61 protein-coding genes and 1 other annotated feature (1 of these 62 running past the window's edge) are annotated in these 57,671 nt (G+C 39.0%); of the genes, 49 read left to right on the forward strand and 12 right to left on the reverse strand.

What is annotated here, in order from left to right; genetic code table 11:
* Positions 1 to 119 precede the first annotated feature (119 nt).
* From RUH74_RS00925 to RUH74_RS00970, 10 genes are all read left to right on the forward strand, one after another.
* Positions 120 to 1,436 carry a dihydrolipoamide acetyltransferase family protein gene (locus tag RUH74_RS00925; protein WP_313798359.1) on the forward strand — a complete coding sequence of 439 codons (1,317 nt, stop codon included), beginning with the start codon at positions 120 to 122 and terminating at the stop codon, positions 1,434 to 1,436.
* Positions 1,437 to 1,824: 388 nt separating this feature from the next.
* Positions 1,825 to 3,654 (forward strand): methylmalonyl-CoA mutase family protein, encoded by a 1,830-nt coding sequence (locus RUH74_RS00930; protein WP_313798360.1) that lies wholly within the window; start codon positions 1,825 to 1,827, stop codon positions 3,652 to 3,654.
* Complete coding sequence (gene scpA / locus RUH74_RS00935) at positions 3,647 to 5,839, forward strand: methylmalonyl-CoA mutase (protein WP_313798361.1); 2,193 nt, start codon at positions 3,647 to 3,649, stop codon at positions 5,837 to 5,839. Before RUH74_RS00930 ends, scpA begins: the two co-directional genes overlap by 8 nt.
* A 1-nt stretch (position 5,840) precedes the next feature.
* Positions 5,841 to 6,962, forward strand: a complete 1,122-nt coding sequence (meaB, locus tag RUH74_RS00940) for a methylmalonyl Co-A mutase-associated GTPase MeaB (RefSeq protein WP_313798362.1) — start codon at positions 5,841 to 5,843, stop codon at positions 6,960 to 6,962.
* 112 nt (positions 6,963 to 7,074) lie between these two features.
* A complete protein-coding gene (locus RUH74_RS00945; protein WP_313798363.1) occupies positions 7,075 to 7,512 on the forward strand; it encodes a BrxA/BrxB family bacilliredoxin in 438 nt (145 codons plus the stop codon).
* A 259-nt stretch (positions 7,513 to 7,771) separates the two neighbouring features.
* Positions 7,772 to 8,560, forward strand: coding sequence for a transporter substrate-binding domain-containing protein (locus RUH74_RS00950; RefSeq protein WP_313798364.1), 789 nt, complete (start codon positions 7,772 to 7,774; stop codon positions 8,558 to 8,560).
* A gap of 235 nt (positions 8,561 to 8,795) precedes the next feature.
* The gene (locus RUH74_RS00955) at positions 8,796 to 9,455 is read left to right on the forward strand and encodes an amino acid ABC transporter permease (protein ID WP_313798365.1); all 660 of its coding nucleotides are present in this window, start codon (positions 8,796 to 8,798) and stop codon (positions 9,453 to 9,455) included.
* Complete coding sequence (locus RUH74_RS00960) at positions 9,448 to 10,170, forward strand: amino acid ABC transporter ATP-binding protein (RefSeq protein WP_313798366.1); 723 nt, start codon at positions 9,448 to 9,450, stop codon at positions 10,168 to 10,170. The genes RUH74_RS00955 and RUH74_RS00960 overlap by 8 nt, the downstream gene beginning before the upstream one ends.
* A gap of 103 nt (positions 10,171 to 10,273) precedes the next feature.
* Positions 10,274 to 11,269, forward strand: coding sequence for an aromatic acid exporter family protein (locus RUH74_RS00965; protein ID WP_313798367.1), 996 nt, complete (start codon positions 10,274 to 10,276; stop codon positions 11,267 to 11,269).
* 23 nt (positions 11,270 to 11,292) lie between these two features.
* Positions 11,293 to 11,805, forward strand: a complete 513-nt coding sequence (locus RUH74_RS00970; RefSeq protein ID WP_313798368.1) for a L,D-transpeptidase — start codon at positions 11,293 to 11,295, stop codon at positions 11,803 to 11,805.
* 46 nt (positions 11,806 to 11,851) lie between these two features.
* Here RUH74_RS00970 and prli42 read toward each other — a convergent pair whose 3' ends face one another.
* Positions 11,852 to 11,947 carry a stressosome-associated protein Prli42 gene (prli42, locus tag RUH74_RS00975; RefSeq protein ID WP_172797656.1) on the reverse strand — a complete coding sequence of 32 codons (96 nt, stop codon included), beginning with the start codon at positions 11,945 to 11,947 and terminating at the stop codon, positions 11,852 to 11,854.
* Positions 11,948 to 12,154: 207 nt separating this feature from the next.
* On the opposite strand from prli42, the gene mce reads away from it, so the two are divergent.
* The 20 genes from mce (at position 12,155) to RUH74_RS01075 (ending at position 33,345) form a co-directional block, all read left to right on the forward strand.
* Positions 12,155 to 12,565, forward strand: a complete 411-nt coding sequence (gene mce / locus RUH74_RS00980) for a methylmalonyl-CoA epimerase (protein WP_313798369.1) — start codon at positions 12,155 to 12,157, stop codon at positions 12,563 to 12,565.
* Between the two features lie 4 nt (positions 12,566 to 12,569).
* Positions 12,570 to 14,120 carry an acyl-CoA carboxylase subunit beta gene (locus tag RUH74_RS00985; RefSeq protein ID WP_313798370.1) on the forward strand — a complete coding sequence of 517 codons (1,551 nt, stop codon included), beginning with the start codon at positions 12,570 to 12,572 and terminating at the stop codon, positions 14,118 to 14,120.
* A gap of 173 nt (positions 14,121 to 14,293) precedes the next feature.
* On the forward strand, positions 14,294 to 15,415 hold the full coding sequence (locus RUH74_RS00990; RefSeq protein ID WP_313798371.1) for a tripeptidase T: 1,122 nt from the start codon (positions 14,294 to 14,296) through the stop codon (positions 15,413 to 15,415).
* 140 nt (positions 15,416 to 15,555) lie between these two features.
* Complete coding sequence (locus RUH74_RS00995) at positions 15,556 to 16,032, forward strand: chemotaxis protein CheW (RefSeq protein ID WP_313798372.1); 477 nt, start codon at positions 15,556 to 15,558, stop codon at positions 16,030 to 16,032.
* A gap of 99 nt (positions 16,033 to 16,131) precedes the next feature.
* Entirely contained in the window at positions 16,132 to 17,418 is a 1,287-nt protein-coding gene (locus tag RUH74_RS01000; protein WP_313798373.1) for a DNA polymerase IV, read from the forward strand.
* An 87-nt stretch (positions 17,419 to 17,505) separates the two neighbouring features.
* Entirely contained in the window at positions 17,506 to 18,915 is a 1,410-nt protein-coding gene (gene gndA, locus RUH74_RS01005) for an NADP-dependent phosphogluconate dehydrogenase (RefSeq protein ID WP_313798374.1), read from the forward strand.
* A gap of 475 nt (positions 18,916 to 19,390) precedes the next feature.
* Positions 19,391 to 20,173 (forward strand): Flp pilus assembly protein CpaB, encoded by a 783-nt coding sequence (gene cpaB / locus RUH74_RS01010; RefSeq protein WP_313798375.1) that lies wholly within the window; start codon positions 19,391 to 19,393, stop codon positions 20,171 to 20,173.
* Between the two features lie 26 nt (positions 20,174 to 20,199).
* Positions 20,200 to 21,360, forward strand: coding sequence for a CpaE/TadZ family protein (locus RUH74_RS01015; protein WP_313798376.1), 1,161 nt, complete (start codon positions 20,200 to 20,202; stop codon positions 21,358 to 21,360).
* Positions 21,361 to 21,382: 22 nt separating this feature from the next.
* Positions 21,383 to 22,705: a TadA family conjugal transfer-associated ATPase gene (locus tag RUH74_RS01020; protein ID WP_313798377.1), complete on the forward strand. Its 1,323-nt coding sequence runs from the start codon at positions 21,383 to 21,385 to the stop codon at positions 22,703 to 22,705.
* Positions 22,706 to 22,722: 17 nt separating this feature from the next.
* Positions 22,723 to 23,649, forward strand: coding sequence for a type II secretion system F family protein (locus RUH74_RS01025; protein WP_313798378.1), 927 nt, complete (start codon positions 22,723 to 22,725; stop codon positions 23,647 to 23,649).
* A gap of 5 nt (positions 23,650 to 23,654) precedes the next feature.
* Positions 23,655 to 24,593 (forward strand): type II secretion system F family protein, encoded by a 939-nt coding sequence (locus tag RUH74_RS01030; protein ID WP_313798379.1) that lies wholly within the window; start codon positions 23,655 to 23,657, stop codon positions 24,591 to 24,593.
* 100 nt (positions 24,594 to 24,693) lie between these two features.
* Positions 24,694 to 24,936: a hypothetical protein gene (locus RUH74_RS01035; protein ID WP_313798380.1), complete on the forward strand. Its 243-nt coding sequence runs from the start codon at positions 24,694 to 24,696 to the stop codon at positions 24,934 to 24,936.
* A gap of 35 nt (positions 24,937 to 24,971) precedes the next feature.
* Positions 24,972 to 26,366: a VWA domain-containing protein gene (locus tag RUH74_RS01040; protein WP_313798381.1), complete on the forward strand. Its 1,395-nt coding sequence runs from the start codon at positions 24,972 to 24,974 to the stop codon at positions 26,364 to 26,366.
* 16 nt (positions 26,367 to 26,382) lie between these two features.
* Positions 26,383 to 26,775 (forward strand): TadE/TadG family type IV pilus assembly protein, encoded by a 393-nt coding sequence (locus tag RUH74_RS01045; RefSeq protein ID WP_313798382.1) that lies wholly within the window; start codon positions 26,383 to 26,385, stop codon positions 26,773 to 26,775.
* Positions 26,776 to 27,468, forward strand: a complete 693-nt coding sequence (locus tag RUH74_RS01050) for a hypothetical protein (protein ID WP_313798383.1) — start codon at positions 26,776 to 26,778, stop codon at positions 27,466 to 27,468.
* Positions 27,469 to 27,516: 48 nt separating this feature from the next.
* A complete protein-coding gene (locus RUH74_RS01055) occupies positions 27,517 to 28,887 on the forward strand; it encodes a hypothetical protein (protein ID WP_313798384.1) in 1,371 nt (456 codons plus the stop codon).
* Positions 28,888 to 28,897: 10 nt separating this feature from the next.
* Positions 28,898 to 29,752 (forward strand): hypothetical protein, encoded by an 855-nt coding sequence (locus RUH74_RS01060; protein WP_313798385.1) that lies wholly within the window; start codon positions 28,898 to 28,900, stop codon positions 29,750 to 29,752.
* A gap of 15 nt (positions 29,753 to 29,767) precedes the next feature.
* Positions 29,768 to 30,490: a hypothetical protein gene (locus RUH74_RS01065; RefSeq protein ID WP_313798386.1), complete on the forward strand. Its 723-nt coding sequence runs from the start codon at positions 29,768 to 29,770 to the stop codon at positions 30,488 to 30,490.
* Between the two features lie 50 nt (positions 30,491 to 30,540).
* Positions 30,541 to 32,010, forward strand: coding sequence for a vWA domain-containing protein (locus RUH74_RS01070; RefSeq protein ID WP_313798387.1), 1,470 nt, complete (start codon positions 30,541 to 30,543; stop codon positions 32,008 to 32,010).
* 480 nt (positions 32,011 to 32,490) lie between these two features.
* Positions 32,491 to 33,345 (forward strand): hypothetical protein, encoded by an 855-nt coding sequence (locus RUH74_RS01075; protein WP_313798388.1) that lies wholly within the window; start codon positions 32,491 to 32,493, stop codon positions 33,343 to 33,345.
* A 72-nt stretch (positions 33,346 to 33,417) separates the two neighbouring features.
* Here RUH74_RS01075 and zwf read toward each other — a convergent pair whose 3' ends face one another.
* Entirely contained in the window at positions 33,418 to 34,887 is a 1,470-nt protein-coding gene (gene zwf, locus RUH74_RS01080; RefSeq protein WP_396229757.1) for a glucose-6-phosphate dehydrogenase, read from the reverse strand.
* 233 nt (positions 34,888 to 35,120) lie between these two features.
* Between zwf and rnz the strand changes: the two genes are divergently transcribed.
* Entirely contained in the window at positions 35,121 to 36,053 is a 933-nt protein-coding gene (gene rnz / locus RUH74_RS01085) for a ribonuclease Z (protein ID WP_313798390.1), read from the forward strand.
* A gap of 72 nt (positions 36,054 to 36,125) precedes the next feature.
* Positions 36,126 to 36,342: a binding site (T-box leader), on the forward strand.
* Between the two features lie 85 nt (positions 36,343 to 36,427).
* On the forward strand, positions 36,428 to 37,768 hold the full coding sequence (locus tag RUH74_RS01090; protein ID WP_313798391.1) for a sodium-dependent transporter: 1,341 nt from the start codon (positions 36,428 to 36,430) through the stop codon (positions 37,766 to 37,768).
* 42 nt (positions 37,769 to 37,810) lie between these two features.
* Here RUH74_RS01090 and namA read toward each other — a convergent pair whose 3' ends face one another.
* From namA to tagU, 3 genes are all read right to left on the reverse strand, one after another.
* Complete coding sequence (gene namA / locus RUH74_RS01095) at positions 37,811 to 38,833, reverse strand: NADPH dehydrogenase NamA (RefSeq protein WP_313798392.1); 1,023 nt, start codon at positions 38,831 to 38,833, stop codon at positions 37,811 to 37,813.
* A 192-nt stretch (positions 38,834 to 39,025) separates the two neighbouring features.
* On the reverse strand, positions 39,026 to 39,856 hold the full coding sequence (proC, locus tag RUH74_RS01100) for a pyrroline-5-carboxylate reductase (protein ID WP_313798393.1): 831 nt from the start codon (positions 39,854 to 39,856) through the stop codon (positions 39,026 to 39,028).
* 370 nt (positions 39,857 to 40,226) lie between these two features.
* On the reverse strand, positions 40,227 to 41,156 hold the full coding sequence (tagU, locus tag RUH74_RS01105) for a polyisoprenyl-teichoic acid--peptidoglycan teichoic acid transferase TagU (RefSeq protein WP_313798394.1): 930 nt from the start codon (positions 41,154 to 41,156) through the stop codon (positions 40,227 to 40,229).
* 296 nt (positions 41,157 to 41,452) lie between these two features.
* On the opposite strand from tagU, the gene RUH74_RS01110 reads away from it, so the two are divergent.
* Both RUH74_RS01110 and RUH74_RS01115 read left to right on the forward strand, forming a co-directional pair.
* Positions 41,453 to 42,412 carry an MBL fold metallo-hydrolase gene (locus tag RUH74_RS01110; protein WP_313798395.1) on the forward strand — a complete coding sequence of 320 codons (960 nt, stop codon included), beginning with the start codon at positions 41,453 to 41,455 and terminating at the stop codon, positions 42,410 to 42,412.
* Positions 42,413 to 42,438: 26 nt separating this feature from the next.
* Complete coding sequence (locus RUH74_RS01115; protein ID WP_313798396.1) at positions 42,439 to 43,233, forward strand: SDR family NAD(P)-dependent oxidoreductase; 795 nt, start codon at positions 42,439 to 42,441, stop codon at positions 43,231 to 43,233.
* A 29-nt stretch (positions 43,234 to 43,262) separates the two neighbouring features.
* Here the strand turns inward: RUH74_RS01115 and RUH74_RS01120 are convergent, their stop codons facing one another.
* The gene (locus RUH74_RS01120; protein ID WP_313798397.1) at positions 43,263 to 43,463 is read right to left on the reverse strand and encodes a YqzH family protein; all 201 of its coding nucleotides are present in this window, start codon (positions 43,461 to 43,463) and stop codon (positions 43,263 to 43,265) included.
* A 163-nt stretch (positions 43,464 to 43,626) separates the two neighbouring features.
* On the opposite strand from RUH74_RS01120, the gene RUH74_RS01125 reads away from it, so the two are divergent.
* The 3 genes from RUH74_RS01125 (at position 43,627) to RUH74_RS01135 (ending at position 45,474) form a co-directional block, all read left to right on the forward strand.
* On the forward strand, positions 43,627 to 44,886 hold the full coding sequence (locus tag RUH74_RS01125) for a Y-family DNA polymerase (protein WP_313798398.1): 1,260 nt from the start codon (positions 43,627 to 43,629) through the stop codon (positions 44,884 to 44,886).
* Between the two features lie 19 nt (positions 44,887 to 44,905).
* Complete coding sequence (locus tag RUH74_RS01130; RefSeq protein ID WP_313798399.1) at positions 44,906 to 45,238, forward strand: YolD-like family protein; 333 nt, start codon at positions 44,906 to 44,908, stop codon at positions 45,236 to 45,238.
* Between the two features lie 74 nt (positions 45,239 to 45,312).
* Positions 45,313 to 45,474, forward strand: coding sequence for a hypothetical protein (locus tag RUH74_RS01135; RefSeq protein ID WP_313798400.1), 162 nt, complete (start codon positions 45,313 to 45,315; stop codon positions 45,472 to 45,474).
* Between the two features lie 31 nt (positions 45,475 to 45,505).
* Here RUH74_RS01135 and RUH74_RS01140 read toward each other — a convergent pair whose 3' ends face one another.
* Entirely contained in the window at positions 45,506 to 45,718 is a 213-nt protein-coding gene (locus RUH74_RS01140; RefSeq protein ID WP_313798401.1) for a CDGSH iron-sulfur domain-containing protein, read from the reverse strand.
* A gap of 127 nt (positions 45,719 to 45,845) precedes the next feature.
* On the opposite strand from RUH74_RS01140, the gene RUH74_RS01145 reads away from it, so the two are divergent.
* From RUH74_RS01145 to RUH74_RS01160, 4 genes are all read left to right on the forward strand, one after another.
* Entirely contained in the window at positions 45,846 to 46,178 is a 333-nt protein-coding gene (locus RUH74_RS01145) for an iron-sulfur cluster biosynthesis family protein (protein WP_313798402.1), read from the forward strand.
* 142 nt (positions 46,179 to 46,320) lie between these two features.
* Entirely contained in the window at positions 46,321 to 46,842 is a 522-nt protein-coding gene (locus tag RUH74_RS01150; RefSeq protein ID WP_313798403.1) for an RNA polymerase sigma factor, read from the forward strand.
* Positions 46,829 to 47,761, forward strand: a complete 933-nt coding sequence (locus tag RUH74_RS01155; protein ID WP_313798404.1) for a hypothetical protein — start codon at positions 46,829 to 46,831, stop codon at positions 47,759 to 47,761. The genes RUH74_RS01150 and RUH74_RS01155 overlap by 14 nt, the downstream gene beginning before the upstream one ends.
* Positions 47,762 to 47,855: 94 nt before the next feature.
* Positions 47,856 to 48,389, forward strand: coding sequence for a hypothetical protein (locus RUH74_RS01160; RefSeq protein ID WP_313798405.1), 534 nt, complete (start codon positions 47,856 to 47,858; stop codon positions 48,387 to 48,389).
* A gap of 23 nt (positions 48,390 to 48,412) precedes the next feature.
* Here RUH74_RS01160 and RUH74_RS01165 read toward each other — a convergent pair whose 3' ends face one another.
* The 3 genes from RUH74_RS01165 to RUH74_RS01175 form a co-directional block, all read right to left on the reverse strand.
* On the reverse strand, positions 48,413 to 49,333 hold the full coding sequence (locus RUH74_RS01165) for an alpha/beta hydrolase (RefSeq protein WP_313798406.1): 921 nt from the start codon (positions 49,331 to 49,333) through the stop codon (positions 48,413 to 48,415).
* 165 nt (positions 49,334 to 49,498) lie between these two features.
* Positions 49,499 to 49,630 (reverse strand): hypothetical protein, encoded by a 132-nt coding sequence (locus tag RUH74_RS01170; protein WP_313798407.1) that lies wholly within the window; start codon positions 49,628 to 49,630, stop codon positions 49,499 to 49,501.
* Positions 49,631 to 49,700: 70 nt separating this feature from the next.
* Entirely contained in the window at positions 49,701 to 50,606 is a 906-nt protein-coding gene (locus tag RUH74_RS01175; protein ID WP_313798408.1) for a hydroxymethylglutaryl-CoA lyase, read from the reverse strand.
* A 162-nt stretch (positions 50,607 to 50,768) separates the two neighbouring features.
* On the opposite strand from RUH74_RS01175, the gene RUH74_RS01180 reads away from it, so the two are divergent.
* The 5 genes from RUH74_RS01180 to RUH74_RS01200 are packed head-to-tail and all read left to right on the forward strand — an operon-like array spanning position 50,769 to position 54,118.
* Positions 50,769 to 51,956 carry an acetyl-CoA C-acetyltransferase gene (locus RUH74_RS01180; protein ID WP_313798409.1) on the forward strand — a complete coding sequence of 396 codons (1,188 nt, stop codon included), beginning with the start codon at positions 50,769 to 50,771 and terminating at the stop codon, positions 51,954 to 51,956.
* Positions 51,957 to 52,011: 55 nt separating this feature from the next.
* Positions 52,012 to 52,701: a CoA transferase subunit A gene (locus RUH74_RS01185; RefSeq protein ID WP_313798410.1), complete on the forward strand. Its 690-nt coding sequence runs from the start codon at positions 52,012 to 52,014 to the stop codon at positions 52,699 to 52,701.
* Between the two features lie 26 nt (positions 52,702 to 52,727).
* A complete protein-coding gene (locus RUH74_RS01190) occupies positions 52,728 to 53,396 on the forward strand; it encodes a CoA transferase subunit B (protein WP_313798411.1) in 669 nt (222 codons plus the stop codon).
* Between the two features lie 60 nt (positions 53,397 to 53,456).
* A complete protein-coding gene (locus tag RUH74_RS01195; protein ID WP_313798412.1) occupies positions 53,457 to 53,828 on the forward strand; it encodes a VOC family protein in 372 nt (123 codons plus the stop codon).
* A 44-nt stretch (positions 53,829 to 53,872) separates the two neighbouring features.
* The gene (locus RUH74_RS01200) at positions 53,873 to 54,118 is read left to right on the forward strand and encodes a YqkE family protein (protein ID WP_313798413.1); all 246 of its coding nucleotides are present in this window, start codon (positions 53,873 to 53,875) and stop codon (positions 54,116 to 54,118) included.
* A gap of 50 nt (positions 54,119 to 54,168) precedes the next feature.
* On the opposite strand, the gene RUH74_RS01205 is transcribed toward RUH74_RS01200, so the two are convergent.
* On the reverse strand, positions 54,169 to 55,083 hold the full coding sequence (locus RUH74_RS01205; protein ID WP_313798414.1) for an aldo/keto reductase: 915 nt from the start codon (positions 55,081 to 55,083) through the stop codon (positions 54,169 to 54,171).
* Between the two features lie 58 nt (positions 55,084 to 55,141).
* A complete protein-coding gene (gene mciZ, locus RUH74_RS01210) occupies positions 55,142 to 55,285 on the reverse strand; it encodes a Z-ring formation inhibitor MciZ (protein ID WP_313798415.1) in 144 nt (47 codons plus the stop codon).
* A 76-nt stretch (positions 55,286 to 55,361) separates the two neighbouring features.
* Here mciZ and RUH74_RS01215 point away from each other — a divergent pair, with 76 nt between their 5' ends.
* The 3 genes from RUH74_RS01215 to spoIIM all read left to right on the forward strand — a co-directional run.
* Positions 55,362 to 55,913: an NUDIX hydrolase gene (locus RUH74_RS01215; RefSeq protein WP_313798416.1), complete on the forward strand. Its 552-nt coding sequence runs from the start codon at positions 55,362 to 55,364 to the stop codon at positions 55,911 to 55,913.
* Positions 55,914 to 57,077, forward strand: a complete 1,164-nt coding sequence (locus RUH74_RS01220; protein ID WP_313798417.1) for an endonuclease Q family protein — start codon at positions 55,914 to 55,916, stop codon at positions 57,075 to 57,077. It abuts the gene before it with no gap.
* A gap of 103 nt (positions 57,078 to 57,180) precedes the next feature.
* A protein-coding gene (gene spoIIM, locus RUH74_RS01225) for a stage II sporulation protein M (protein WP_313798418.1) crosses the window boundary here: on the forward strand, positions 57,181 to 57,671 show its 5' portion. 148 nt of this gene lie beyond the right edge of the window; only the first 491 of its 639 coding nucleotides appear in the window; the start codon lies at positions 57,181 to 57,183; the stop codon falls past the right edge of the window.

A 57,671-nucleotide genomic window follows, 5' to 3' on the forward strand; every position in this document is an offset into this window, starting at 1 on the left:
AGGCGGTTGTACAGGACTTTAGTTCCTGAACAACTGTTGTTTGACTTTTGCTAGAAATTTAAACAGATCTAAGATAAATTGCAACTAGAAATATAAATGCTTGAAGGAGGTCAATTCCATTGGCTATCGAACAAATTAAAATGCCCCAGCTTGGGGAAAGTGTAACAGAAGGTACAATCAATCAATGGTTAGTTTCTGTTGGTGATAAAGTAAGTAAATATGATCCACTTGCAGAAGTAACGACAGACAAAGTAAATTCTGAAGTACCATCTTCTTTTGATGGTGTTATTAAAGAATTGATTGCTCAAGAAGGAGAAACGTATGAAGTTGGTGCAGTAATCCTTACTATCGAAACAGAAGGCGGCGGTTCAGCAGCTCCTGAAGCTCCAGCAGCACCAGCGGCTGAGGCTTCTGCAACATCTGCTGCTAGCACTCCTGCTCCAGCAGCAGCAGCTCCAGTTGCAAAAACTGACAATGGCGGCGCACGTTATTCACCAGCAGTTCTTAAGCTTTCTCAAGAGCACGGAATTGACTTAAGCCAAGTAACTGGCACTGGTGCTGGCGGCCGTATTACTCGTAAAGACTTAAATGCATTAATCGAGTCTGGCAATATTCCTAAAGCAGGCGCTGCACCAGCTGCACCTGTACAAGAAACTGCAGCAGCTCCAGCAGCTCCAGCTCCACAAGCTGCGGCACCTAAAGCGGCAGCGGCTACAAATGTACCAGTTGTACCTGGTGATATTGAAATTCCAGTATCTGGCGTTCGTAAAGCAATCGCAGCAAACATGCTTAAGAGCAAGCACGAAGCTCCACATGCATGGACAATGATTGAAGTGGATGTGACAAATCTAATGAGTTTCCGTAACTCATTAAAAGCTGACTTCAAGAAGAAGGAAGGCTTCAACCTTACACCATTTGCTTTCTTCGTAAAAGCAGTTGCTCAAGCGCTTAAAGAGTTCCCTATGATCAACTCTATGTGGGCTGGCGACAAAATTGTTCAGAAGAAGGATATCAACCTTTCAATCGCAGTTGCCACTGAAGATGCATTATACGTTCCAGTAATCAAAAATGCTGATGAAAAAACAATCAAAGGCATTGCTCGTGAAATCGGTGAGCTTGCTGGTAAAGTACGTTCAGGTAAATTATCTGGAGCAGACATGTCTGGCGGTACGTTCACAGTAAATAACACTGGTTCATTCGGTTCTATTCAATCAAACGGTATCATCAACCATCCACAAGCTGCAATTTTACAAGTTGAATCAATCGTAAAACGCGCAGTTGTTATGGATAACGGAATGATCGCTGTTCGCGACATGGTTAACCTATGTATGTCACTTGACCACCGTGTACTAGACGGACTTGTATGTGGCAACTTCTTAAAACGTGTGAAAGAAATCCTTGAAAACACTTCTAAAGAAAATACATCTGTTTATTAATATCAAGAAAAAGACCCGCTACAATTATTGTAGCGGGTCTTATTTATTTTGAAATAACTTATAGCCCCAAAGGGTTAATAGCGGAAGAGCTATCTTTCTCTAAAAAGATAATGATGGTTTCACCTATTTAGTTCGGACAGTAAGTAAATTTTTAAAAGAATGAACAACATTTAGATGGGCACAAAACAGTATATATACAGAAATCGCTGCAGCGCAGAGGGATAATTTCTAAAGGAATCAGGAAACTTGATGCCTAATCATGAATTGCTTGTTTTTCGTATGTATATTAAAATAATAACGTAATGACAATTTTGAATTTTAATTTAATTTACTGGAGAATCCGAATTGCAGGTAAGGGGGGAAAGCTGTCTATTTTCGGGCAGTCAAGATGACATTAAATAAGATGATTAATGAAACTTTTGAAGCGTATACACTGGAGATTTGGGAGAAAAAATCAGAAGAATCATTAAAGGGTAAACCCATTGCTTCCTTATCCAAAAATACATATGAAAACATCCTTTTGAAACCGCTTTATTCAAAAGAGGATTTGAAAATAAACAGTACCGGGCAGTTTCCAGGACAAACTGATTTTAGAAGAGGGGCAGATCCGGCAGGCTATCTATCCAGTCCGTGGAAGGTGGCACAAAGGATTGATGCCGAAAATGGAGAAGAATTACGAAAAAAACTGCATGCGTCTTTTGAAAGAGGACAAACGGCTATTTCCTTTCATTTAGACAAGGACATTGTAAAGGATTTTGTGAAGATTATAGATGGCATCTATGCAACATTCGCCTTTAGTATCGAAGCAGGCAAGGATCAAGTGGAAGTTTTAGAAAAATTATCTAATTTAGCTGATTGTGATAAAGTTTCAGGCTATATTGGCAGGGATCTCTTACAAATAGCATCTAATGATGTGCTGAAACAGGAATATGATAAATGGTCTGAAATGATCCAGTCATTCGATAAGAGAATGCCCAATTTGCGAACAATCCTAGTGGATACTAGTGTATATCATAAAGCAGGTGCAAATGCTATTCAGGAATTAGCTGCTGCTCTTTCTACTGGAGTTCAACATATTCAGGAGCTTCTTGAAAGAGGGATGTCTTTAGAGAAAATTTTATCAAAAATGGTTTTTAAATTTTCCATTGGCGCAAACTTCTTTATGGAGATGGCAAAGCTTCGTGCAGCAAGAGTTCTATGGAGCAAGATAGCAGAAGCATACGGAGCAAACTCGGAAGAACAAAAGATGGTGATTTCAGCTGAAACGTCCCCTTTTACAAAAACAGTTTATGACCCATATGTAAATTTATTGAGGGCCGGAAATGAAGCTTTTGCAGGTGTACTAGGCGGAGTTCAATTTCTACATGTAAGCCCATTTAATGAGCCTGAAGGAAAAACAACCCACTTTTCTGATCGAATCGCACGCAACACTCAGCTTATTTTAAAAGAAGAAGCCCATTTAAAGAATATTATCGATCCTGCTGGCGGTTCATGGTATGTGGAAAGTCTAACAAATGAACTTGCAGAAAAGGCTTGGGCATTATTTCTACAGATTGAAGAGCAGGGTGGAATGGCTGAAGTATTGAAAACAGGATGGATTCAGGAACAAATTTCTGAAGTAATGAAGAGAAGAAATGAGGATATCTTTAAGCGTAGACAGAGCATAATTGGGACAAATATTTATGCAAATCTTAACGATCATCCATTGCAGAACGTGTTGGAAAGTTCGGAAGTGAATCATGCTTTGCCAAATATTCGCTTATCAGAGCCATTTGAAAAATTACGCAAAACTGCTGAAAAACTAAAGCAATCCGGCAATGAACCAAAGGTTGGGCTAATTTGTATCGGTGAGCTAAAGGAGCATAAAGTAAGAGTTGATTTCATGACAGGATTTCTAGCACCAGGCGGAATTCAAGCCGTTAAAAGCGCCAAGGTTGATCATGTTGAGTCTGCTTTACAATTCATTCAACAATCAAATTTACACCATTACGTGTTATGTGGAACGGATAAGCAATATGATGAGTTAGCGCAGTTGCTAGCCCGTTTAATAAAAACAAATTATCCACATGTGCGATTATATTTGGCAGGACTTCCTGAAGAAAGGAAACAAGTGGCATTACAGCAGGCTGGAATCGTGCGATTTATTCATGTAAAAAGCAATTGTTATGAAATATTAACTTCCTTGCTAAGCGAAATGGAGGCGGCTATCAATGAGTAACAAACCTGATTTTAAAAATATTTCGCTATTTAATCATAAGCAAGCATCAAAGGAAGAGTGGGAAAGGAAGGCACAGGAAGAATTAAATGTGTCAATTGACGATCTCTTGTATGAAACGTATGAGCATATTCATGTGAAGCCTCTCTATACAGAAGAGGATATAAAAGATATCGAGCATCTAGACGGTAAACCAGGTCTTCCTCCATATACGCGCGGACCATATCCGACTATGTATGTGAATAAACCATGGACTGTCCGTCAGTATGCAGGATTCTCAACTGCTGAAGAAAGTAATGCTTTTTATCGGCGGAATCTAGCAATGGGGCAGAAAGGACTTTCGGTTGCCTTTGATCTTGCAACGCACCGAGGCTATGACTCAGACCATCCAAGGGTTGTGGGGGATGTTGGGAAAGCTGGTGTAGCAATCGATTCTGTGCTAGATATGAAAACGCTTTTTGACGGGATTCCTTTAGACCAAATGTCCGTTTCTATGACGATGAATGGAGCGGTACTTCCTGTCATGGCCTTCTTTATTGTTACAGCAGAGGAACAGGGAGTAAGCCAAGAAAAGCTATCGGGTACCATTCAGAATGATATTTTAAAAGAATACATGGTTCGTAATACGTACATTTACCCTCCAGAAATATCAATGAAAATTATTGCGGATATTTTTGAATATACGTCCAAATATATGCCTAAATTTAATAGCATCAGCATTTCTGGCTATCATATGCAAGAAGCAGGAGCACCTGCTGATATTGAATTAGCCTACACTCTTGCTGACGGTTTAGAGTATGTAAGAACAGGACTCTCGGCTGGAATTGATATCGATTCCTTTGCACCTAGGCTCTCTTTCTTCTGGGCAATCGGTATGAACTACTTTATGGAAGTGGCAAAAATGCGTGCTGCCCGCTTTATTTGGGCGAAGATGATGAAAACGTTTGAACCGAAAAATCCTAAGTCGATGGCATTAAGAACTCATTCACAAACATCAGGCTGGAGCTTAACAGAGCAGGATCCATTTAATAATGTCACGAGAACGCTGATAGAGGCGCATGCAGCTGCGATGGGCCATACGCAATCACTCCATACGAATGCACTTGATGAAGCCATTGCTTTGCCGACAGATTTTTCGGCACGCATTGCCCGAAATACACAGCTTTTTCTTCAGGAGGAGACAGGAATTACGAATGTGATTGACCCATGGGCAGGATCCTATTATGTCGAAGCATTAACTGATCAATTAATTAAGCGGGCTTGGGCGCATATTGAAGAGATTGAAAACCTTGGCGGGATGGCAAAAGCGATCGAAACGGGCTTGCCAAAGATGAAAATTGAAGAGGCAGCAGCCCGCAGACAAGCACAAATAGACTCTGGAAAAGAGACCATTGTTGGCGTTAATAAATATCGCCTTGATCAGGAAGAGCCGATTGAAATCCTGGATATCGATAACACTGCTGTCCGCTTAAAACAAATCGAAAAGTTAGAGAATTTAAAAGCAACCCGTAATGAGGAGAAAGTTCTAGAAGCTTTGGAAGCGATTACGAGAGCTGTAGAAACGGGAGAAGGGAACCTGCTTGATCTTTCCGTAAAGGCTGCAAGAGTGCGTGCTACACTTGGAGAAATTTCATTTGCTATTGAAAAGGTAGCCAATCGCCATAAGGCGATCATTCGCTCGATAAGCGGTGTGTATAGCTCTGCATTTTCAAATGAAGAAGAGATTACAGAAGTGAAGCTGATGACTGATGAATTTCTTGAAAATGAAGGGAGAAGACCAAGGATTCTTGTAGCAAAAATGGGGCAGGACGGTCATGATCGCGGAGCTAAGGTCATTGCCACAGCGTTCGCGGATTTAGGCTTTGATGTCGATATAGGTCCATTATTTCAAACACCTGAAGAAACGGCTAGACAAGCAGTGGAAAACGATGTTCATGTGATTGGGATGAGTTCACTTGCTGCAGGTCATAAAACGCTTCTTCCACAGTTGATTGAAGAGCTTGCGAAGCTTGGAAGAGAGGACATTCTTGTTGTAATTGGAGGAGTAATTCCAGCGCAGGATTATCAATTTTTACTAGAAAATGGTGCTGCTGCGATCTTCGGACCAGGAACAGTTATCCCTGTTGCCGCTCAAAAGGTGATTCGTGCCATTTATACCCGTCTGGGATATGAGGAAGTGTCACAGTAAAATGGATAAAAGACCAGAATGGTTTGATAGGAAAAATCCTGATCTTTTTACTAGCGTTGTAAGAAAAGGTGTTGAAACGGAACATATTGACTTGACTTTAGTTAGAAATGGACGCTTCAAAAAGAGGAAACGGAATGAAGTAAATATTGCAGAATTGACAGAAGGGATTCTGGCAGGAGACCGTGGGAGGTTAGCCCGTGCAATCACACTAATTGAGAGTAATGCAGAGCATCATTTTCAGGCAGCCCAAAAGCTTTTGCACGAGCTTCTGCCACATTCAGGAAAGGCCATTCGCATTGGAATTACTGGTGTGCCTGGTGCGGGAAAGAGTACGTTTATTGAAGCATTCGGCACGTTCCTTTGTAGTATAGGCATGAAGGTTGCCGTGCTTGCTGTTGATCCAAGTTCGAGTATAAGCGGAGGCAGTATCCTTGGGGATAAAACAAGAATGGAGCAGCTTTCACGGAACCCAAAGGCGTTTATTCGTCCTTCCCCATCGGCTGGGAAGCTCGGAGGAGTTCATCGGAAGACACGGGAAACAATAACCTTATGCGAGGCAGCTGGTTTCAATGTTATTCTTGTTGAAACAGTTGGGGTAGGTCAAAGTGAAGTACTTGTTAGAGATATGGTTGATTTTTTCATGCTATTAGTTTTAACTGGCGCAGGGGATGAACTGCAGGGGATGAAAAAAGGAATTATGGAGCTTGCAGATGCCGTGCTTGTTAATAAAGCGGATGGCGAGAACAAACAATTAGCAGTAAAGACGGAAGCCGAATACAATCGGATTCTCCATTTTCTTCAGCCGGCAACAAAAGGATGGCAAACGAGAGCAGCCACATGCTCTGCAATCTATCAAGAAGGAATGAAAGATATTTGGAAAACGATTCAAACATTCGAACATACAACAAAGAAATCTGGCGTGTTTGAAAATAGAAGAAGAGCGCAAACGAAGGAATGGATCTATGCCATGATTGTTGATCAGCTGCAGTTTAGTTTTTTCAATCATCAAGATGTGAAACCGCTGCTGCCGCAAATGGAAAATGAAGTGATTGCAGGAGTGAGAACAGCAACATCTGCAGTAGAGGAATTATTCCATGCCTATTCAATGAATAAAAAGTTATAAAAGCATCCTTTTTGTGCAATTCAATAAAAGTCCTCTGCGTTGAAAAAAGTGTTCATCTATTGGTATGATGTAAATATGAAAGTTTTATTTACAAAAAGGAGCGAACACTTAGATGAATATGGATTTTAATTTCTTTATGAACGATGTTGTGGCAAACGCACGCAGAGAAATTGTCGATGCTGGCTATACAGAATTGAAAACACCTGAAGAGGTTGAAAAAGCAATTGCACAAAAAGGTACAACCCTTGTAATGGTTAACTCTGTTTGTGGATGTGCTGGCGGAATTGCTCGTCCTGCTGCTGCCCATGCCTTACACTATGATAAGCGTCCAGATCATTTAGTGACAGTTTTTGCTGGCCAAGATAAAGAAGCAACAGAAACCGCACGCAGCTATTTTACTGGTTTCCCGCCATCTTCTCCCTCTTTTGCATTATTGAAAGATGGAAAGCTATGTGCAATGATTGAGCGTCATGATATTGAAGGACATGAACCAATGGCTGTTATTCAAAAGCTTCAAAATGCATTTGAGCAGCATTGCGAAGATCTATAATGTAAAAAAAGTCTCGGTAAGAGGCTTTTTTTTTATTTTAGTACATAACTCATTAAAGTTAAAACTAGGTAAAAAACTATTTTTCAATAGAATTATATTTAAAAATAGTATTGCATAAATATAAGTATGTGTTAAAATACATTCAAGTGAATAATTATTAATAAAACATTTGCTACTTGAAAATTAGTAATTTTTCGCTAATAATAGATAATAGACAATTATACTAATTTTCAGAAAAGTTATAGGAGGAAAATAAAAAATGAAAAAAATAATCTCTTTCTTTTTTATAAGTATTCTAGTCATTGGATTACTAGCAGCTTGTGGCGCAAGCGAAGAGGCATCATCAAACGGATCTAAAGATAAGGATTCTGATAAAAAAGTCCTAACGATGGGAACGTCAGCAGACTATGCACCATTTGAATATATTGATACGGCAAAAGGTGATGAGATTATCGGAATTGATGTGGATATTGCAAAAGCAGTGACTGAAAAGCTTGGCTATGAATTTAAAATTCAAGATATGGATTTTGGCGGATTAATTCAGGCGCTTCAATCTGGTCAAGTAGATTTTGTCCTATCTGCGATGTCTGCAACAAAGGAAAGGAAAGAAAGTGTAGATTTCAGTGAGATCTACTATACTTCTAAACATATGATAGTTTCTAAAAAGGATAGCGGAATTACAAAGGTAGAAGATCTTAAAGGCAAAAAAGTTGGTGCACAGCTTGGCTCCATTCAAGAGGAAAAAGCGAAGGACTTAGCAAAAGAAGTGGATATGACTGTTGAAAACCGCAACCGTATTCCAGAATTAATTCAAGAAATCAAAGCAGGCCGTTTTGATGCAGCCATTATTGAAGACACAGTTGCTCAAGGCTATTTAGAAAATAAAGATGATATCGAAGGATTCACAGTTGAAGATGCGGATGGCGGTTATGCGATTGCACTTCCAAAAGACAGTGAATTGACTGAAGAATTTAACAAAGCATTGAAAGAAATGATTGATAACGGAGAACTAGATAAGATTTTGAAAAAGTGGTTTGAAGGTGAATGATTATAAGCCAGGCTTTTAATCTACTAAAAACGTTCAGAAGGATACTCACTTCTGAACGTTTTTGCCCTCATAGTCGCATCCGCATTTCTTATTGTCTTGCTCCTGCGCCTAGGGGCTCGAGGTCATAAGCCGAGCCAGCAAAAAGGTTAACGAACAACCTTCCCGCTGGCTCGTCTTATGCTTGTCGCCCCTGACCAAGTCGCATCCGCATTTCTTATTGAGAGGATTGTTATTCATGAATTTAGATTTTACATCCATTCTCCCTTCCCTGCCCTATATATTAAGAGGGATTGGCGTGACACTGCAAATTGTCGCTTTGGCAGGACTATTAGGGTTTATACTAGGAATTATTCTATCATTATTTAAAATAAGCTCCATTAAAGTGCTAGGCTGGTTTGCGGATGTGTACACATCCATCTTTAGAGGCACTCCTTTAGTATTGCAGCTAATGATTATTTATTTTGGTTCACCTCAAATCTTTGGCTATCAGATCGAACCGTATGTGGCTGCTGTACTTGCTTTTGGTTTGAATTCTGCGGCCTATATTTCTGAAATTATTCGTGCGGGTATTCTTGCGGTTGATAAAGGACAAAGTGAAGCTGCAATGGCATTAGGTGTTCCTTACCGCCAGATGATGCTTAACATCATTCTCCCTCAGGCTTTGAAAAATATTTTGCCAGCATTAATGAATGAATTCATTACTTTGACGAAGGAATCAGCCATCGTTACAACAATTGGGGTAATGGATATCATGCGCAGAGCCTACCAAGTGGGGGCGGACAAGTTTCGGTTTTTTGAACCATTATTATTAGCGGGTCTCATCTATTATTTAATGGTTATTACATTAACTATTCTTGGGAAAGTTGTTGAAAGGAGGATGAGACGCGGTGATTAAAATTGAAAATCTGTATAAACAGTTTGGAAAACTTGAAGTGCTTAAAGGGATTTCTACAACAATTAAAGAGGGAGAGGTTGTGGCAATTATCGGTCCTTCAGGATCAGGGAAGTCAACGTTCCTCCGCTGTATTAATCTTTTAGAAAAGCCTACAAACGGGCGTATCCTTATCGGTGAACACGATATTACGGACAAAAAAACAAATATCATGAAGGTCCGCCAAAATGTAGGAATGGTTTTTCAGCATTTTCATTTATTCCCGCATAAATCAGTCCTTGAGAATTTAACTTACGCACCGATCAAGGTAAAGGGGCAGTCTAAGCAGGAAGCGGAGAAAATTGGCCTTGAGCTATTAGCAAAGGTAGGCCTATCTGCGAAAGCAAATGAATACCCAAACCGATTATCAGGCGGACAGAAACAAAGGGTTGCGATTGCTCGGGCATTAGCGATGCAGCCTGAGGTCATGCTTTTTGATGAACCAACTTCAGCCCTTGACCCGGAAATGGTCAAAGAGGTATTAGATGTAATGAAATCACTGGCGCATACAGGAATGACGATGGCCATTGTTACCCACGAAATGGGGTTTGCTAGAGAAGTAGCGGATCGTGTTCTATTTTTAGATAGTGGCGTGCTTGTAGAGGATGCACCTCCTAGTGAATTCTTTTCCAACCCGACTTCTGACCGTGCAAAAGACTTCTTGCAAAAAATGCTTTGAATTGTATAATAAAAATGGATGAAGATGGTCTTAATGATCATCTTCTCTTTTTTTGGACATAATTTGTTATGAAGTTAAAAAAGGAATTGTAGGGGTTTTTTATATGAAGTTTAAAATAGGCTATCGAACACTTAAAACAGCTATTGGCACATCCGCATCGATCATTCTCGCTCAGATTTTAGGGTTCGATAATTTTGTTTCAGCAGGAATATTAACCATATTATGTATCCAGGTAACGAAAAAGCAATCGATAAAGACTTCCTGGAACCGTTTCAGTGCTTGTTTGTTAGCAATGTTGTTTTCTATTGTTTTTTTCGAAGGAATGGCTTACCATCCGATCATCATTGGCTTTTTATTGCTATTTTTTATTCCAACAGCAGTTATGCTTAAAATAAGTGATGGCATTGTAACGAGCATTGTCATTATTTTGCATATTTATTCGGCTGGGGAGGTTACAACAAATATTTTATTGAATGAATTAGGGATTATTACAATCGGAATCGGTGTTGCTCTCTTGGCTAATCTTTATATGCCAAGTCTTGATCAAAAGCTGCTGGAATATCAAATCCAGATTGAAGAAAACTTTAAAAGAATATTCGATGAAATTGTTATTTATTTACGTACAAACGAAAGTAATTGGGATGGGCTGGAGATAACTGAAACAGCCCAGCTGATAGAAGAAGCACAAGTCCTTGCCTATAGAGATGTGGAAAATCGCTTACTCCGGAATGAAAATGTATATTATCATTATTTTAAAATACGGGAAAAGCAATTTGAAATCATTGAAAGAGTGTTGCCTATTGTTATTTCGATTTCTTATACAATTGAACAGGGGGAAATGGTAGCAGATTTTATGGAAGAGCTAGCGGCAAATATTCATCCAGGAAATACAGCAAACCGTTTCTTGGTAAAATTATACGAGATGAAATCCTCTTTTAAAAATATGGAACTGCCCAAAACGAGAGAAGAATTTGAGGCGCGTGCCGCTCTTTTTCAATTTGTAAGAGAAATGGAACAGTACTTATGGATTAAAAGCTCTGCGAAAGAGCTAAAGCGGGGAAGCTTGGAGAATCATTTCACTGAATCCGGTGCAAACTAACGGAAAAAAGATGAGGTGATTCTTTGCTTAAAATCATTTCCTCACTACTGCTTGTGTTTATTTTCTCGCCTATTTGGCCTTTAGGACTTAACCCTATGCCTGGGGATCCATTTATTATAGTGAATAAAAAACTAAATGAAGTAGCCTTTATAAGCGAAAATAGAGTTCAAACAGTGATTACTGCAGCGACGGGAAAGACGAAGGATTTAACACCTGAAGGGCTATTTACGATTACGGTAAAGGCGAAGGAACCCTATTACCGAAAAAAGGATATTAAGGGCGGAGATGCAAATAATCCATTAGGGACGCGATGGATTGGTTTCGATGCCGAAGATACAGATGGGCGAATATATGGGCTCCACGGGACAAATGATCCGTCCTCTATTGGAAAATACGTATCTCAAGGATGTATTCGTCTGCAAAATGAAGCGATAGAATCGTTATATGACTTTGTTCCAGTTGGAACGAAAATATTAGTTACTTCTACTTCTGAAACCTACGAACAGCTTGGACAAACATATGGTGCAATAAAATGAAGGGACTGTCATCTTGACAGTCCCTCTTTATGTGCAAATATTTTCTCTATAAAATCATTGTTAATCCAATAAGCAGTGTTGAGGCAAGCATAGCAAAAATCATTAAATATACGATTATTTTTTGCATCTTTCTATTAGACAATGATATCCCCTCCTCTAAGTTATCATTTGCTACCCTCTATTTTACTAGGAATCATTAAAATGAACAACCGCTCGAAATTTTAAAGGATTTTTCGACATGTTTAGCGAATATTAAAATATCTGTATATTCTTATTATAGAAAAAAGCGTATAATTTTTGAATGTAGAGAACTAACTTGGCATATCGCTTGGAAAGGAAGGAGAACAAGTTGATTAAAAAAATTGATCATATTGGTATTGCCGTCCGTTCACTTGATGAGGCATTGCCATTCTATACGGAAATTCTTAAACTACCGCTGCTTGGAATTGAAGAGGTGGAAAGTGAAAAATTAAAAGTCGCCTTTTTAAAGGCGGGAGAAACGAAGCTTGAGCTTTTAGAGCCAACGAATGAAGATAGCGCAGTGGCAAAATTTATTGAGAAGCGTGGGGAAGGACTGCATCATGTCGCGCTTGGTGTAGACTCCATCCAGGATCGAATCAATGAAATAAAGGAAAAAGGTATCCGCATGATTCAGGATGTCCCGAAAACCGGAGCAGGAGGAGCCAAGGTAGCTTTCATGCATCCGAAATCAACTGGAAGTGTCTTATATGAATTTTGTGAGAAGAAAGGATTGAAATGAACTCATGACAGACATCTATGAAAAAATCAATGATTTATATGACCGCAAGCGAGAAATAGAATTAGGCGGCGGCGATGAGAAAATTGAAAAACAGCACGAAAAAGGCAAGCTGACTGCTAGAGAAAGGATTGAATTATTAGTTGATCCAGGGACATTTGTCGAACTAAACCCGTTTATTGAACATCGCTGCATGGACTTTGGTCTTGATGGCCAAAAAGGGCCTGGTGATGGAGTTGTAACTGGGTATGGAAAAGTAAATGGAAGACCGATCTTCTTATTCTCACAGGATTTTACTGTTTTTGGCGGGGCACTGGGAGAGATGCATGCGAAGAAAATTGCTAATGTGATGGATCTGGCTGCTGAAAATGGGGCGCCTTTTGTTGGTTTGAATGATTCCGGCGGTGCCCGGATTCAAGAAGGTGTCGTCTCGCTTGACGGATATGGACATATTTTTTACCGGAACTCGATTTATTCAGGTGTCATTCCGCAAATTTCCGTCATTATGGGACCTTGTGCGGGCGGTGCCGTTTATTCTCCAGCGATTACGGATTTTGTTTTTATGGTGGAGAAAACAAGTCAGATGTTTATTACAGGTCCGAAGGTGATTGAAACAGTTACAGGTGAAAAAATTTCATCGGAAGATTTAGGAGGTGCTGGGGTACATAATTCGATTAGCGGGAATGCTCATTTTAAGGGAGAAACAGAAACAGAAGTGATTGAACAAGTCCGTCGGTTATTAAGCTATCTTCCGCAAAATAATGAGGAAAAGCCGCCGCGGGCCGAGATGGATACAGAAGATGATTACCGTCCAGATCTAACAGATGTCATTCCTTTCGATGCTGTTCGTCCTTATGACGTTAGGAAAGTAATTGAACAGGTTGTTGATGCCGATTCATTTATGGAGGTCCAGCCAGACTTTGCAAAAAATATCGTTGTTGGTCTTGCCCGAATTAAAGGAGAGGTTGTCGGACTCGTTTGTAATCAGCCGAAGGTCATGGCAGGCGGTCTTGATATCGATTCCTCTGATAAAGCGGCTAGATTTATCCGTTTTTGTGATTCATTCAATATCCCGCTCATTACTTTTGAGGATGTAACAGGCTTCTTTCCAGGTGTGAAACAGGAGCATGGCGGCATCATCCGGCATGGTGCAAAGATTCTATATGCGTACTCCGAAGCCACTGTTCCAAAACTCACCGTTATTTTACGAAAGGCATATGGCGGAGCCTATGTCGCCTTGAATAGTAAATCAATCGGTGCGGACCTTGTATTTGCTTGGCCAAATGCGGAGGTAGCCGTTATGGGCCCACAGGGAGCAGCAAATATCATTTTTGCAAGGGAAATTTCAAACAGCGATAATCCTGAAGCGATTAGAGCACAAAAGATTGAAGAGTACCGTGAAAAGTTTGCCAACCCATATGTAGCAGCTAGCAGAGGGATGATTGATGATGTCATTGATCCGCGAGAAACAAGGGTTAAGCTCATTCAAGCACTAGATATGCTCAGAAATAAGAAGGAAACGAGACCGAAAAAGAAGCATGGAAATATTCCATTATAAAAAAGGCGATATATACAAAACAAGATTAATTTTGCAAATAGCAAACATCATCCTTGTGTCAGTTAGCGTTTATCATGCAAAAGCTATACTATTTTTGCAAAAATAGAATTTATAAAGGTATACTAGAATAGTAAATAAAAAATTTATACATAGATCGGGAGGACTGGACGAATATGATTAATCAGGAACGGTTATTAAATGAGTTTTTAGAGCTTGTACAAATTGATTCTGAAACAAAATATGAAACGGAAATTGCAAAGGTTTTAAAGAAGAAATTTACTGACCTGGGCGTTGAGGTATTTGAAGATGATACAACCGCACAAACTGGCCATGGTGCAGGAAACTTGATTTGTACGCTACCAGGCACAAAAGAGGGCGTAGATACGATTTACTTTACATCTCATATGGATACAGTAGTCCCAGGAAAAGGCATTAAGCCATCTATTAAAGATGGGTACGTTGTAACAGATGGGACAACGATTCTTGGTGCAGACGACAAAGCAGGTCTTGCTGCTATGTTTGAAGTAATTAAGGTGCTAAAAGAGCAAAGCATTCCTCATGGGAAAATCGAATTTATTATTACAGTTGGTGAAGAGTCAGGTCTCGTTGGTGCAAAGGCGCTGGATTCATCATTAGTTACTGCTAAATACGGCTATGCACTAGATAGCGATGGCAAGGTAGGGAATATTATTGTCGCTGCACCTACACAAGCGAAAGTGAAGGCAACAATTCTTGGAAAAACGGCACATGCAGGTGTTGCACCAGAAAAAGGAGTTTCTGCTATTACGATCGCTGCTAAAGCGATTTCAAGAATGCCTTTAGGACGAATTGATGAAGAAACAACTGCGAATATTGGTCGCTTCGAGGGAGGTACACAAACAAACATCGTTTGTGACCACGTTGAAATTTTGGCTGAGGCTCGCTCATTAGTGAACGAAAAAATGGAGCAGCAAGTAAGCAAAATGAAAGAAGCGTTTGAAACAGCAGCTGTCGAAATGGGCGGAAAAGCTGAAGTGGAAGTAGAAGTTATGTATCCTGGCTTTAAATTTGGCGAAGGCGACCATGTGGTTGAAGTGGCACGTAAAGCTGCAGCTAAAATTGGCCGCAGCTGTGAGTTATTGAAGAGCGGCGGCGGAAGTGATGCGAACGTGATCGCAGGCTTTGATATCCCAACGGTTAACCTTGCAGTAGGCTATGAGGAAATTCACACAACAAATGAACGGATGCCGATTGAAGAATTAAATAAATTAGCAGAAATGGTGATTGCGATTATTGAGGAAGTAACAGCTCAATAATAAAATGAGAGAAGAGAACCTTCGTTAAAAAGGGTTCTCTTCTCTTTTTAAAAAAGAAAGCAGCATGAAGGAGAATATGATATATTTAATATAGTCAATAGTGGTTATATAGACCCACTTGGGTGCAGGAGGGGTAGTTTTTGGAAGAAATAAAAAAGGTAGTTGTATTTCAAGTTGGCAATGAAGAATATGCCATCCCTATTCATTATGTTATGTCGATTGAAAAAGTAGAAGGGATTACACCTATCCCTCATTTACCTAATTATGTAAATGGGATTACGAAAGTGAGAGACGAGCTCATTCCGGTTGTTGACTTTGAGAAAATTCTCTATAACCGCTCATTTAAGGCGACTGAATCGACAAAGATGATCGTCTTACGAACAGAAATGCTGTCAATTGGCGTTATTGTTTCAGATGCAAAAGAAATTATTGACATTCCATCTGATAATATAAAGCAGCTTGGCCTTCTTGCTTATCAAAAAACAACGTATTTCACAGGGGTAGCAAACTTGGATACACGAGTGATTACTATGATTGATCCATCTATCCTCGTTCAATCTCTTGATGGAATTAGAGAGATTCAGGAGTTCATGAAGACGCAAAAGGAAACGACATAATATGATAGAACAGAGGGTTGGGGAATCCTCTGTTTTCTTTATGTTAAAAATGATAAATTTGCTAAAATAGAAGAAGAATATAAACAAGGATGTGCCAGCATGAAACAAATGTATCCGAAAAATGGACGAGTCATTTTACATGTTGATATGAATAGTTTTTATGCGTCAGTCGAAATGGCCTTTGATCCATCTTTAAAGGGTAAACCATTAGCGATTGCAGGCAATCCAAAGGAACGGCGGGGAATTATTGTTACATGCAGCTATGAAGCAAGGAAGTTGGGTGTGAAAACAACAATGCCTCTTTGGGAGGCCAAGAAGCTTTGTCCGCAGCTGATTGTTAAAAAGCCTAATTTTGATCGGTACCGAGCCGCTTCTATCGGGATGTTTGAAATTTTAAATCAATATTCCTCATTAGTTGAACCCGTATCCATTGATGAAGGATATGTGGATATAACGGAAAGCTATGAATTTGGCACTCCGCTTGAAATTGCTGAAACGATTCAAAAGCAGATTCAGAGGCAGCTTGATTTACCGTGCAGCATTGGAGTTGCACCAAATAAATTTCTAGCTAAGATGGCTTCTGATATGAAAAAGCCGATGGGGATTACCGTTCTGCGAAAAAGGGATGTGCCAGCTGTATTGTGGCCGCTTGATGTGGAAGAAATGCATGGGGTAGGAAAGAAAACAGGAGAAAAATTGCGGACCATACATATAAAAACGATTGGTGATCTTGCAAAAGCCAATGATTATCAATTGAAATCTGTTCTAGGAATCAATGGTCCAAGATTAAAGGAAAGGGCGAATGGAAATGACCGAAGACCTGTAGATCCCGATTCCGCTTCTGAATTCAAAAGCATCGGCAATTCAACCACCTTGCCCCGTGATGTTTCTAATCAGCAGGAGCTCCTGCGTGTACTGGAAAAGCTTGCTGGAACTGTATCCGTTAGACTTAAAAGAAAAAAGGTTCTTGCCTCCTCATTAGGGATAACGATTCGTTTCAAGGATCGAAAAACGATAACAAGGAGTAGGAAGCTGCAAAATCCAATTCAGAAGGAAGAGGAGCTTTTCCAGATAGCTAAACAGCTTTTTCTAAAGCATTGGAGCGGTGATTCCGTTCGATTGCTTGGCATTACTGGAATGGATTTAGTTGAATATAACGAGGCGGTTAAACAGCTGGACCTCTTTAGCTATGAAAAAGAGGCAAAGAAAGAGCCTTTGTTTGAAACATTAGCAAACCTGCGTGAGAAATTTGGCTCCCATATTATTGATCGAGCAGTGATGATGCCGGAAGTCAAAATCGAGCAGCGAAATATTGGAGCAGAAACGAGCTTCAATAAAGATTTTTTGCAGGACTTCTCTTATAGAAAGACAGAGAAAGAGGAATAGTAGGCAATGATTGCATAAATAATTGAATCTTGCTACAGTATAGAGGATTCTTAGCATGAAGATAGGTTTTAGAAGGGGTGTTGAAAGATGGAAAAAACACAAATTGGTATTATTGGTTTAGCGGTTATGGGAAAAAATCTTGCCATGAATATTGAGAGCAGAGGGTATTCTGTTTCCGTATACAATCGATCACGAGAAAAGACAGATGAGATGCTAAAGGAGACAAACGGAAAAAATATTAAGGGTACATATTCCATTGAAGAGTTTGTAAATTCCCTCGAAAAACCGAGAAAGATTATGTTAATGGTGAAAGCGGGTGCGCCAACGGATGCAACCATTGAGCAATTAAAACCTCTCCTTGAAAAGGGGGATATCCTAATTGATGGCGGAAATACGTTATTTACAGATACACAGCGTCGTAATAAAGAGCTAAGTGAATTAGGCTTCCATTTCATTGGGACAGGTGTATCTGGCGGAGAAGAAGGAGCATTGCTCGGCCCTTCTCTAATGCCTGGAGGCCAAAAAGAAGCGTATGAGCTCGTTGCTTCAATTTTTAAAGATATTTCTGCAAAAGTAAATGGAGAACCTTGTACAACCTATATTGGTCCGGACGGTGCAGGGCATTATGTGAAGATGGTTCATAACGGGATTGAATATGGAGACATGCAGCTGATTGCGGAGTCCTACTTCCTTTTGAAACATGTGCTTGGTCTTACTGCAGATGAGCTTCATGACGTATTTGCTGAATGGAATAAAGGGGAGCTTGATAGTTACTTAATCGAGATTACTGCAGATATTTTTGCGAAAAAGGATGAAGAAACAGGGGAGCCGCTTGTAGATCGCATTCTTGATACAGCTGGTCAAAAAGGAACAGGGAAATGGACGAGCCAAAGTGCATTAGATATGGGGGTACCGCTTCCTATTATTACCGAATCCGTATTTGCGCGCTATATTTCTGCGATGAAGGCAGAGCGTGTCCAAGCAAGCAAGCTGCTAAGCGGACCTAGTAAACAAGCCTATTCAGGCGATAAAAAAGCTTTCATTGAGTCTGTTCGCAAAGCACTTTACATGAGTAAGATCTGCTCATATGCGCAAGGATTTGCCCAAATGCGCGCAGCATCCGAGGAGTATAACTGGGATTTACGCTATGGCGATATTGCGATGATATTCCGTGGAGGCTGTATTATTCGTGCACAATTTCTGCAAAAAATTAAGGATGCGTATGATCGGGATGCAGGCTTGAAAAATTTACTGCTTGATCCTTATTTCAAAGAAATTGTTGAAAGCTACCAGGGGGCACTTCGTGAAATCATTAGTGTAGCTGTTCAAAATGGCATTCCAGTCCCATGCTTATCAGCAGCTATTTCCTATTATGACAGCTATCGTACAGAAAGTTTGCCAGCCAATCTCATTCAGGCGCAGCGAGATTATTTTGGTGCTCACACATACGAGCGCATTGATAAAGAAGGCGTATTTCATACAGAATGGATGAAATAAAAGATTAAAAAAACAGCAGTGTTTAACTTAAACGCTGCTGTTTTTTTATTTGCTTAAAGCTTCTTAATTTAGAAGGGGGAGAGAACGGCTGACTTCACCTCCTTGCAATCCAAAAGAACTAAGGAGTCTATCCATTTCGTCAAAGATGGAAATGTGATTAATTTCCATGAAATGAACAATTTGTACTAATAAATTTAACATTTGTAACATAAAAAAGGTGAATTAATTCAATGAACTTTACAAATGTAACTAAAAAATGACTTAGGAATGAGACAAGTATAGTTCATTAGTTTTGTTAATTATTCTAGTTTCAAGATAATAACAGGAATATTTTAACAGACATGATTCGACATTTTTTTTGGGAGTATTTGACCAATTTGTGAACAGGTGGTAATTAATATTTAAGGCAAAAAAGATTATGGATATGTATATTTCATTGTACAAAAAAGTGAATCGCTAAGAGAGGTAACAAATTATGTTGGAATCAAAGAGAAGAGCCATTATTTTCTTATCAATCTCTTTAATATTGGCATTTATTGCTGGCCTATTTTTTCTGCAAAAAATTAAAGAACTAAATAGTGAATTAGGGGGGATGACCAAAATATACGTGGCAGCAACTGATATCCCATCACGATCTTTACTTCAGCCTACCCATGTTATACAGGAGGAAATTCCAAATCGTTATGTGAACAATTCCCATGTGACAAATGTTGAGGATTTGATTGATAAGGTTTTAGTTGTTCCATTAGTTGAGGGGGATATTATCACGAAATCGATGTTAAAACCTGTCTCAAATGCAACAGATGAAAATAATAGATTAGTAACGATGCTCCAATCAGATCGAATTCGGTTTGATGAAGAATTAGAAGGCCTTGATCGTGTTGATATTGTAGTTTCACATACTTTTGATGGGAAGCCCGTTACTGAAATTTTTATGAAGGATGTCTTAGTTGCTGCTGTCTCTAAAAGCGAGAAGAACTTTTCTGGAGTGGCTGTTGAAGTTCCTGCCGAAGATGCGCCGAAAATTATCCATATGCAAAATTACGCGGATTCCATTCGAATATTAAAGGCGAATGTAGGTAAGGGACTCCAAATGAATACAGAGACCGAAAAGCCGGAAGCTGAACAGGAGAAAAAGGAAGAAAGTGCAGAAACCCCAAAAGCCCCAGAAACTCCAGCCGCACCACCGCAGGAGCAAAATAAAGAAGAAGTTGAAACAACTGAAAACGGGGCTGAAAACGAAAATAATAAAAAATAGGATCGAACTTACTTTGGAGGGTGCAAATGAGTGCTGAGATTAAAATATTACTCGTTGGTGATCAAGAACAATCGAAAAATCATTTAAGGGGTGTATTAAATAGCTTCGAAAAAGTTGATTTAATCTCTTATCGTGATTTGAAGACTGAGCTGGATCGACTAGCTCCAGATTTAATATTTTTAATTGAATCTGACGATGAATCCGCTGCAGATGCAATTGAATATATCCATGTGGTTAATCCGATGGCACTAGTAGTTTTTATCGCATTCTCGCAAAATTTTGATGTATTAAAAAGCGTAATGAGAGCAGGCATTAAAGATTTTTTCGTATTGCCTGATGAAAATGCGATGCTGTATGGCCGATTGGATAGCATTATTCAAATGGTCTATCAACGAAAAAAACAATTAATGGAAACGGCCGTTACAAGTCAGTCCTTTAAAAGAGGCAGGGGAAAAATATATTCGTTTTATAGTGGAAAAGGCGGATCAGGCAAAACGCTAATATCTAGTGCTTTTGCGCAAACTTTAAAGTTTGAATCGACTGCTCAAGTAATCTACATCGACTTAAATTTACACTACGGTGGTGCAGAGGCTTTTCTTTCAATCACTTCCAATCGTTCCTTTGCTGATCTAATGCCGGTTATTGATGAATTAAATGAAAGTCATATTCGAAATGTATCTCAAGTGGAGAAACTATCCAAATTAGAAGTGCTGTTAAGTCCACGCGATGCGGAAATAGCTGAGCATTTGCCAGAAGGGTTCATTGCAAGACTATTAAGAACTTGTAGGAGAAGCTATGACTTTGTCATTGTAGATTTGCCTGTAGCCATGAACATTCATTCCTATGCGGCTCTAGAAGAATCCGATAAAATTTTTTACATTTTAAATTTAGATACCCCTTCTATCAACACTTTAAAACAAGTGGAGGGGCTATTTCAAAGGCTAGGAATTGAAACGGAGGGTAGAATGGAAATCCTCATTAACCAAGTGGGAAAAGAAAATGAGATTAAACCAAGTGATGTAAAGAATATCATTACTTACCCAATTGCTGCTAAATTTCCTCGTGATTTTAAAGGGGTCCAGGCACATATTAATAAAAGCGTACCTTTTAGAAAGGAAGCGAATGAAAAGAAATTAATCCCATTTGCAAAAGGCATTAAAAAATGGGTTGTTCAAATGGTGGAATAACTCTTAAAAGGATTGATGACAGATGTCATTATTTGAAAGAAGAACGATCAGGATAAAAGAAGAACATAGAGGAAATCATGAAAATCAATATATAAATGAATTAGTCGATCATTACAAAACGAGAATTTTACGTGAAGCGAACTTAGAACTGTTAACAAGTCTTCCTCAAGGCGAAATGAGACTAAGAATTGAACAACTAATTAGCCAATTTATGAGTGAGGAAAAAGTAATCATTCCAAGACTCGATAAAGAAGAGTTATTGACAAGAATTATTGATGAATCGGTGGGCTACGGGCCGTTAGAGCCGTTGCTTGATGACCCAACGATCACAGAGATTTTAATCAATGGCCATAAGGAAATATATATCGAGAAGCTTGGTAAGCTGCAGCTCGCTCCCGTAACGTTTAAGGATGATAATCATGTGCGGCATGTCATCGATCGAATCGTTGCCCCTATTGGCCGGCGAATAGATGAAAGTTCACCGATGGTAGATGCTAGGTTACCAGATGGAAGCCGTGTAAATGCAGTCATACCGCCCATAAGCTTAATTGGTCCAGTCGTTTCGATCAGGAAGTTTCGCAAAGAACCTTTTCAAATGACTGATTTGCTTAATTTCGAATCGTTAAATAAGGAAATGTCGATATTTTTAGATGCTGTTGTAAGAGCAAAATTAAATATTTTGATATCAGGCGGTACTGGAAGTGGAAAGACAACTTTGTTAAATGTATTAGGCAACTCTATTCCAAACGGGGAGAGAATCGTAACAATTGAGGATTCCGCGGAGCTGCGTCTTGATAAACAGAATGTTGTTGGGTTGGAAGCAAGACCTCCTAATGTTGAGGGTTCAGGTGAAATTACCATTCGACATTTAGTAAAAAACTCGTTGAGGATGCGTCCTGACAGAATTATCGTCGGAGAGGTGCGTGGTGCGGAAGCGTTCGATATGCTTCAAGCTATGAATACTGGACATGAAGGGTCTATTACAACTGTTCATGCCAATACACCTTTTGATGCATTAAGGCGTGTAGAGGGAATGGTTGTTATGGCGGGAATGGATTTACCTACACATATTATCCGTGAGTATATCGTTGGTGCGTTAGATATTATCGTCCAAGGAGAGAGGCTAACGGATGGAACGAGAAAGTTAACATCCATTTGTGAAATTCATAGGGAAGACAATGGGGAAATTGTGATTAAGGAAATTTTCGCATTCAAAAGAAGTGGGATGAAGAAAACAGGAGAAGTTGAAGGGTATTTTGCACCTACTGGAGTCGTACCGAGATGTTTAGAAAGGATTAAAATGTTTGGTATTGCTCTTCCAGAAAATCTTTTTGAAAGTAAATAAGCGGGAGGGGGGACATTTTGGAAATTGCCTCTATATTCGGTATCTCTGTCTTGTTTTTTATTTGGGGAATTTATCAATTGCTTGGCTATAGAAAAGAAAAACGGGAAATAACAAAAAAATATGAAAATATGTTTAAGAAAGAGAATGGTAGAAGTAGCTTTATTTCAAATCTAGGCGATCGCTTTGACCAAACCCCATTCGCAAAGAAATTCAAGATTAAATTATTGTATGCGAATATATTAATTCTTCCTTCTGAGTTTTTTGCTATTTTGCTATTTTATTGCTTTGTCATCGTTATTATCTTTATGTGGCTATTTTCTTTGAAGTTTAAGATTAGTATCATCCTAGCCGCCATCATAACTTTTGTATCTTACTGGCTTTTATTTTTAGTAAGAAGAAATAAGTATATTGAAAAGCTAAATGATCAGCTTTCAGAAGTTTGTCGATTGCTGGGGAATAGTACAAAAGCCGGAATGACGATTAATCAGGGAATTGAAGTTGTAGCTGCAGAGGTCGGATTTCCAGCAAGAGATGAATTTAAAGATTTAGCCCATAATTTACGTCTCGGGGTAGACTTTGAAAGGGCCTTAAAGGAAATTGAAAAAAGAGTGCCGACAAAAGAATTCAAATTATTTATTGCTGCTTTATTAATACAAAAGAAATCAGGCGGAAACTTAACAAAGGTTTTGGAGGAAATGGCCAAAACTTTAGAAGAACGAAAGATTTTAAGGCAGACGATTAAAACAGCCACAGCTGAACAACGATTTATTTCATATATTTTACCAGCAATGCCGATATTTTTAATTTTAATGTTGAATTCAATGATGGATGGATTTATTGATTTGATATTTACCATTCCAGGTGCCATATTAACAACGGTTTTCTTAATAGGAATGGTCATATCTTTCATACTAGTTAGAGCTGTCACAAATATAAGGGTGTAGACGATATGGACGGAGTAATACTTTCAGCAATTTTATTATTTTGGTTGTTTTTAGTACTAAGCTTTTTAAATTTTTATAGTTATTCCAAAAGCAAAGAAACACTTAAAGTGCATTTAAATGAAGTGGCTCTGACTCAAGCAATGATAAGGGAAAAGAAAAGATCTGTATTTGACAGATTGATTATGTTTCTATCCCGATATGCTGATGATTTTTCAGCAATTGGAGAAAGAATTAATTTTTATAGTGAATCACCTGATGTTGAAGTATTGCTGAAGAAGGCAGGAAAACCATATGGACTAACAGTAGCACGCTTTCAGGGATTTAAAATTGTTTGCGTCATTCTTGGGTTTATCATTGGAACCTTTCTCTTCATTTTCGGCTTCCCTTTTGCAAATGTTCTATTTGTTACACTTCCGTTTATTGGATTTTTTATCCCTATTTTCTTAGTAAGGGGAAAGGCGAAAAAGCGTCAGGAGCAGCTCCGGCGAGATTTGCCGGACTTCCTTGATACGGTAAGTATAAGTTTGCAGGCAGGATCTGGATTAGATGGAGCAATAAAGGAAGTAATCAGTTATTATATTGGGCCGATTCAGGAAGAGTTTTCAAGGTTTATTCAAGAAATAGAACTAGGGGTGCCAAGAGAAAAAGCGTATGTGGAAATGCTGAATCGAAACGATAATCAGGATTTTCAAAATGTCATTAAATCTTTAATTCAAGGATCAAGATTAGGTGTGCCAGTTGCTACAACGTTTCAAAATCAAGCGAATGAAATGAGAAGGATCAGCCTAGAGCAAGTGAAGGAAAAAGCTGCAAAAGCCTCTCCGAAGGTGACACTTATTACGTCATTTCTTATCGCACCACTGATTATGTTAATGATTTTAGGTTTAATCATTCTCAATATGATCTATGGAGAAGACAGCATTATCAATCTATTTTCAACATAAAAAGAGTCTTTGAAAGGGGTGGTGTTTCAAAGGTTAGAAGAATCGATGAATTTGTTGATAGGAATCAAGATAGGAATTAAACATTTTGAGGAGGAAGAAAATGAAGAAGAAAATGATTGAAATGAAGGAAAAAATGATTAACAGCTTAACGTCCATGTACTTTGGCCTTAAAGGAAGAGTAGCAAATGAGAAGGGTGTTTCCACGATTGAGTGGGTTGGTTTAGCGGCGGTTATTATTGCATTAATGTTTGCTTTAGCTACAGCGATGAAATCAAGTGGCGGGGATCTTTCAGAAACCATTATCAATAAGTTAAAAGAAATGATTGATAATATCAACACTTGATTATGGTATGAAACAACTTTGAAAGGAGGGAGTTCATGCCTAGACTATTTACTCCTGCAGCGATTATATTTTTTTGCTTTATCTTTTTGGTTGGGTGCCAAGATAAAAAGGAAACGGTTGATAAAGTAAAAGAAAAAGAGGTTGTTAAGGTAGAGGAAGAAGAACCTGCTTCTGAAGAAACGGCAACTGAGCCTGAAGAAATACCGTTTCATATAGACGTTCCCGATATGCCTAGTAATCTTGAAGAAGTAGTTTCCTATCCAATTGGCTTATTCGCATCCAAAGATACCAAGGTAAAAGATGAAGCTGTTCAAGAAGCATTAGATGCAATCCCTCCTCTTTCAGAAACGGCTAATGAAGGAGAACTATCTAATTTATTGGCTTATGTATACTCTCTTTATAAGATGGACTATGATGACCCAAAGGTTATTATTGATTCGTTAAGTATTGCGACAACACCCGAATCAGAGGAAATTTCTGAAGAAGAGCAGACGGAGACGTTTAATGTGGAAATCATTCTAGATGCCAGTGGGAGTATGAAGAAAGTGATTGGCTCTAAGTCTATGATGGAAATTGCCAAGGAGGCTATTGAAGAATTTGCCTCATCCTTACCTGAAGAGGCGAATGTTGGTCTGCGTGTTTATGGGCATAAAGGGACGGGTTCTAATGCAGATAAAGCTATGTCCTGTGCTGCAAATGAATTAGTCTACCCTATTCAGCCGTACAGTGACTCGGGGCTGAAAGAAGCGCTGGGGAAATTTAATCCTGCGGGCTGGACACCGCTTGCCCAATCATTACTTGAAGCTCAGCAAGATTTAGCAAAATTCAAAGGTGAAAACCATCGAAATATTATTTACTTAGTAAGTGATGGAGTGGAAACATGTGATGGCGATCCGATTGCCGCAGCCAAAAGCTTAAAAGCATCTGAGATTTCACCTGTTGTAAATATTATTGGATTTGATTTAGGCAGTAAAGATGAGCAGCAATTAATGGACGTAGCGGAAGCAGCAGGTGGAACATACGTAAATGTTCGCAATCATGAGCAATTAAAAAGCCAGTTTAATAAGGCTTCGGCTGATGCCCATAAATGGATGACTTGGTATCAAAAGGAGAAGTCTGGGATTTTTAAAAATGCGGATCAACAGAAAACGGCCATTTATAGTCTATCAAATGCCTGGAAGAATAATATTTCTAAAGAAAAATATTTAATTTCTTTTTCTCTTCAAAGTCTCTATACAAAGGAAAAAATTACAAAAGAGCAGGAACTGGCAGCAAATAAAATGGCACAGGAGTTCTATGATCATCATTACGGTTTAGTAGAAGAAATGAAGAATACACTTATTGATGCAAGAGATGAGAATTTAGCCTCATCTTTAAAAGAAATTAAAGATATATATAATCAAAATGTCTCTCCAGGAAAAAAAGAGTAGGGGGACTTGAGAGTAGATGAAGAAATTACTTAAAAATGAACGAGGGTCAGCTATCATTGAATTTATTTCAATGGTGCCCCTTGTCTTACTTTTAATGATGATCCTTTGGCAATTTCTTGTGGCTGGATATGCCGTCATTATTACTCAGTCAGCCGCAAACGAAGCTGCCAAAACCTATTCGGTAACAAAAGATCGTGCGGAAGCCCATGCAGCCGCGGAGAAAATTGTTCAAAATGCTAAAGCCACATTAAAATTAAATGGAAATGTAAATATCGTAGACTTAAATTCCAGAGATTTTAAGGCGACTGTCACTGTCGATCTGTCACTAAAGTTTTTGCCTAAAAAAATTCTCGGAGTCCTTCCGCCATTAACTTTCGATAAGTCAATAAATGGCAGGACGGTGGAGTAAATGAAGAGATACATTGCTAATGAAAAAGGGAATACGATGATTTTTATGCTCGGCTCGATGACGATGCTTGTGTTAATGTTTGTCATTATTGGGAGCTTTGCTAACGTTTTTATTATAAAGGAAAAAGCATCGAATAATGCTGAACAGGCAAGCTTAGCAGCCTCGGGGGAAATTCTGGCGGGTTTAAATACAGCGATCGAGCTGTATGACCGACATCAATATAATTATTATATAAGTATTAAGAGGCTAGACTTGTATGAACAAAATTCAATCTTAAAAAAGCTGGGTGAAGAAAAAGCGAGTCTAAGAAGCTCCGGGAGAAATTTATCAACTATAGAAATCAACCACAATGCGATAAATAATGTGATAAAGGCAGAATTAGAATCACCAGGGATTTTAACTGGTGCTTTGCAAGGGTTTGTATCCAGTGAGCTGGATAATGCAGTCAGCAGAGTCCACGATGCTGTTGCAAAAAATATTAATGACAACAACGGTGTGCTTTCTGGAACGACAATAGTCTTTTTTAACAAGAATAAAAGGGTTGAAGTAAAGACAGCAACCAAATATAAGGCAATTAAATACGATAGCTTGTTTCCTGAAGATAAAAGACTGATCAAGCAAAAAGGGGAAGGGTTAAAGTTCGAGTTTTTGAGCGGTTTTGGTTCGTACAAGTCGGAGTATACATTCCCGTGATAAGAAATTTAAAGTAAATAAATAAATTTGCAAGAATGGAGAGGAGATATGTTTAAACGATTAAGGATCGTTTTTGCGATCATAGCAACAGCAGCATTGTTGTTTCTCAACACGGGTCCATTTATTTTATATGCATCAGCATGGGGAGAATCGAATACATGGACGACATCTCCATCGTGGACTAACGAGCCCACTTGGAAAACCCCGCCTAAATGGGAGACGCCACAGTGGAAATCTCCTGGCTGGAATACACAGCCATCATGGAAAACGCAGCCAAATTGGCAGAATCCTGGCTGGAATACTGACCCATCATGGAAAACATCACCAGATTGGAATTCGCCGGGTTGGGAGAATCAGCCAAATTGGAATTCACCTGGGTGGGAAACGCAGCCTGGGTGGGAAAACCAGCCAAATTGGAATTCACCTGGATGGGAAACGCAGCCTGGATGGGAAAACCAGCCTGATTGGAAAGATCCAAATTGGAATGACCCGAATGGGGGAAACTCTAATTCGAACCCGGCACCTGGGCAAAACAACAATATAAATGATCCCACTTCTCCAGATGGAACAAAGCCAAATAATCCGGGTGACCCAAACTCCCCAATACCACCAGATGCTAATAATCCACAATCGAATGATCAAACGAATAATCAAAATAGTTCTGAAACAGGAAAGAATAAAAATAATAAGTCAGAGGATGATCTGTCAGGTCCTTTTTTTGAATTTAAAGAAGTGACTGATAAAGGTGCAGCTACCTATTTTATAAAGGATATTGTTGGAGGAAATATCAACTTAATCGATCAAAGTTTGAGAAAAGGAGATATCACTCTAGAAGATTTTCTTAAAAGTCATAAAAAAATGGGGATATCTGGTTTTAAGCTATTTACGAAAGGTGACCCCACAATTGATGCCTTATATGACGCGTACGACCTAGCAAAAAAACCAAAAGAAGTTTATGATAAGTACAAAACTTTTAAAGAAGTTAAGAAAGTAGATGACCTCAGAAAAGCTGGGGATTTAATTGAATACACCCGGAAATCTAAAGAATTATATGAAACGGGAAAATCCTTTTCAACTGGAAATGCGATTGTTTCCGCCATTACGATGCCATTAACAATATGGGATGCGATAGGGAATTATAACAAGTTAAATAATAATGCTAGTACGGCTGAAGAAAAAGCTGATGCAAAATGGGGGTTAGTAGATAATGCAGGCAGCCTAATAACAGGAGCAGCACCTTTTGTGGCGATGATTCCAGGAGCTCAGCCAATTGCAGCAGGAATGGTTGTAGTAGGTGCAGCAATCAGTGTCGTAAGCTTAGGCAGAAAGTTATGGAAGAACCGACATGAAATCAAAGATAACGTTATGAAAAAGGCCAAGAAAGTTGGGAAATGGTTTAAATCGATTTTTAAGAGGTGAGTAACGAATTTTGATAGATACAAAGCCTTCAAAAACACATGAAAAAAATATTAAGCAATATAAAAGTTTATTAGAAAAATGGGATATGTGGGACTTCGCCTATTTTGATGGAAGGGACTACTATTTTCTTACTCAATTTGAACAGATTTTAAAGGGAATTACAGGATATTTAATTCTAGATTACAAAGGAAATATTGTCCCATTTGAAGAAGCGAAGGCTCCAGCGCTCGCATTAGTAAGCTTTAATACGATGATCCATGGTGCAATGAAGGAAATGGTTCCACAAATGCTGAAGGATATGTCGCCATATAAGGATCTTGTATCGTTAATAAACAGGCATAAAGCTGATTTAGTTCGAATACAGCCGAATCTCGAAGCATCTATTGAAAAAATCATTACCCATACAACCTATGCGTTAGGAAACAGCAAAAGGATTGAAGATATCATTAACACATTAGGTAATTTACAACGCTTTGCTACGAGGAAGCATGGCTATTTTGATGACGATATTCTTAATGACATGCAAGCTGAAAGTGTAAAGTATAATGTCATGATGTATGATTACGGACTAAAGGAATTTGAACTAATGGATGATTATCAGCAGGTTATCAATGGATTGAGTGAGGGAACTTCCAATGTCCCTTCATCCGCCCGCAAAAAGATTTCTGATCTTTTACGGGCTTCTATTCAATCAAATAATGGTGCTTTAAAAAAGACTATGCGGGGGTTTGTTGAAGGATTTGCGGAGGAAAATATTAAGCTAGACGAATCAAATTTGCAGCAATCATTTGATAAAAAAATGACGAAAAGCGGATTGAAGGCATTCGAAGAAAAAATTGTCCCTAAAATTAGAAATCCAAAGTAATGGCAGGTAAAGTACATGAAAAGAATTTTATCTAATTCAATATACTTGTATTCAAGTAAATTTATCTCACTCATTTGTATGTCGTTATTGACGTATGTCCCCCTATTATTTTTGCATACGATCATAGTTAATTATCTATATAATGAATCTCGGTTTATGGAGTATCCTGGTATTGTCGGAGATGCAGCCAATGGAATATTCATGCTCGTTTTTCTAACCATTGCCCAAGTTCCGTTTATTAAGCTAACAATGCTCGATCATGAAGATGAGGAATCTATATTTCGTAAATCTCTAGGTTTTTCACTGGATAAAGTGATTTCTTTATATGTTTTTGCCTGCTTGTATTCATTATTAGTATTTTTGGGAGGAATGCTTTTTATCATTCCGGGTTTAATCGTTTTACTTCTTTTTTATTTTGTTCCCTATTTTATTGCGGATGGTGTTAAGTCTTATAAAGTAGCCATTCGAAAGTCAGTCAGCCTAGTAAAAAAGCGTTTTTTAATTACATTTGTAATCATTGGAGCCATAACGGCCATTCAGCTATTATTTGAAAATGTATTATTCTTTTTTATTTCTATCTATACGGATGTATATTTCGTATTTTTGTTTACAAAAATTATTTTACAGATGTTTATTTTGCCATTCCAAATCATCCTTGTAACAAATTTATTTATTGATATTAAGGAAGAAAATACACTTGAACTCGAGACGAATTCCCTTATTAAAGCTAGGATGTAGAATGAGTGTCAAATGGTAAAAATGCTGAGACAAAAGGAGCTTGACATTTTATGATAAAACAGACGAAGAAGCGCTATATCATCATATCCATTTTATTAGTTTCTATCATCTCAGCATTTTTATTAAGTATGGCTTTCTCGAAAAATCAGCCGAAGGAAGCATCTGTACAGCCTGAAGGGAATCAGGAAGAAATGGAAGAATCAGAGAAGGATGCAGAAGAGGGTCAGCAACCGAAGCAGCAATTAAATGCAGATGAAATTTTGGCTAATCTTCCATCAACATTAGAAAAGGTCGATGAGATCGTTAACTACCCTGTTGGGGTCTTTTCGGGAAAGAGTTATCGCGAGTTAAATAAAGAAGAAAAGCAATATATATTAGAACACTTTGAAAAGCTTCCTATTATCGAAAATTCAGACGGGAAACAAAATCAGCCTGCAGAGGAAGAAATCGAAGCGTATTGGCGATTAGCCTATTCCTTGTTTCATGAAAACTATCCAGGTCCAAATGATATTTTAAAAGAATTAAATACAATCCTATTTGGAAGACCGGATTTAGAGGATGACCGGTATCGCTTTAAAGAGCATTTGAATGTGGAAATCATTTTAGATGCCAGTGGCAGCATGGCCAAAAAAATCGATGGCAAGCCTATGATGGATATGGCTAAAGAGGCAATAAAAGAATTTACCGCAGACTTACCGAAAGATGCACATGTGGCTCTACGTGTTTATGGACATAAAGGAAGCGGCTCCAATCAAGATAAACAGCTTTCATGCTCGAGCAATGAACTTGTTTACCCGTTAAAAAAATATAGTGCCTCCAGTTTAAATTCAGCTTTAAGGAAATTTAAACCTTCAGGATGGACGCCACTTGCTAAAGCTATTGAAGAAGCCAAAAATGACTTAGCGGATTTTAATGGCGAGAATCATACAAATATTATTTATTTAGTGAGTGATGGGGTTGAAACGTGTGAAGGTGACCCTGTAAAGGCAGCAAAGGAATTAGCAGATTCAAATATTACACCTATCGTTAACATTATTGGCTTCAATGTGGATAGCGAAGGGCAAAGACAATTAAAAGAAATTGCAGATGTGGCAAAAGGAACATATACAACGGTTTTAAACCAAGAAGGGCTTTCAGAAGAATTCGACCGTTCAAAAGAAATCGCCCAAAAATGGGAAGAATGGGTTGCAGATGCTGTCGAGCAATTAGAGGATGAAAATAATCATCAATGGGATAACATCTTTAATGCTTCAACCATATGGTTGGAAAAAAATAAACAGCAAAGAATGAACATTATGGATGTTGCAGATGATTTACATAAAAGCGGTCAAATCAGTAAGAAATCTGCTGAGATGATAAAAGAAAAAGCAAATGATCAATCTAGGAAGATACTAAAACTAAGTGCAGATTTAAGAGACGGTCTTTGGGTGCTAAAAGATAAAAAATACGAGGAAGTTAAAGAGGAAATTGATAAGCTATTTAATGAAAATGTCGAGCGGTTAAAAAACAGGAAAAAGTAAGACATTGCCAATCTAGCTGCATAACCAATAGCAAGATAGGATAAATAAAAACAAGACCTCCTTTCATTCAATTTAAAAAGGTAATATGGAGTACTCTAAGCTGATAGTTATTTCTCTATCGGCTTATTAAATTCCAAAAGTTCTTGATAGAGGTAAGCCTTTAATCGGATCGTTCAAATAGTGTTGCAGAATCAATTTCATCTTCAGATTAAAGGGATAATTTGTGAAACAAGAAACTATTTTATTGTAGGGAAGTAAAGAACAAGGACGTATATATGTGGAAAAACAGAAAGTGGAGTAAAAAACCTTTACAAAGCCTTCCATTTTATTTTTGCATAACTTTTGAAGAGGACTTCTAGAATGGATGTGTTTTTCGGAAGTAAGCCTTTAGTCTATCGTTTAAAAAGGTATTTATACTTAGAAACTAAACTTCAGCCCAAACGTAAAAGATGATTGTTATATAAGGAGTGAGTTGCAATATTGATAGACACAAAGCCTACCAAACTACACGAAAAAAATATCAAACAGTACAAAAAAATATTTGAAAAATGGGATATGTGGGATTTTGCCTATTTTGACGGAAAAGATTATTATTTTTTAACTTTATATGAGCAGGTCCTTAAAGGAATTACAGGTTATTTGATTCTAGACTACAAAGGGAATATTATTCCCTTTGTACAGGCAAAAGCCCCGGCTCTTTCTTTAATTAGATTTAATACGATGATCCATGGGGCAATGCAGGAAATGGTTCCGCAGATGCGGAAAAATATGACTCCGTACAAAGAAGTAGTATCCTTGTTATCAAAATATAAAACAAATCTAGTTAGTAAGCATCCCAATCTGGAATCATCTGTTGAAAAGGTTATTCAATACACAACACACGCGTTAGGAAACAGTATACGAATTGAGGGGTTTATTAATAAGTTAGGCCATTTGCAGCGTTTTGCTACGAGAGAGCATGGATATTTTGATGATGAAATCTTAAAGGCAATGAAAGAAGAAAGTGTTAAGTATAATGCCATGATGTATGAGTATGGTCTCAATGAATTTGATATGATGAATGATTACCAGCAAATTATCAATGCTTTAAGCGAGGGATCTTCTACTATTCCTTTTGCTGACCGTAAAAAAATAAATGAACTATTGAAGGCAGCGATGCAATCAAATAATGGTTCCTTAAAAAGGACAATGCAGGAATTTGATGATGGGTTTAAGGAGGTAAATGTACTTCTAAATCCAGCAAATTTAGAGCAATCGTTTGATGAAAAAATGTCAAAAAGCGGGTTGAAGGCATTTGAAGAAAAAATAGTCCCTATCATTCGAAATCCATCATAAGGCAGGTATAGTACATATAAAAATAAGAACCCCTTTCATTTTATTTGAAAAGGGTTCTTATTTTTATTTAATTTAGCAATTATCCACATTTAAATCGGTCACTGGCCACCAGAAGAATCCATCTTTTTCTAATAATTGATCTGCTTCTCTTGGTCCCATCGTTCCGGATTCGTAGTTCGGGAAGTTTTCCGCTTTTTCCGACTCCCAAACTTCAGATATTTTATCGACGAAGCTCCAAGAAAGGGCCACTTCGTCCCAATGGGTAAAGTTGGTAGCATCTCCCCGCATGCAGTCATATAATAGCTTTTCATATGCTTCTGGCGTATTGATTCCATCAATTCCTTTATTGGCAAAGTTCAATTTTACAGGGGTGGCCTCCACATTCTGTCCGCTCTTTTTAGCATTCAAATAAAGTGAAATTCCTTCACCAGGCTGAATGTGGATAACGAGTAAATTTGGATTTAATGTTTGCTCTGATTGGTAGTACAAGTTCATCGGGATATCCTTAAATTGAATGACAATCTTCGTTGACTTCGTCTCCATCCTTTTTCCTGTACGGATATAGATAGGCACCCCAGCCCAGCGGAAATTATCGATTAATAGCTTCCCAGCTACAAATGTTTCCGTATTAGAGGAAGGATCAACCATCAGCTCATCCCGATAGGCAGGCACTTCTTGTTCATTGATTTTTCCTTTGCCATATTGCCCGCGTACAAAATGTTTAGTAACAGCCTCTCCCTCTAACGGACGCATCGCACGAAGAACCTTCACCTTTTCGGACCTGATTTCTTCCGTTGTGAGGCGAATGGGCGGTTCCATCGCGAGAAGAGCAACCATTTGCAGCATATGGTTTTGAACCATATCTCGGAGCGCGCCGCTTGTCTCATAGTAACGTCCGCGTTCTTCTACACCAAGTACTTCACTTGATGTAACCTGGATATTAGAAATATAGCGATTATTCCATAATGGTTCAAAAATTGCATTGGCAAAACGGATTACTTCAATATTTTGTACCATTTCTTTTCCTAAATAATGGTCAATTCGATAAATTTCATTTTCTGAAAAAGCATTGCGAATTTGCTGATTTAGCTGCTTCGCTGATTCTAAATCATGGCCAAATGGCTTTTCAATGACAAGCCGCTTAAAGCCTGTTACATCTGTCAGTCCATCTGATTTTAAATGCTCAGCAATCGTCCCAAAAAATTCAGGCGCCATGGCTAAATAAAAGATTCGATTCCCTTCTAATCCATAGCGATTGTCTAAATCAGAGGCCATTTGTTTTAAGGATAAATAGGAGCTTGAATCTGTGACATCGTGTGAATGATAATGGAAGTGAGAAATAAACTCATCGAGATTTTCACTTCTATCAGAAGCAGTCTCAATCGATTCTTTCACACTTAATTGAAATTCTACATTTGAGAGTGCCCGTCTTGCCACACCGACTACTGCAAATCGTTCAGATAGCTTATCTTTTTGATACAATCGATAAAGCGATGGGAATAATTTTCGTTTAGCTAAATCTCCTGTTGCGCCAAATATCATAATTAATGCAGTTGGTTTTTCATTATGTATCACGTTTCTTGACCCTCTTTTCAACAAGAATTCTTTTATTATAAAAGAATAAAGGATGATTTTCATCATAAATATCTCACAAATATAGTTTTTCGCGAATACATCCTTCCTATCCAAATGTTTTTGATTAAAGATAATATGGTATAGTTAGTACATTCAATATAGCACGAATTTACATTTAAAGCTTTAAAGGGGAGTTTTGTATGGATGTCTTTTTTTTAGGCACGGGAGCAGGAATGCCTGCTAAGCTGCGAAATGTTACTTCAATTGCATTGAAATTGCTGGAAGAGCGGGGAGCAATCTGGCTTTTCGACTGTGGGGAAGCAACCCAGCATCAAATTTTACATACATCGATTAAGCCGCGCAGAATTGAAAAAATTTTTATTACCCATTTGCACGGGGATCATATTTACGGGCTTCCTGGTCTCCTATCAAGCAGATCTTTTCAAGGAGGAGAGTCAGAGGTTGTATTATATGGGCCAAAGGGGATAAGGGAGTTTGTTGATATCTCGCTATCTGTTAGCCAGACCTATTTGAAATATCCGCTGAAAATAATTGAAATCGAGGATGGAGTCATTTTTGAGGATGAAGAATTTAAGGTAGAGGCGAAACTTCTTGAACATGGCATTCCCACGTATGGTTTTCGAGTAATCGAAAAGGACAGACCAGGTACATTGCTTGCTAATAAGCTGATGGAAGCAGGGATACAGCCAGGACCACTCTATAAAAAGATTAAAAATGGAGAGTCTGTTAAGCTTGAAAATGGAAATGTGATTGAGCCTGGCGCTTTTTTAGGGCCTGCACAAAAGGGGAGAATTGTAACGATTCTTGGAGATACAAGAATATGCGAGGCTGCCATTCAATTAGCAAAAGATGCAGATTTGCTTGTTCATGAAGCAACGTTCTCGACTGGAGAAGAAAAGCTTGCATATGATTATTATCACTCAACAACTACTCAAGCTGCACATATTGCCAAAGCTGCGAGTGTGAAAAAGCTGTGTTTAACTCATATTAGCTCAAGATATGATCGCTCAGATTGGAATCAGCTTGAGGAAGAGGCAAAAATGATTTTTGAGAATACTGTTATCTCGGAGGATTTTAAAGAAATCGCTTTGCCAATCTGTAAAGAAAATTGAATTTTTCCGATAATTTTATTGACTTGTCCAAAAATGCATACTATAATCTCATTTAAACCTAAACATTATATTCATAAAGCTATGAAGAGTATCTATTAAGTCTTATTTCCCTGTTAGAGAGAGTCAGTGGTTGGTGAAAACTGATACAAAGGTAAGATGAATTTCAGCTTGGAGCTTTTTCTTGCTGCATATTTGTGCAGGAAGAACGGAAGAATCCGTTAACATGTCAAGTGGAAAGTCACATGCTTTCAAAAAGGGTGGTACCGCGTGAAAAAATCACGTCCCTTTTAGATAGCTGTGGCTTTTTTGTTTTTAGTAAGAAATCGGCCAATTTCTGAACGAATCATGCTTATTTGAAACTAGAGGAGGAGCAGATGATGCAAAATGAACAATGGTCTTCAAAAATTGGCTTTATACTAGCTTCTGCTGGTTCAGCAATTGGACTAGGAGCAATTTGGAAGCTTCCTTATGTAACAGGAAATAGCGGTGGCGGTGCATTTATATTATTATTTTTAATTTTTTCCTTGCTTATCGGGTTCCCGCTTTTACTAGGTGAGTTTGTCATTGGGCGCAGTACAGGAAAGGAAGCAATTTCTGCATACAAGACGATTGCGCCGAAGTCTAAATGGCATTGGATTGGTTATTTAGGCGTATTTACTTGTTTCCTTCTTCTATCATTTTATAGTGTAATTGGCGGCTGGATTATTAAATATTTATTTGCTGGTTTTACGGGAGGAATGCCTGCTGAGGCGGAAGGGTATCGAGCATTTTTTGAAAGCTCGGTTGCGAAGCCTCTTGAGGTGCTCATTTCTCAAGGGATCTTTTTAATGATTACCATTGCAGTTGTTGCACGAGGCGTGCAAAAAGGGATCGAGCAAATAAGCAAAATTTTAATGCCTGCTCTATTCTTATTATTCATTGTTTTAATTATCCGCTCCTTGACATTGGACGGGGCGATGGATGGTGTTGCCTTTTTCTTAAAGCCTGATTTTTCAAGCCTAACATCTGAAAGTGTCCTTTATGCGATGGGGCAATCGTTTTTCTCATTGAGTGTTGGGGTTTCGGTTATGGTAACGTACAGCTCCTATTTATCAAAAAAGGAAAACCTTCTGCAGCCAGCGTTATCGATTGTGGTCATGAATCTATTCATCTCCATTTTAGCTGGACTTGCCATTTTCCCAGCTGTGTTCTCTCTAGGGTTTGAACCAGCAGCTGGTCCGGGATTATTATTTATTGTTTTGCCGTCTGTCTTTGACCAAATAGTTTTTGGAAAAGTATTTTTGCTGCTGTTCCTTTCATTGTTCTTATTCGCTACGCTCACATCTGCTTTTTCCATGCTTGAAATTGTTGTCGCGGCGTTGACGAATAAGAAGGGGAAAGGGAGGGCTCGAATGGCTTGGCTAATGGGAGCGGCGATTTTCGTAGTCGGCATCCCTTCAGCCTTATCTTACAGTACATTATCTGACATCTTAATTTTTGGAAAAAGCATTTTTGACAGTGCCGATTTTCTTGTCAGCAATATATTGATGCCAATTGGGGCTTTACTTATCTCTATTTTCGTTTCGTTTAAAATGAAGAAGGATCTTTTAAGAAGTGAACTGATTCAGGGGAAAAAAAGCTTGAACTTTATTTTTACAGTTTGGTTTTTCCTAATGAGATATGTTGTTCCTCTTGTCATTATTATTGTCTTCCTTGATACGGTGGACTTAATCTAAACAAAAAGCGGGATGGACAAAAAGTGTCCATCCCGCTTTTTATTAAAACAGCCACCCGCGCTCATATTGCTTCGGTGGTTCAAGGTCTACGCCAAGCTCTTTTGCTGCGGTTCGCGGCCAGTATGGATCACGCAGAAGCTCACGAGCAAGGAAAATTAAATCAGCGCGCTCATTTTGGAGAATCTCTTCTGCATGCAGCGGTGCTGTAATTAAGCCTACTGCACCCGTAGGAATACCCGCTTTCTCTTTAATTATTTCGGAGAACTTCACCTGGTAGCCAGGGTACGTATGAATTCTTGCCGGAACAACTGCACCGGAGCTAACATCAATAAGGTCAATTCCTTGTTCTTTCATCCATCTGCCAAATTGGACATAATCTTCAGCGGTTAAGCCTTTTTCATGATAATCATGAGCAGATACTCGAACGAATAACGGGCCATCCCATACCGTTTTAATTGCTTCAATGACTTCGCGAAGGAAACGATATCGATTTTCGGAAGAGCCGCCGTATTCGTCAGTACGCTGATTAGAAAGAGGGGATAGAAATTCATTAATGAGATAGCCATGCGCTCCATGGATTTCGATGATATCAAATCCGGCTTTTTTTGCTCTTTCTGCCCCTTGCTTAAAGGCTTCAATCGTTTCCTGAATTTCCTCTCTTGTCATTTCTTTTGGCTGTTTCATTTTTTCATTGAAGGCTAGAGCGGAAGGTGCAAGGATTTCACCCTCGAGCACTGCTTTTCGGCCAGCATGGGCAAGCTGAATGCCTGTTGTTGCTCCATGTTCCTTCATTAAATCAGTGAGTTCCTTTAACCCGGAAATATGGTCATCGCTCCAAATCCCTAAGTCATTTGGGGAAATCCGGCCTTGTGGCGTAACAGCAGTTGCTTCTAAAATAATCAATCCAACCTGACCGACAGCACGGCTTGTATAATGTGTCTTATGCCAATTCTCCACCATGCCATCCTCGTTTGGGCACGAATACATGCACATCGGTGCCATGACAATCCGATTTTTAATGGTTGTATTTTTAATTGTGAAAGGGGTAAATAGCTTTGCTTCCATTAGAAAAACCTCCTTCTTTCTGTATGGTGCTTTTCTCTAGTATAACAATCGCTTCTTAAAATGAAAAAGAAGTAGCTTAACTTGAAGATTGGCAAAACTATAATGGAATTTGCAGAAAAAAACAGAATGGCAAAATTATCGAATGAATTTGCAAGAAAAATAGGTAATTTGCAAAATTTAAAAATACTGCAGTTACACCTTCATCCCTGCACGAATATTATCGCCTAGCCGCTTAGACTGGGCAGTTGCCTCTTTAATGCAATCAATAAAGGCATGTTGTACTCGATAGTTTTCCAATACCTTTAATCCAGCTTCTGTTGTTCCGCCAGGACTTGTTACTTCCTTCCGAAGCTGATCAGGTTCTTTTGCTGATTTAGATAGCATTTCCGCTGCTCCTAGCAATGTTTGTACGATGAATTCTTTTGCAACTCTTTTTTCAAGTCCAATATCGATTGCGCTTTTTTCCATTGCTTCCGCCAGATAGTAAATATAGGCTGGACCACTACCAGACAAACCGGTGACGGCATCGAGCTGCTCTTCTTCAACGATTGCTGTTACGCCGACAGTTGCGAACATTTTTGATACTAGATTCATCTGGCCAGCTGATACTTTCTGATTTATCGCGAGAGCAGTAGCCGATTTTCCGACTGCTGCTGATGTATTGGGCATCGCTCTTACGATAGCCAAAGGTTTTTCTGCGAGCATTTCAATACTGTTTATCGATACGCCAGCCAATACCGAAATAATAAGCATATCTTCTGTGAGGTACTTTTTAATATGCGCAATTGCCTCAGCTGCATCCTTTGGTTTCATTGCTAAAATAACAAGGCTAACATTTTGAAAAAATTCATCTAAATCATAGGTTGTTTGTACATTATATTGATTTTGTAAGGATATTAGTTTTTCATGATCTGTTTTGTTAGTAACCCAAATTTGCCTGCTATCCATGAGTTTATTATTTACGATGCCAGCTATTAAAGCCTCCGCCATGGAGCCTGCACCAATGACTGCTAACTTCTCCATTTCGTACTCCTCCTGTATGAATGAATAATAGTAAATAAAAAAGCCCTTCCATCCTGTAAAGGACGAAAGGACTAAGCTTTTCGCGGTACCACCTTCAATTACCCTTTTATAACATTGCAAAAAGGCATCTCAACTCCGTTAACGCCGGAAAACACGTTTAGGTTTACCTAACCGCTCATAAGATAGGTTCAATGGTCAAGTGGACGGTGAAGCCTTTCAGCCTATTGAGCTTCACTCTCTTTCGCCTTTTTCCATTTACTGGTCTTACTCATCGCTATTTTCAATTTAAAGATATTAATAGTGATTATGAAGGTGGACAAGCATGGTTGTCAAGGATTAATTATTTAAATAAACAGAAAATAGTCTTTTGTTATTGTAATTCCAAATGCTTTCTTAATTCACCCTGAACCCTCTGTTTTTCTTCGTCAGGCACAATAAAATAATAAATATCTTTGATTAATTTCCCATCACCTTCAATAGACAATTGTTCGACCGTTTTTGCAGCATGGCGGTAATTTTTCTGAATATCGGCCATTTCGTTGAAAATAAGGTTCGTCTTAATATTTTTTCCTAATGCACTAAAAATCTTCTGATATTTTGTTAAGGATGAAAGACTTGCTCCTTTATTAATAACTGCCTGGATCACTTCTCTCTGCCTTAGCTGACGGCCAAAATCTCCTCTAGCATCCTCGTATCTCATACGTGAAAACATTAATGCTTCTCTTCCATTTAAAGTGATTTCGCCTTTAGGAAAATGTTTTCCATTAACGGTAAAGTCTAAATCATTGTTTACAGTCACTCCACCAACAGAATCGACGATATCCTTGAAGCCTTCCATATTAATTTGCAAGTAGTAATCAATGGGAATATCCAAGAAATCTTCTACGGTTGCCATTGACATTTCAACCCCGCCAAATGCATAGGCATGATTTATTTTATCTTCTGTTCCACGGCCAACAATTTCTGTTCTCGTATCACGCGGAATGCTGAGCATTTTGATGGAATGAAGATTTGGGTTAACAGTTAAGACAATCATTGTATCAGAACGCCCGCGGTCTCCCTCACGTTCATCAACCCCAAGCATTAGAACAGAGAATGGCTCTTTTTTTTCAAACGTTATCTCTTCTATTCTTTTTTCAGATAGTTCTCTTTCAATCGGCTGATGCATCGTGTCAACCGCATCTGTCAATGATTTATATACTGAATATCCATATACGCCAGTACCGATTAGCATGAATAAAATGATCATCCCAACTACTCTGAGCCAGGTTCTTTTTTTCTTATTGGATTCAGATCTCATTTCCTTGTCCTCCATTAAAAGGGTAGGTCTTTTTAATAAAGAATATAACAGATATTCTTTCAAAAGAACATGAAAGACTTGTATAAAAAATATGAATATTCAGTTGAATGTGGTGTCCACTGCTCATGGACAAAACTGCTTCATTTGTCCAAAAGCGGTGCCTGGCACTTTTAATTATGTGAAAATAATGACAATTGCTTAAAAGAGGGTTACACTTATTTATATACACGACAGTTAGCAAAAATACGTGAAGATATTTCTATCGAGATATAGTAATTTTTTGAGGAGTTGGAAAAATGGCAGAGTGGAAAGATGGCATTGCAAAAATAATTATCCCGACCCCTTTTCCAGTCGGAGATGTAAATGTATATGTGGTGAAAGGAGAGAGACTGACGCTCGTTGATGTTGGGCCGAAAACAGATGAGGCGTGGCAAGCATTGATCGAGCAGCTGAAAGAGTTAGAATTAACAACAGATGCTATTGAGCAGGTCGTGCTAACCCATCATCATCCGGATCATTCTGGTCTTTTAGATTATTTTTCACCAGTTTTGGAAGTGTATGGTCATCGATATAATCAAAGATGGATATCTCGTACGGACCAGTTTCTAAAGGCACATGACGAATTTTATCTTCAGCTTTTTGGGGAATTTGGCATACCAGAACAATATTTTCCATTGATTGGGGCATTGAAAAAAACGCTGCGTTTTGCATGCCATCGCTCACTTACTGGTGAACTGGCCGAAGGGGATACCCCTTTTGGTCTTGGGGAATGGAGGGTTGTTGAAACACCGGGGCATGCCCAGAGCCATATCGGTCTACTAAGGGAAAAGGACGGTGTATATATAGGCGGAGATCACTTGCTTGCCCATATCTCGCCGAACCCCTTATTAGAACCGCCTCTTCCAGGCGAAATGGTGCGCCCAAAACCTCAATTACAATATAATGAATCATTAAGGAAGCTTTCAAAGCTTCCGATTCAGCTTGTCTATTCGGGACATGGCGATGATATTTATCAGGTGAATTCGCTGATTGAAAAAAGACTGGCTCGCCAGCACGACAGAGCAATGAATGTAAGAAAATGGCTTGAGGCAGAGTCGCTTACTGTCTTTGACATTTGCCGCCGGCTCTTTCCAATGGTCTATGAAAAGGAGCTTTCTCTAACTATTTCAGAGACCATCGCTCAGCTTGACTATTTGCTTGCAATCGGGGAAATTAATGTAAAGAAGGAAGAGAAAGCATTTTTATATTATGTTTAGTTCTAAAGTTAAAGTGAGGGGACTGCATGTCTGATCGATTAAAAAATAGAAATATAATTATTACTGGAGCGTCAGGGGGAATTGGGGTAGAAATGGCTGCGCTTTGTGCCAGGAGTGGGGCGAATCTTGTGCTGCTCGCCCGAAATCTTGAAAAGCTGAATGCCTTGAAGACCGAATTAGAAAATCGATTTCATGTTCAAGTAGATGTACATAAACTTGATGTTTCCAATATGGATGATGTGCAGGCTGTTTTTTCAAACATCCTTGCTCAGCTTGATCATGTCGATGTTCTTGTGAATAATGCCGGTTTCGGGATTTTCCGTGAGGCTCATGAGGTAAGAATGGATGAAATAAAAGGAATGTTTGATGTAAACGTTATCGGCTTGATGGCTTGTACGAGTATGGTGCTGCCAAAAATGAGGCAGCAGCGAAGCGGACACATTATTAATATTGCTTCCCAGGCTGGGAAAATTGCGACGCCAAAATCAAGTGTATATTCCGCAACGAAGCATGCAGTACTCGGGTACACAAACAGCCTTCGTATGGAGCTTGCCCGCACGAATGTCTATGTAACAGCCGTTAATCCCGGACCGATAGAAACGGACTTTTTTACAATTGCTGATGAAAAAGGCACATATGTTAAAAATGTACAGAAATACATGCTAAAACCAGCATATGTGGCCAAAAAAGTTGTTGATTCCATGCTTACTCCTACTAGAGAAATTAATTTACCGCGCTGGATGCATGCAGGAAGCATTGTTTATGCTCTTTTTCCTCGTTTGTTCGAACGGATAGGTCGAAAAGCGTTTGATCAAAAATAGCCGCCGGTTTATGGCGGTTTTTCTTGTATCTAAAAATAAGGAGAATCCGTTATGTAGCCATAAACAACATCGTTAACAATATCGTGCAAATCATCTTCCTCTTTTTTTGCCGCAACAATTTTATTATAAATTTCCTCAAATGTTCTGCTGTTTATTGTGAGTGAATCGCCTTCCTCATTGTATTGCTTTAAGCAATTCTGTACCATTTTTAAAATAAGTTTTCGGTTCATTTCCTTGCCCCCTTCTACAAGATTATACATGCCAAGAATGGATATAGCTCTTTAATTTCAAGAAATTGGTCGATAAATTTTCGTTGTAAACGAACGTATATTCGTCTAATATTATGGTTATAATCAGAACAAATGTTCCTTTTGGTTTTAGGAGATGACATATATGATTGATTACAGCATGATGCCAAAGAACAAAATTCTGTGTGTTGATATGAAAAGTTTTTATGCAAGCTGCTCGGCTGTCATGCGAGGGCTTGATCCGCTTAAGTGCTATCTTGTCGTTGCTGGCAATCAGGAGCGAAAGGGGAGTGTCGTATTGGCGGCGTCTCCTCAGATGAAAAAGGTATTTGGGATAAAGACAGGCGCTCGCCTTTTTGAAGTGCCAAATGATCCGCGCATCATCATTGACGAACCGAAAATGGCAACGTATTTAAGAGTAGCTACTGAAATTACACGTGTGTTTAATCGTTATGTCCCGAAGGAGGACATTCATGTGTACAGTGTGGATGAGAGTTTTATTAAAGTGGATAGTGTCCTTCATTTGTGGGGGGATGCTTTTACAATTGCTAGGAAAATAAAGAATGATATTGAACGGGAGTTTCAATTGCCATGTGCGATTGGAATTGGACCAAACATGCTGATGGCAAAGCTTGTGCTTGATTTAGAAGCAAAAACGAAAGAAATTGTTGAATGGACATACGAGGATGTTCAAACAAAGCTATGGAAGGTTTCGCCTTTAAGGGAAATGTGGGGAATCGGTCGCCGTGTAGAAAAAACGCTGAATGGGATGGGGATCTTTTCAGTTGGACAGTTAGCGAATTATGATTTGGAAAAACTGGAAAAAAAATTCGGGGTTATGGGCAATCAGCTGTACCATCATGCATGGGGAGTTGATTTTTCTGATTTAGGTGCACCGATTATGGAAGGCCAAATCAGCTTTGGAAAAAGTCAAATTCTGTTGCGGGATTACAAAGAAGAACATGAAATCAAGGCTGTTATCTTGGAGATGTGTGAGGAGGTAGCAAGAAGGGCACGAGACCACCGAAAAGCTGCACGCACTGTTAGTTTGGGCATCAGCTATAGCCAAGATGAATTTGGCGGCGGTTTTTATCGTTCCCAAACAATGGATGAGCCGACGAATATCACGATGGATATTTACGGTGTCTGTTTAAAGCTTTTTCACAAGCATTATGAAGGGAAAACCGTTCGACAGATTTCTATTTCTCTTAGCAAGCTTGTGGATGATACGGAAATGCAGCTAAATCTTTTTGATACGAATGGCTGGAAGAAGCGGGAGTTAGGTTACACAGTTGATCATATCCGCTCTAAATTTGGAGCTGGGGTTCTTTTAAGGGCTGTTTCTTATACAAGTGCGGGAACTGCTAAGCACCGGGCAACACTTGTTGGCGGCCATAAAATGTAGATAAGGGAGGATTAATTAAATGATTCGGGATCGCGGCAGAATAAAATGGACAGCAATGATGCTTCCTGAACATGTAAAATTACTGAGAGACTGGGCCGAGGAAGATAGACATGAACAAAAGCGGGAAATCGACGAGCAAGCATTAGAAAGCATGAATGATTGCATTTCCGAGGCGATGGAATATGGAAAGGCAGTGACACTGACCTATTATCAGCATAAAAATTACCATCTCGTCATTGGGAACATTCATTATTGGGATGAAATCAATCATAGAGTCCATATTGTTGATCGCTTTGGGGAGGTACACCAAATTCGAATTTCCGAGATAGCCGATGTACGGTTTACGGATTAAAAGCGAAAAACGGTAAGAAGAAGGGGTAGTTTTCCATTGATTGAAGCACCTTAATATGAAGGGGGTGATTCATTTTGCCAAGAGGAAAAGAACTTGAGCAGCTGCCCATGTTGAATATGGCTCCAGGGGCAGGGGAGGACCGCACGACGATGGATCGGGAAAATCTCCAAGGAATAATCGGTGGGGAACAAGTGACTCCTGCAAAGGCAGGAAATGATCAGAAAAAGCGGGGGTGACTCCCCGCTTTTTCCTTATAATTATATGAATCTATTCTTCAGAAGGCTTCGGTGCACGAACAACAGATTCAAATACTCCTTTATGGCTTCCATCACAAAATGGAGCATTCGACGTTCTACCACAACGGCAAAGCGAAAATGTTGGCTTCGTAACGAACGGATTTCCTTCCGCGTCAACAAGCTCAACATCGCCAGTAATACGGAACGACCCATTATCATTCACTTTAATTGTAACCTTTGACATAAATATCCCCCATTTCACAAAGTTGACACATTTTCCTTTCATGTTAAAGGGAAAATGGAAAAAAAGCAATAGAGGGAGCGAACATAGCGAGTTATGATAAAATGAAGAGGTAGAGGAGGTTATATAATTGGAAATTATCGTAACCGAAGCAGCAGCAAATAAAATAAAAGTGAAAAGATCCGGTAAAAATAGCAGCCACTTAAAGCTTAAATACGATACAGAAGGCTGCGGATGTGTGGTCAGCGGTGTATCAGCTCTATGGCTCGTAAATGAGCTAGAGGATGATGACTATGAGATTCATACGAATATAGGCAGTATTTATATTGAAAAATCAAAGGAAGTCTTTTTTGAGGAAACAATGACAATCGATTTCTCGGAAAAGGCAAACTGCTTTCAATTAAAAAGCCCGAATCAATATTTGAATCCAAGAATGAGTTTGTATGACAGGACAGACTATTAAATAACTAATCATAAAGTGAAACTTCTGGCAAGGGATCTCTCTAAGAAGTTTCATTTTTTATTTTCTGGAAAATGTCACATAAGCGGTCAATCATGTGTCTTAATAGATAGAACGAAAGAAAAAGAACGGGAGGTGAGACACTATGTATATAAATAGAACGGAATATAGGCTGGAAGAGTTAAACGAAGAAACGAGCATCGAAGAGTTATTGAAGCAGTACCAACAGCCTATTTATATTTATTGCTATAACATTTTAAGAAATCCTCATGATGCAGAGGATGCGGTACAGGAAGTATTTCTAAAAGCCTATCAAAGCAAAAGAATGATAGAAATTGATAACCGGCGGGCTTGGCTTTATAAAATCGCTTACAACCATTGTTTAAATAAACTTAGAAAAAAGAGTTTGATTGAATTTATTCCTTTTACCGGGAAAGAAAAGGAAAGCATGAATGATTCACATCATGATTTTGAGCTTAATTACATACTGTCAAAATTAAAGCCAAAGGAAAGAGCACTCATTGTGCTCAGAATTATTGAGGATAGAGATTTTTCAGAGATAGCAATCATTCTAGGGATTAACGCTGCCACGGCAAGAAAACGCTTTGAACGTCTAAAGCTGAAAATACAAAAAGTAATCGAAAGGAGGATGCATGATGAAGGATAAAATTCAATCGTACGAAGAATTTGAGAGGCGATTAAAAAGTCAGACCATCCCGGTAATAAAAGATGTGGCTACCAATGCTATAACACGCAAAAAGACGCCGATATTTCTGAGAGCCTCATTTATTACCATCGTTCTTACAGCTTGTATTTCTGTATCGATCGCAGCGGCAGTTAACTACACGGGTTGGAAATTTTTTGACTCTGAGGGGAATCAAGTGTTTGAGGTAAGAACAATGACGGAGGAGGAAGTGGAGCCAAATCGTACGTATAGTGAAATTTATAGCAAGTACGAAGAAGTAATGGAAGAAATACAGAAAGACATCCCTAAAGGCCAATTTAAATATTTTTTAGTAAAGGAAGCTTATGAAGAGATTGGCGGGTACGCATTAACAATGTTAATAAATGGAGAGAAAATTGAAAATGTGGAGCAATTACCAGCTGATATTAGAGAATTTCTCCATTTAAAGAATGAAATACCCAGTGATTTAGTACTAAAAGCAGGAACTATGTATTATGATGTTCCGAAGAGTAATGCGAATTTGTCTGAAGACATGTATAAAGAGGCAAAAGAGAAAAATTTAGAATATATCATTAAGGATGGAAAGTTAACAACTGAAGTTTCGGATATTAATCTTCACTATGAGAGTAAGGGTATGAATGTAGAAGAGGGAAGAAAAATTCAAATGATGATTCGACCAGGAAGTGAGCAAATGCTTACGACAGGAAATCTGGCTGGCTACACTCAACTAACAGAAGATGGAACAAACTTTTTATATGGTGACCATATGATTTATTTTATCAAAGAAGGTGACTCCCAGAAATTCTTAATCTCCATTTCTACTTCGTGGCGAGAAGATGACTTTGATGAAGAGGAGGAAAAAGCAGCGTTACTCGCGATTGCCAAGACCATTTTAAATTAATCGAGTTCTTTATCCGAAATTTACAAAAAACAGGCATGTTCCCTCCCTCACCAACATTTAATGGTAAAGATGTTGCTAAAGTGGAGGGAACTAAGTGAATCAGAAATGGATTGTCGTATTGCTAACAGTGATGCTATTGCTGACAGCCTGCAGGGCAGTGCCGATGAATCAGGTAATTGAAGAGGACATCCCATTTAATGTAAAAGAAGTTATACATACAGAAAAAGTGAAGGATGGCGTTATTCTGTTATATGCAACAAGGCAAAAAAATGAAAAGAGAGAGGAATTTGATGCGGTCACAGTTGCCTTTTTAAAAGGGAACGATCGGGACGGATGGGAGAATGCGGGGCACAATCATTGGAATGATGATAAAGATGACCGTCTGAAGGTCTTTAAAAATATTTTTTACGATTATAATGGCGATGGTGAATTAGAAAACAAAATCCCTGTTATTTATGGGAAAATAGAAGACAATAGCATTAACAGTGTTGAAGTGATCGGGAATGAAGGATTGGAAAGGGCATACGTGATAAAAAAAGAAAGTGGGCGCTATTTTATTAAAGTGGGGGATTATGAATCTGCCAGGGGCTTATCGGGGAATGAAAGAGGAGTAGAGCTGCTAAACTAGAGAGGAGGCCGTATAAGGCCTCATTATTTATGAAAAACATATTCCTCTAAAAACTCATCAATCACCTTTTCGTAATCATCTTTATTTTCGTTCAAGGACTGTGCATGAACCCCGTTGGAGGCTAAAAAGAGCTTTTTGGGGCCTTTTTTTAATTTATATAAGGCTTCGGACATTGTTGGTAAAATAAAATCATCCTTCTTACTATGAATAAAGAGAATTGGGCGTTGAATATTTTCGATGACTGATATGGGGGAGACATCTTTAATTGAATATTTCTGCCGCATGCGTAAAAATAAATCACCCACAGAGAGAATAAGCCTTGGAGGCAGCCGCAATTCTTTCTTTATTTGATAAGCAAGCTGTTCCTCAAAGTCAGAAAAAGGACAGTCTGCAATATAAAAATCTGCACCATCCTCAAGCATACCCGCATATAGCAGCATCGTTGCTGCCCCCATCGATTCTCCGTGGATTCCTATCTCGATGTCCGGGCCATGTTCTTTCTTAAGCCAGTCTACAATGGTTTTTAAGTCGAACTTTTCATAGTGGCCAAAGCTTGTCGTTTTTCCGCCAGACTCCCCATGGCGGCGATGATCGTAAATCACTGCATTAAATCCGCGCTCTAAAAAAAGATTCATATATTTTATGGAGTTCATTTTATTTTCCGTTACTCCATGAGCAATAATGATATAGCGATCATTTTCGTGCGGTTCGATAATGATCGCTTTAAGGTTGTAACCAAACGGTGAAGGAATGAGAACTTCTTTTTTCGGAAGTCCTTCATATTTCATTAAATCAAGCCGCCCCGCTTCCTGTTCCCGATCCACAATAAATTGATCTTCTTTCTTCCTCATATACATAAGCCGGTTCGTAAAATAAACACCGATTGATGTGAAAAAGAGAAGGAGAGATACAAAGTACCGAGTAAAACGAAGAAGTCTTTTCATGTCCATCCTCCTGGTAACCTTTTTACTTTATTTTACCATTTTGGATGAGATTGAAACATGAACTCGACTTAAAGGGAAGAAGAAAGAATGTTGGCAGCCAATACTGTGATTGGCTACCGAACTCCAGAGAAAAAGACAAAAAGGGAGCCAATCACTCCCGCCAGCTCATTGCTCTGAATTTTGACGCTTCGTCGGATGAATGGCCTTTTCTAATTCTTCGGCAGCAATTGTCTGATTCACTGTATTACTATTAGGCTTGCCCTTTTGGCTAAAGCCCTTATCCCGTTTCCGGCTCATTTCGTATGATCCCCCTTCAAGTATGGTTCACCTAATAAGATGGATTATCGAGCGAGAGATTATTCATGCCCTAACCATTTTGTTGCTGGAGTTGATAATACGTACTTTCAATCGAATGGGACAGATGTGGCTCGACTATCGAAATTGCCTCAACTAATTTTTCTAAATTAACATTTGTCTGAATACCCATTCGCTCAAGCATGTAGACCACATCTTCTGTTGCCGCATTTCCTGCCGCTCCGGGAGCAAATGGACACCCGCCAAGACCGCCTGCTGAAGTATCAAACCGGTCAATCCCGGCTTGCAAAGCAGCAAAGATATTAGTAAGGGCAAGTTTTCTCGTATCGTGAAAATGAGCAGTCAGCAAGGTATCCGCAAATTCCCTCTTCAAGCTGCTGAACAAAGCAAACGATTCATGTGGTGCAGCCTTTCCGATCGTATCGGCTACACTCAGCTCATCAACCCCTGCGTCAACGAATTGTCGGCATAAATCCAAAGTATCTTCCGGCTTGATTTTTCCTTCATATGGGCAGTAAAAGGCAGTTGAAATGCAAGCACGGACAAAATAACCTTTTTCTTTTAACTCGCCGATAATCGGGAGGAGCTCGGTCATGCTTTCCTTCGTAGATTTGTTGATATTCTTCCGGTTGAACGTATTACTGACCCCAACGAACACAGCCACGGCCTTGCAATCAGTCATATAAACTCTTTCAATTCCTTTTCGGTTTGGCGCTAAAACAATGTTGCGTGTTTCATTATCAAGACAGCCAGCAACAATTTCAGCAGCATCACCCATTTGCGGAACCCATCTTGGCGAAACGAAAGATGTAAGCTCCATTTCTGTTAAACCAGCGCTTCTCAATCCCCTGATAAACTCCTTTTTAATTTCTGTGGGCACAAAGGATTTTTCGTTTTGCAGTCCATCACGCGGACCAACTTCAATAATTGTTGCTTTAGCAGGCAATTGCAGCGTCATGTTTTCCTCTCCAGTCTCATAGTTTATAAGGGTATATACGATTATTTTATTCAATTTGTTTTTTAAAAAGCAAGAATAATAGAAATTTTGACATAATAAAAGGGTTTTTGCGATTTTTCTCGAAATAGTAGCATTGAAACGGATTGTGAAAGGGTGGGGAATATGACACAAACAGAAGTAGTGATTGTGAGTGCTGTAAGAACAGCGATTGGCAGTTTTAATGGGAGTTTGAAGGATGTTTCCGCTCCTGATCTAGGGGCAGTAGCAATTAAAGGTGCACTTGAAAAAGCGGGTTTAAAACCTGAGCAAATAGACGAGGTTATTCTAGGGAATGTTTTACAGGCAGGGCTTGGCCAGAATCCAGCAAGACAAGCCGCACTTAAAGCGGGCCTTCCTGTAAGCGTTTCCGCAATGACGATCAATAAAGTGTGCGGTTCAGGTTTAAAGGCTGTTCATTTGGCGACACAGGCGATTATAGCCGGGGACGCAGAGGTCGTTGTAGCCGGCGGAATCGAAAATATGAGCCAAGCTCCATACATATTAAAAAATGCTCGCAATGGATTCAAAATGGGTGATCAAAAACTGATTGATACGATGACTTCTGATGGCTTAACATGTGTATTTAATGATTATCATATGGGCGTTACAGCAGAAAATCTTTGTGAAAAATATGAATTAACAAGAGAAGAACAGGATGAATTTGCTGCGGCGAGTCAAGAAAAAGCAGTGAATGCGATTGAAACAGGCAGATTTAAGGATGAGATTGTTCCGGTTGAAATCCCGCAAAGAAAAGGTGATCCAATCATCTTTGATACAGATGAATATCCGAAAAAAGGAACGACGGCAGAAAAGCTTGCAAAGCTAAGACCCGCGTTTAAAAAAGACGGCAGTGTCACAGCTGGTAATGCGTCGGGGATTAACGATGGTGCAGCAATCCTTGTTGTGATGAGCAGGAAAAAGGCAGATGAGCTGGGAATTAAGCCGCTTGTTACGATTAAAGGAAATGCGAGTGCTGGAGTAGATCCAAGCATCATGGGCATTGGCCCGGTTCAAGCTGTAAAAAAGGCGCTAGAAAAAGCATCTGTATCCATAGAAGAGCTAGAGCTGATTGAAGCGAATGAAGCATTTGCAGCACAGTCGCTAGCTGTTGATAGAGAGCTTGTGTTTAACAAGGATATTCTTAATGTCAACGGTGGAGCAATTGCACTGGGTCATCCGATTGGTGCGAGCGGAGCCAGGATTCTTGTCACATTGATTCATGAAATGCAGAAGCGGCAGGCGAAAAAAGGTCTTGCCACCCTTTGCATCGGCGGAGGCCAAGGTGTCGCAACGGTAGTTGAACTGGCATAAAAGGTTATCTATTCACATAAATTACACGTTCTCGAAAAATGAGGGGGAGAATGACATGAAAACAATTTGTACTTCCTTTAATGAAGCAGTGAAGGATATTCATGATGGCGCTGTTTTAATGGTCGGCGGATTTGGTCTCTGCGGAATCCCGGAAAACTTAATCCTTGCACTTGTTGAAAAAGGAGTGAAGGATTTAACCGTTATCTCGAATAATTGTGGGGTAGATGACTGGGGACTTGGGCTGCTATTGAAAAATAAGCAGATTAAGAAAATGGTAGGTTCCTATGTAGGGGAAAATAAAGAGTTTGAAAGACAGGTGCTTTCCGGGGAGATCGAGGTAGAGCTCCTCCCGCAAGGTACGCTTGCTGAAAAGATTCGAGCAGGCGGAGCGGGAATCCCAGCCTTTTATACACCTGCTGGAGTAGGTACGCCAGTTGCAGAAGGGAAAGAAACGAAGATCTTTAATGGTAAAGAATATTTGCTGGAGGAAGCGTTGTTTGCGGACTTTAGTTTAGTAAGAGCGTGGAAAGGCGATAAAATGGGGAATCTTGTTTATCACAAGACGGCAAGGAACTTTAATCCTATGATTGCTGCGGCGGGGAAAGTAACAATTGCTGAAGTAGAAAAGCTATATGAAATCGGTGAGCTTGATCCGAATGGGATTCATACACCGAGCATTTATGTGCAGTCTTTAATCGAAGGAAACCAGGAAAAACGTATTGAAAGGCTGATTGTCCAAAAGTAAAAATGAAGAGGAAGGAGACGCTGCAAATGACGAATGATAAAGCTGCTGTTCGAGAAAAAATTGCCAGACGCGCTGAAAAGGAAATTGAAAATGGATTTTATGTAAATCTTGGGATTGGCATGCCAACACTTGTAGCAAATTATATTTCAGATAATAAAGAAGTAGTGCTGCAATCAGAGAATGGCTTGCTTGGCATTGGTCCATATCCTACAAATGAAGAAGTGGATCCGGATCTAATCAATGCGGGGAAAGAGACAGTTACAGCTATTCCTGGATCTGCTTATTTTGATAGTGCGGAATCTTTTGCCATGATCCGCGGCGGTCATGTAAATATTGCGATCCTTGGCGGAATGGAAGTTTCTGAAAATGGCGATCTCGCAAACTGGATGATTCCTGGTAAAATGATTAAAGGAATGGGCGGTGCGATGGATCTTGTTCATGGAGCAAAGAAAATCATTGTCATCATGGATCATACGAACAAAAATGGCGAATCAAAAATTTTAAAGGAATGCACATTGCCGTTAACAGGAAAAGCGGTTGTGAACCGCATCATTACGGAACGTGCCGTTATTGATGTAACGGAGTCAGGCTTAAAGCTTGTAGAAGTAGCAAAAGGCTTTACGATCGAAGAGATTATTCAATCAACCGAAGCAGAACTGCAGGTAGATGAGAACGTTCTTACAGAGGCTTATTAATCAATTTCGAAAAGTGCAGCTCTAAATGCTGGGCTTTTCTTTATCTAGGAGGAGAAGTATATGAGTTTTTCGTTTAAGGGAATTGATCATATCCAATTAGCAGCGCCGGAAGGCTGTGAAGAACAGGCTAGAGTATTTTTCGGGGAGATCCTCGGACTTAAAGAAATTCCAAAACCAGAAAATCTGCGAAAACGTGGTGGATGCTGGTTTCAATGTGGGAACCAGGAAATCCATATCGGTATTCAAGAAGGCTTTGTACCTGCCAAAAAAGCCCATCCGGGATTAGTAGTAGAAAATTTGGCTGCATTGCGTGAAAGCTTGCTGAGGCAAGAGATCATTATAAAGGAAGAACCACCAATTGAGGGGAGAAGCCGATTTTTTGTTGATGATCCATTTGGGAACCGAATAGAGTTTCTCGAATTTTTGAAGTGAGAATGATATAATAATTTGTAAATTATTTATATGAGGGGATTTCAATGAAAAAGAAAAAACAGCATTCCCAACCCAAAAAGGATGATAAGCCAGTTACACTTGGTGATATGCTCAATCAAGATTTAATGGCAAAATTAAAAGATACGAAGCATCAATTAAAGATAGCTGAAGATAAAAAAATAGAAGAGGAAGAGCTGCGCAAAAAAGAGGAAAGACGATTGCGCGAAAAGAATAAGAGCTTCGAGGAATTGCTTGGTGAGAGTAATTTGAACTGGAAAGAATTTAAATAAAGCAAAAATAAAATGACGCTTGGAGCGGAAAGCTTAAGCGTCATTTTTCTTTAAAACCGATGCTGATCATATCGGTTTAGCTTAGTAACCGATTGAATAAGTGAAAGCTCAACTTCTGAAAGCGGATTGGCTTGTACTGCTTTTGCATTTTCTCTAATTTGCTCTGCTTTGCTAGCCCCTGCCACTACGGAGGAAACAGAAGGCTGGGCCAAATTAAACTGGAGGGCCGCTTCTGTCATCGTTCGGGAATCTGCTAGCTTTCCTCTCAGCATAGGTAAAATCGAGCGTAATTCTTCATTGCTGTAATCGAGAAAGCCTTGTTCGGAGGCTTTTTCAAGCATCCTATTGCTTAATAAGCCTTTTGCCAGCGGCCCTCTAGTTACGACACTAATGCTATGTTCTTGCAGAAAAGGGAATACGTGCTCCTCGGGACGGCGATCTAACATACTGTATTGCATCATGATAGAGACTATGCTTGATTTATCTGCGTATTCGCGTATGACATTTGGACGAATGGATGAAAGGCCATAATAGCGGATAAGCCCTTCTGCTTTTAGATCTTCGAATGCTTCAATTGTTTCGTCAATCGGATCCTCAATCGTCCCACCATGGAGCTGGTATAAATCAATATAATCTGTACCGAGTCTTGTTAAGCTGTTCTTAACAGCTTCTTTTATATACAGTTTGGAAGGGTCCCATCGCCAGCCGTTTTTATCTTTATTCCATCGGTTTCCAACCTTTGTGGCGATAATGACTTTATCTCTTACATGCTTTAATGCTTGCCCGACCATTTGCTCATTTTCACCGAAATCGTAAAGGTCTGCTGTATCAAAATAATTAATTCCTTCTTCTAATGCTGTCTCGATGATTTCCTGCGCCTTTTTCGGCTCAGTGCCAAGGGACATGCACCCTAGACCAAGCTCACTTACATATAAATCTGATTTCCCTACTTGTCTTTTTTTCATATGTGCTCCTTATTTTTCTTTCTATTGTATAAAATATTTGAAGCAAACTGCAATTAAATCATTCATTCTGTTTGCCATTCGAGCAAGAATAAACCCATTCCTTTAACAAATAATAATCCTTGCTGTATTCTTTTAATTTCGCTCGAATTTCCCATGCTTTTCCGACGAGTGTAACACCTTTCTCATGAACATAGATTTTCATGACCTGCTCCTCCAATTAAAGTATGATAATATGTATGAGAAAATATAATCGGAATAGAACAGGAGTGGCCGCAATTATGAGTCGCCTAGAAGAAAAGACGTTACATACAGAGAAGATTTTTACCGGAAAGGTGATTAGCCTTCAAGTGGAGGAGGTAGAATTGCCTAACGGAAACGTCTCAAAGCGTGAGATTATCAAACATCCGGGTGCAGTAGCGATTCTAGCGTTAACAGATGATAATAAAATTGTCATGGTTGAGCAGTACCGAAAGGCGTTAGAAAAGACAATCATCGAGATACCTGCAGGAAAGCTTGAACATGGAGAAGATCCAGAAACCTGTGCTAAAAGAGAATTAGAGGAAGAAACAGGATATGACTGTAAAACAATGGAGTGGCTGATCTCCTTTTATACATCACCAGGTTTTGCCGATGAAATTGTTCATCTTTACATAGCAAAAGGACTGGAGAAAAAGGAAAATGCGGCATCTCTTGATGAGGATGAATTTGTGAATTTAATGGAGATCACATTAGAAGAAGCGCAAGCGTATTTGAAGGAACAAAGAATATATGATGCAAAAACAGCTTATGCCGTTCAGTTTTTGCAATTACAAAAGGCGTTGAAGAAGTAAATGAAGAATTATTATTCTGATCTGCATATTCATATCGGAAGAACACGATCCGGAAAACCGGTAAAAATAACAGGGGCCAAATCTTTGACCTTCACAAACATAATTGAGCATGCCAGAAATGAAAAAGGGCTGAACATTATTGGGATTATTGATTGCCATTCACCAGAGGTTATTTTGGAAATTGCGGATCTTCTTGAAACAGGTGATGTGATTGAGCATCCTGATGGCGGCTTACAGTACGGGGATTTAACAATTATTCCAGGCTCAGAGCTGGAAATATATGATAAAAACTGTCATGGCCCGATTCATGTTCTTGCGTACTTCCCTGCACTTTCCATCATGAAGGAATTTTCGATGTGGCTGTCTAATCATTTAAAAAATGTCACACTCAGCTCACAAAGAATTTATGTTTCAGGCAGAGAGCTCCAATTAAAAGTAAAAGAGCTTGGTGGACTATTTATTCCTGCTCATGTTTTTACCCCATTTAAAAGCCTATTTGGGAAAGGTGTTCAGAAATCACTAACAGAAGTATTTGATAAGGACCTCATTGATGGGATTGAGCTTGGTTTAAGCGCCGACACTGTGATGGCGGATCAAATAAGAGAATTACATGGCTATTCATTTGTAACGAATTCTGATGCCCATTCTTTAAAGAAGATTGCTAGAGAATACCATGTGCTACATTTGGAAGCACCAACTTTCAATGAACTGGAAAAAGCACTGCATGAAATAGGTGGGCGAAAAGTTAAAGCTAATTATGGCCTCGATCCACTCCTTGGAAAGTATCATCAGACCGTCTGCTCTCAGTGCTGTGCACGGTTTGACCCGGAAAAGGGAGTATGCAGCAATTGCGGCAGTACCAAGTTTATAAAAGGAGTCGCGGATCGGATTACTGAACTAAAGACTGCGAGCATGTCTCCTGTTAATCGGCCGCCATATATCCATCAAGTACCACTTGAATTTATTCCAGGTCTCGGACCGAAAATGCTTGAAAAGCTTCTTGATCATTTTGGAACAGAAATGGCCATCTTACATGAAGTTCCGTTAGAAAAATTAGAACAGATCATTCCAGCTAAAACAGCAGAAATGATTATCAAAGCACGTGAAGGAAAATTAAGCTTATCTGCCGGCGGCGGTGGAAAGTACGGAAAAATTTCAGATTAACAATGAAAAGATCTAGTCCCTAAATAAGGACTAGATTTTTTTTGTCATACAAAACAAGGACAGGCATACAATTTAATAACAGATATAGAGCAGGAGGATCGCAATGAGAAAAAAAATGTACCAGAACGTCGTCGCAAATCATTTTCGTGAGCATTCCTCAATTTATTTATTTGTGGTTGTATTATTTTTAATGGGTGTCATTTTTGGAGCAATTATCGTGAATAGTTTAAGCTTTACACAAAAAGAAGATTTATTTTACTATCTCTCACAATTTTTTGGACAAGTATCGGCCGGGAATGTAGCGGCTGCAAATGACTTATTCAAGCAAAGCTTCTTCCATAACACGAAATTTATTGGGTTAATGTGGATTTTAGGTATATCTATTATTGGTCTGCCCGTCATCCTAATTCTCTTGTTTATGAAGGGGATGGTCGTTGGGTTTACTGTCGGTTTCTTAGTAAATCAAATGGGATGGGATGGATTTTTGCTTTCATTTGTTACGGTTTTGCCGCAAAATGTAATTATCATTCCTGTATTTATTGTCGCTTCAACGATCTCAGTCTCGTTTTCGTTAAAAATGATCAGCAGGCAATT

The sequence above is a fragment of the Cytobacillus sp. genome (assembly GCF_032154635.1).
Lineage (GTDB): Bacteria > Bacillota > Bacilli > Bacillales > Cytobacillaceae > Cytobacillus.

Coding starts and splice junctions, on each gene's coding strand:
- gndA (WP_313798374.1), top strand. CDS start 17,506: ATGGAAAAAACACAAATTGGTATTATTGGTTTAGCGGTTATGGGAAAA.
- RUH74_RS00945 (WP_313798363.1), top strand. CDS start 7,075: ATGAATATGGATTTTAATTTCTTTATGAACGATGTTGTGGCAAACGCA.
- RUH74_RS00990 (WP_313798371.1), top strand. CDS start 14,294: ATGATTAATCAGGAACGGTTATTAAATGAGTTTTTAGAGCTTGTACAA.
- RUH74_RS01220 (WP_313798417.1), top strand. CDS start 55,914: ATGAAGAATTATTATTCTGATCTGCATATTCATATCGGAAGAACACGA.
- rnz (WP_313798390.1), top strand. CDS start 35,121: ATGGATGTCTTTTTTTTAGGCACGGGAGCAGGAATGCCTGCTAAGCTG.
- zwf (WP_396229757.1), bottom strand. CDS start 34,887: ATGATATTTGGCGCAACAGGAGATTTAGCTAAACGAAAATTATTCCCA.
- RUH74_RS01175 (WP_313798408.1), bottom strand. CDS start 50,606: ATGACGCTGCAATTGCCTGCTAAAGCAACAATTATTGAAGTTGGTCCG.
- RUH74_RS01035 (WP_313798380.1), top strand. CDS start 24,694: ATGAAGAAGAAAATGATTGAAATGAAGGAAAAAATGATTAACAGCTTA.
- RUH74_RS01195 (WP_313798412.1), top strand. CDS start 53,457: ATGAGTTTTTCGTTTAAGGGAATTGATCATATCCAATTAGCAGCGCCG.
- RUH74_RS01030 (WP_313798379.1), top strand. CDS start 23,655: ATGGACGGAGTAATACTTTCAGCAATTTTATTATTTTGGTTGTTTTTA.
- RUH74_RS01090 (WP_313798391.1), top strand. CDS start 36,428: ATGATGCAAAATGAACAATGGTCTTCAAAAATTGGCTTTATACTAGCT.
- RUH74_RS01180 (WP_313798409.1), top strand. CDS start 50,769: ATGACACAAACAGAAGTAGTGATTGTGAGTGCTGTAAGAACAGCGATT.
- tagU (WP_313798394.1), bottom strand. CDS start 41,156: ATGAGATCTGAATCCAATAAGAAAAAAAGAACCTGGCTCAGAGTAGTT.
- cpaB (WP_313798375.1), top strand. CDS start 19,391: ATGTTGGAATCAAAGAGAAGAGCCATTATTTTCTTATCAATCTCTTTA.
- RUH74_RS00955 (WP_313798365.1), top strand. CDS start 8,796: ATGAATTTAGATTTTACATCCATTCTCCCTTCCCTGCCCTATATATTA.
- RUH74_RS01020 (WP_313798377.1), top strand. CDS start 21,383: ATGTCATTATTTGAAAGAAGAACGATCAGGATAAAAGAAGAACATAGA.
- namA (WP_313798392.1), bottom strand. CDS start 38,833: ATGGAAGCAAAGCTATTTACCCCTTTCACAATTAAAAATACAACCATT.
- RUH74_RS01215 (WP_313798416.1), top strand. CDS start 55,362: ATGAGTCGCCTAGAAGAAAAGACGTTACATACAGAGAAGATTTTTACC.
- RUH74_RS01055 (WP_313798384.1), top strand. CDS start 27,517: ATGTTTAAACGATTAAGGATCGTTTTTGCGATCATAGCAACAGCAGCA.
- RUH74_RS01045 (WP_313798382.1), top strand. CDS start 26,383: ATGAAGAAATTACTTAAAAATGAACGAGGGTCAGCTATCATTGAATTT.
- mciZ (WP_313798415.1), bottom strand. CDS start 55,285: ATGAAAATCTATGTTCATGAGAAAGGTGTTACACTCGTCGGAAAAGCA.
- RUH74_RS01070 (WP_313798387.1), top strand. CDS start 30,541: ATGATAAAACAGACGAAGAAGCGCTATATCATCATATCCATTTTATTA.
- RUH74_RS01015 (WP_313798376.1), top strand. CDS start 20,200: ATGAGTGCTGAGATTAAAATATTACTCGTTGGTGATCAAGAACAATCG.
- meaB (WP_313798362.1), top strand. CDS start 5,841: ATGGATAAAAGACCAGAATGGTTTGATAGGAAAAATCCTGATCTTTTT.
- RUH74_RS01050 (WP_313798383.1), top strand. CDS start 26,776: ATGAAGAGATACATTGCTAATGAAAAAGGGAATACGATGATTTTTATG.
- RUH74_RS01000 (WP_313798373.1), top strand. CDS start 16,132: ATGAAACAAATGTATCCGAAAAATGGACGAGTCATTTTACATGTTGAT.
- RUH74_RS01040 (WP_313798381.1), top strand. CDS start 24,972: ATGCCTAGACTATTTACTCCTGCAGCGATTATATTTTTTTGCTTTATC.
- RUH74_RS01155 (WP_313798404.1), top strand. CDS start 46,829: ATGATGAAGGATAAAATTCAATCGTACGAAGAATTTGAGAGGCGATTA.
- RUH74_RS01125 (WP_313798398.1), top strand. CDS start 43,627: ATGATTGATTACAGCATGATGCCAAAGAACAAAATTCTGTGTGTTGAT.
- RUH74_RS00950 (WP_313798364.1), top strand. CDS start 7,772: ATGAAAAAAATAATCTCTTTCTTTTTTATAAGTATTCTAGTCATTGGA.
- RUH74_RS01110 (WP_313798395.1), top strand. CDS start 41,453: ATGGCAGAGTGGAAAGATGGCATTGCAAAAATAATTATCCCGACCCCT.
- RUH74_RS01185 (WP_313798410.1), top strand. CDS start 52,012: ATGAAAACAATTTGTACTTCCTTTAATGAAGCAGTGAAGGATATTCAT.
- RUH74_RS01150 (WP_313798403.1), top strand. CDS start 46,321: ATGTATATAAATAGAACGGAATATAGGCTGGAAGAGTTAAACGAAGAA.
- RUH74_RS01205 (WP_313798414.1), bottom strand. CDS start 55,083: ATGAAAAAAAGACAAGTAGGGAAATCAGATTTATATGTAAGTGAGCTT.
- RUH74_RS01165 (WP_313798406.1), bottom strand. CDS start 49,333: ATGAAAAGACTTCTTCGTTTTACTCGGTACTTTGTATCTCTCCTTCTC.
- RUH74_RS00930 (WP_313798360.1), top strand. CDS start 1,825: ATGACATTAAATAAGATGATTAATGAAACTTTTGAAGCGTATACACTG.
- RUH74_RS01120 (WP_313798397.1), bottom strand. CDS start 43,463: ATGAACCGAAAACTTATTTTAAAAATGGTACAGAATTGCTTAAAGCAA.
- proC (WP_313798393.1), bottom strand. CDS start 39,856: ATGGAGAAGTTAGCAGTCATTGGTGCAGGCTCCATGGCGGAGGCTTTA.
- RUH74_RS01200 (WP_313798413.1), top strand. CDS start 53,873: ATGAAAAAGAAAAAACAGCATTCCCAACCCAAAAAGGATGATAAGCCA.
- RUH74_RS01190 (WP_313798411.1), top strand. CDS start 52,728: ATGACGAATGATAAAGCTGCTGTTCGAGAAAAAATTGCCAGACGCGCT.
- RUH74_RS01170 (WP_313798407.1), bottom strand. CDS start 49,630: ATGAGCCGGAAACGGGATAAGGGCTTTAGCCAAAAGGGCAAGCCTAAT.
- RUH74_RS00965 (WP_313798367.1), top strand. CDS start 10,274: ATGAAGTTTAAAATAGGCTATCGAACACTTAAAACAGCTATTGGCACA.
- RUH74_RS01140 (WP_313798401.1), bottom strand. CDS start 45,718: ATGTCAAAGGTTACAATTAAAGTGAATGATAATGGGTCGTTCCGTATT.
- scpA (WP_313798361.1), top strand. CDS start 3,647: ATGAGTAACAAACCTGATTTTAAAAATATTTCGCTATTTAATCATAAG.
- RUH74_RS01130 (WP_313798399.1), top strand. CDS start 44,906: ATGATTCGGGATCGCGGCAGAATAAAATGGACAGCAATGATGCTTCCT.
- RUH74_RS00985 (WP_313798370.1), top strand. CDS start 12,570: ATGACAGACATCTATGAAAAAATCAATGATTTATATGACCGCAAGCGA.
- RUH74_RS01065 (WP_313798386.1), top strand. CDS start 29,768: ATGAAAAGAATTTTATCTAATTCAATATACTTGTATTCAAGTAAATTT.
- RUH74_RS01115 (WP_313798396.1), top strand. CDS start 42,439: ATGTCTGATCGATTAAAAAATAGAAATATAATTATTACTGGAGCGTCA.